Origin of the sequence: Negadavirga shengliensis, assembly GCF_042652345.1 — a bacterium.
Taxonomy (GTDB): Bacteria; Bacteroidota; Bacteroidia; order Cytophagales; family Cyclobacteriaceae; genus Negadavirga; species Negadavirga shengliensis.
The window spans coordinates 1-57,671 of the sequence record NZ_JBHSJJ010000003.1; the positions used below are offsets into that span (position 1 = coordinate 1).

At 44.1% G+C, this 57,671-nt stretch carries 49 protein-coding genes and 1 tRNA gene (1 of these 50 running past the window's edge); 37 read left to right on the forward strand and 13 right to left on the reverse strand.

Annotated elements, in window-relative coordinates; all coding sequences use genetic code 11:
• Positions 1 to 188 precede the first annotated feature (188 nt).
• Both ACFPFU_RS05260 and ACFPFU_RS05265 read right to left on the reverse strand, forming a co-directional pair.
• The gene (locus tag ACFPFU_RS05260) at positions 189 to 437 is read right to left on the reverse strand and encodes a GIY-YIG nuclease family protein (RefSeq protein ID WP_377062245.1); all 249 of its coding nucleotides are present in this window, start codon (positions 435 to 437) and stop codon (positions 189 to 191) included.
• A gap of 63 nt (positions 438 to 500) precedes the next feature.
• A tRNA-Met gene (locus ACFPFU_RS05265) sits at positions 501 to 573 on the reverse strand.
• A gap of 189 nt (positions 574 to 762) precedes the next feature.
• Between ACFPFU_RS05265 and era the strand changes: the two genes are divergently transcribed.
• Together era and der are read left to right on the forward strand one after the other, a co-directional pair.
• Positions 763 to 1,653 (forward strand): GTPase Era, encoded by an 891-nt coding sequence (gene era / locus ACFPFU_RS05270; RefSeq protein WP_377062247.1) that lies wholly within the window; start codon positions 763 to 765, stop codon positions 1,651 to 1,653.
• A 14-nt stretch (positions 1,654 to 1,667) separates the two neighbouring features.
• Positions 1,668 to 2,981: a ribosome biogenesis GTPase Der gene (der, locus tag ACFPFU_RS05275; RefSeq protein ID WP_377062249.1), complete on the forward strand. Its 1,314-nt coding sequence runs from the start codon at positions 1,668 to 1,670 to the stop codon at positions 2,979 to 2,981.
• A 65-nt stretch (positions 2,982 to 3,046) separates the two neighbouring features.
• Here der and rsmG read toward each other — a convergent pair whose 3' ends face one another.
• From rsmG to ACFPFU_RS05290, 3 genes are read right to left on the reverse strand one after another with little or no spacing between them, the layout of a single operon-like run.
• Positions 3,047 to 3,691 carry a 16S rRNA (guanine(527)-N(7))-methyltransferase RsmG gene (gene rsmG, locus ACFPFU_RS05280; protein ID WP_377062251.1) on the reverse strand — a complete coding sequence of 215 codons (645 nt, stop codon included), beginning with the start codon at positions 3,689 to 3,691 and terminating at the stop codon, positions 3,047 to 3,049.
• Positions 3,692 to 3,697: 6 nt separating this feature from the next.
• A complete protein-coding gene (locus tag ACFPFU_RS05285) occupies positions 3,698 to 4,309 on the reverse strand; it encodes an RNA polymerase sigma factor (RefSeq protein ID WP_377062253.1) in 612 nt (203 codons plus the stop codon).
• On the reverse strand, positions 4,300 to 5,427 hold the full coding sequence (locus ACFPFU_RS05290) for a glycosyltransferase (RefSeq protein ID WP_377062255.1): 1,128 nt from the start codon (positions 5,425 to 5,427) through the stop codon (positions 4,300 to 4,302). The genes ACFPFU_RS05285 and ACFPFU_RS05290 overlap by 10 nt, the downstream gene beginning before the upstream one ends.
• A 124-nt stretch (positions 5,428 to 5,551) precedes the next feature.
• Here ACFPFU_RS05290 and tgt point away from each other — a divergent pair, with 124 nt between their 5' ends.
• The 3 genes from tgt to ACFPFU_RS05305 all read left to right on the forward strand — a co-directional run bounded on the left by tgt (position 5,552) and on the right by ACFPFU_RS05305 (position 8,737).
• Entirely contained in the window at positions 5,552 to 6,682 is a 1,131-nt protein-coding gene (gene tgt / locus ACFPFU_RS05295; RefSeq protein WP_377062257.1) for a tRNA guanosine(34) transglycosylase Tgt, read from the forward strand.
• Positions 6,683 to 6,743: 61 nt separating this feature from the next.
• Entirely contained in the window at positions 6,744 to 7,817 is a 1,074-nt protein-coding gene (locus tag ACFPFU_RS05300; RefSeq protein WP_377062259.1) for an LptF/LptG family permease, read from the forward strand.
• Positions 7,817 to 8,737, forward strand: coding sequence for a DMT family transporter (locus tag ACFPFU_RS05305; RefSeq protein ID WP_377062261.1), 921 nt, complete (start codon positions 7,817 to 7,819; stop codon positions 8,735 to 8,737). Before ACFPFU_RS05300 ends, ACFPFU_RS05305 begins: the two co-directional genes overlap by 1 nt.
• A 4-nt stretch (positions 8,738 to 8,741) precedes the next feature.
• On the opposite strand, the gene ispE is transcribed toward ACFPFU_RS05305, so the two are convergent.
• Positions 8,742 to 9,548, reverse strand: coding sequence for a 4-(cytidine 5'-diphospho)-2-C-methyl-D-erythritol kinase (ispE, locus tag ACFPFU_RS05310; protein ID WP_377062263.1), 807 nt, complete (start codon positions 9,546 to 9,548; stop codon positions 8,742 to 8,744).
• Positions 9,549 to 10,107: 559 nt separating this feature from the next.
• On the opposite strand from ispE, the gene ilvD reads away from it, so the two are divergent.
• From ilvD to ACFPFU_RS05410, 20 genes are all read left to right on the forward strand, one after another.
• Positions 10,108 to 11,790 carry a dihydroxy-acid dehydratase gene (gene ilvD, locus ACFPFU_RS05315; RefSeq protein WP_377062265.1) on the forward strand — a complete coding sequence of 561 codons (1,683 nt, stop codon included), beginning with the start codon at positions 10,108 to 10,110 and terminating at the stop codon, positions 11,788 to 11,790.
• A 6-nt stretch (positions 11,791 to 11,796) separates the two neighbouring features.
• Positions 11,797 to 13,491, forward strand: coding sequence for a biosynthetic-type acetolactate synthase large subunit (gene ilvB / locus ACFPFU_RS05320; RefSeq protein WP_377062267.1), 1,695 nt, complete (start codon positions 11,797 to 11,799; stop codon positions 13,489 to 13,491).
• Between the two features lie 5 nt (positions 13,492 to 13,496).
• Positions 13,497 to 13,997, forward strand: coding sequence for an acetolactate synthase small subunit (ilvN, locus tag ACFPFU_RS05325; protein WP_377062269.1), 501 nt, complete (start codon positions 13,497 to 13,499; stop codon positions 13,995 to 13,997).
• 26 nt (positions 13,998 to 14,023) lie between these two features.
• Positions 14,024 to 15,067, forward strand: a complete 1,044-nt coding sequence (gene ilvC, locus ACFPFU_RS05330; protein ID WP_377062271.1) for a ketol-acid reductoisomerase — start codon at positions 14,024 to 14,026, stop codon at positions 15,065 to 15,067.
• Positions 15,068 to 15,073: 6 nt separating this feature from the next.
• The gene (locus ACFPFU_RS05335) at positions 15,074 to 16,573 is read left to right on the forward strand and encodes a 2-isopropylmalate synthase (protein WP_377062273.1); all 1,500 of its coding nucleotides are present in this window, start codon (positions 15,074 to 15,076) and stop codon (positions 16,571 to 16,573) included.
• A gap of 22 nt (positions 16,574 to 16,595) precedes the next feature.
• A complete protein-coding gene (leuC, locus tag ACFPFU_RS05340) occupies positions 16,596 to 17,996 on the forward strand; it encodes a 3-isopropylmalate dehydratase large subunit (protein ID WP_377062275.1) in 1,401 nt (466 codons plus the stop codon).
• Positions 17,997 to 18,015: 19 nt separating this feature from the next.
• The gene (gene leuD / locus ACFPFU_RS05345) at positions 18,016 to 18,609 is read left to right on the forward strand and encodes a 3-isopropylmalate dehydratase small subunit (RefSeq protein ID WP_377062277.1); all 594 of its coding nucleotides are present in this window, start codon (positions 18,016 to 18,018) and stop codon (positions 18,607 to 18,609) included.
• Positions 18,610 to 18,689: 80 nt separating this feature from the next.
• Complete coding sequence (locus ACFPFU_RS05350; protein WP_377062279.1) at positions 18,690 to 20,279, forward strand: alpha-isopropylmalate synthase regulatory domain-containing protein; 1,590 nt, start codon at positions 18,690 to 18,692, stop codon at positions 20,277 to 20,279.
• Positions 20,248 to 21,315 (forward strand): 3-isopropylmalate dehydrogenase, encoded by a 1,068-nt coding sequence (gene leuB, locus ACFPFU_RS05355; protein ID WP_377062280.1) that lies wholly within the window; start codon positions 20,248 to 20,250, stop codon positions 21,313 to 21,315. Before ACFPFU_RS05350 ends, leuB begins: the two co-directional genes overlap by 32 nt.
• Before the next feature lie 251 nt (positions 21,316 to 21,566).
• Positions 21,567 to 22,520, forward strand: a complete 954-nt coding sequence (locus ACFPFU_RS05360; protein ID WP_377062282.1) for a fasciclin domain-containing protein — start codon at positions 21,567 to 21,569, stop codon at positions 22,518 to 22,520.
• Between the two features lie 294 nt (positions 22,521 to 22,814).
• A complete protein-coding gene (locus tag ACFPFU_RS05365; protein ID WP_417574881.1) occupies positions 22,815 to 25,385 on the forward strand; it encodes an SLBB domain-containing protein in 2,571 nt (856 codons plus the stop codon).
• Between the two features lie 2 nt (positions 25,386 to 25,387).
• Positions 25,388 to 26,458 (forward strand): exopolysaccharide biosynthesis protein, encoded by a 1,071-nt coding sequence (locus ACFPFU_RS05370; RefSeq protein WP_377062286.1) that lies wholly within the window; start codon positions 25,388 to 25,390, stop codon positions 26,456 to 26,458.
• A gap of 22 nt (positions 26,459 to 26,480) precedes the next feature.
• Positions 26,481 to 27,797 (forward strand): oligosaccharide flippase family protein, encoded by a 1,317-nt coding sequence (locus tag ACFPFU_RS05375; RefSeq protein ID WP_377062288.1) that lies wholly within the window; start codon positions 26,481 to 26,483, stop codon positions 27,795 to 27,797.
• Complete coding sequence (locus tag ACFPFU_RS05380) at positions 27,763 to 28,680, forward strand: glycosyltransferase family 2 protein (RefSeq protein WP_377062290.1); 918 nt, start codon at positions 27,763 to 27,765, stop codon at positions 28,678 to 28,680. The genes ACFPFU_RS05375 and ACFPFU_RS05380 overlap by 35 nt, the downstream gene beginning before the upstream one ends.
• On the forward strand, positions 28,677 to 30,086 hold the full coding sequence (locus tag ACFPFU_RS05385; protein ID WP_377062292.1) for an O-antigen ligase domain-containing protein: 1,410 nt from the start codon (positions 28,677 to 28,679) through the stop codon (positions 30,084 to 30,086). Before ACFPFU_RS05380 ends, ACFPFU_RS05385 begins: the two co-directional genes overlap by 4 nt.
• A 15-nt stretch (positions 30,087 to 30,101) precedes the next feature.
• Entirely contained in the window at positions 30,102 to 31,235 is a 1,134-nt protein-coding gene (locus ACFPFU_RS05390; RefSeq protein ID WP_377062294.1) for a glycosyltransferase family 4 protein, read from the forward strand.
• Entirely contained in the window at positions 31,228 to 31,944 is a 717-nt protein-coding gene (locus tag ACFPFU_RS05395) for an acyltransferase (protein WP_377062296.1), read from the forward strand. Before ACFPFU_RS05390 ends, ACFPFU_RS05395 begins: the two co-directional genes overlap by 8 nt.
• On the forward strand, positions 31,934 to 32,704 hold the full coding sequence (locus tag ACFPFU_RS05400; RefSeq protein ID WP_377062298.1) for a class I SAM-dependent methyltransferase: 771 nt from the start codon (positions 31,934 to 31,936) through the stop codon (positions 32,702 to 32,704). Before ACFPFU_RS05395 ends, ACFPFU_RS05400 begins: the two co-directional genes overlap by 11 nt.
• 10 nt (positions 32,705 to 32,714) lie before the next feature.
• Positions 32,715 to 33,848 carry a glycosyltransferase family 4 protein gene (locus ACFPFU_RS05405; RefSeq protein ID WP_377063202.1) on the forward strand — a complete coding sequence of 378 codons (1,134 nt, stop codon included), beginning with the start codon at positions 32,715 to 32,717 and terminating at the stop codon, positions 33,846 to 33,848.
• A 4-nt stretch (positions 33,849 to 33,852) separates the two neighbouring features.
• On the forward strand, positions 33,853 to 35,010 hold the full coding sequence (locus tag ACFPFU_RS05410; RefSeq protein WP_377062300.1) for a DUF1972 domain-containing protein: 1,158 nt from the start codon (positions 33,853 to 33,855) through the stop codon (positions 35,008 to 35,010).
• Between the two features lie 90 nt (positions 35,011 to 35,100).
• Here the strand turns inward: ACFPFU_RS05410 and ACFPFU_RS05415 are convergent, their stop codons facing one another.
• Positions 35,101 to 35,796: a methyltransferase domain-containing protein gene (locus tag ACFPFU_RS05415; RefSeq protein WP_377062302.1), complete on the reverse strand. Its 696-nt coding sequence runs from the start codon at positions 35,794 to 35,796 to the stop codon at positions 35,101 to 35,103.
• Between the two features lie 269 nt (positions 35,797 to 36,065).
• Here ACFPFU_RS05415 and ACFPFU_RS05420 point away from each other — a divergent pair, with 269 nt between their 5' ends.
• Together ACFPFU_RS05420 and ACFPFU_RS05425 are read left to right on the forward strand one after the other, a co-directional pair.
• Positions 36,066 to 37,433 (forward strand): exopolysaccharide biosynthesis polyprenyl glycosylphosphotransferase, encoded by a 1,368-nt coding sequence (locus tag ACFPFU_RS05420; protein ID WP_377062304.1) that lies wholly within the window; start codon positions 36,066 to 36,068, stop codon positions 37,431 to 37,433.
• A complete protein-coding gene (locus ACFPFU_RS05425; RefSeq protein ID WP_377062306.1) occupies positions 37,433 to 38,353 on the forward strand; it encodes a class I SAM-dependent methyltransferase in 921 nt (306 codons plus the stop codon). The genes ACFPFU_RS05420 and ACFPFU_RS05425 overlap by 1 nt, the downstream gene beginning before the upstream one ends.
• Before the next feature lie 7 nt (positions 38,354 to 38,360).
• Here the strand turns inward: ACFPFU_RS05425 and ACFPFU_RS05430 are convergent, their stop codons facing one another.
• Complete coding sequence (locus tag ACFPFU_RS05430) at positions 38,361 to 39,272, reverse strand: universal stress protein (protein WP_377062308.1); 912 nt, start codon at positions 39,270 to 39,272, stop codon at positions 38,361 to 38,363.
• Between the two features lie 200 nt (positions 39,273 to 39,472).
• On the opposite strand from ACFPFU_RS05430, the gene ACFPFU_RS05435 reads away from it, so the two are divergent.
• The 4 genes from ACFPFU_RS05435 (at position 39,473) to ACFPFU_RS05450 (ending at position 45,643) form a co-directional block, all read left to right on the forward strand.
• Positions 39,473 to 40,048, forward strand: coding sequence for a 2'-5' RNA ligase family protein (locus ACFPFU_RS05435; protein WP_377062310.1), 576 nt, complete (start codon positions 39,473 to 39,475; stop codon positions 40,046 to 40,048).
• A 518-nt stretch (positions 40,049 to 40,566) separates the two neighbouring features.
• The gene (locus ACFPFU_RS05440; protein WP_377062312.1) at positions 40,567 to 43,674 is read left to right on the forward strand and encodes a SusC/RagA family TonB-linked outer membrane protein; all 3,108 of its coding nucleotides are present in this window, start codon (positions 40,567 to 40,569) and stop codon (positions 43,672 to 43,674) included.
• An 11-nt stretch (positions 43,675 to 43,685) separates the two neighbouring features.
• Positions 43,686 to 45,131 carry a SusD/RagB family nutrient-binding outer membrane lipoprotein gene (locus tag ACFPFU_RS05445; protein WP_377062314.1) on the forward strand — a complete coding sequence of 482 codons (1,446 nt, stop codon included), beginning with the start codon at positions 43,686 to 43,688 and terminating at the stop codon, positions 45,129 to 45,131.
• A gap of 68 nt (positions 45,132 to 45,199) precedes the next feature.
• Positions 45,200 to 45,643: a hypothetical protein gene (locus ACFPFU_RS05450; RefSeq protein WP_377062315.1), complete on the forward strand. Its 444-nt coding sequence runs from the start codon at positions 45,200 to 45,202 to the stop codon at positions 45,641 to 45,643.
• Between the two features lie 89 nt (positions 45,644 to 45,732).
• On the opposite strand, the gene ACFPFU_RS05455 is transcribed toward ACFPFU_RS05450, so the two are convergent.
• On the reverse strand, positions 45,733 to 46,221 hold the full coding sequence (locus ACFPFU_RS05455) for a DUF6702 family protein (RefSeq protein WP_377062316.1): 489 nt from the start codon (positions 46,219 to 46,221) through the stop codon (positions 45,733 to 45,735).
• 89 nt (positions 46,222 to 46,310) lie between these two features.
• Here ACFPFU_RS05455 and ACFPFU_RS05460 point away from each other — a divergent pair, with 89 nt between their 5' ends.
• The 3 genes from ACFPFU_RS05460 to ACFPFU_RS05470 all read left to right on the forward strand — a co-directional run bounded on the left by ACFPFU_RS05460 (position 46,311) and on the right by ACFPFU_RS05470 (position 50,193).
• On the forward strand, positions 46,311 to 46,892 hold the full coding sequence (locus ACFPFU_RS05460) for a HupE/UreJ family protein (protein WP_377062317.1): 582 nt from the start codon (positions 46,311 to 46,313) through the stop codon (positions 46,890 to 46,892).
• Positions 46,893 to 47,388: 496 nt separating this feature from the next.
• Complete coding sequence (gene tnpA, locus ACFPFU_RS05465; RefSeq protein ID WP_377062319.1) at positions 47,389 to 47,841, forward strand: IS200/IS605 family transposase; 453 nt, start codon at positions 47,389 to 47,391, stop codon at positions 47,839 to 47,841.
• Positions 47,842 to 47,865: 24 nt separating this feature from the next.
• On the forward strand, positions 47,866 to 50,193 hold the full coding sequence (locus ACFPFU_RS05470; RefSeq protein WP_377062321.1) for a M1 family metallopeptidase: 2,328 nt from the start codon (positions 47,866 to 47,868) through the stop codon (positions 50,191 to 50,193).
• Positions 50,194 to 50,280: 87 nt separating this feature from the next.
• On the opposite strand, the gene ACFPFU_RS05475 is transcribed toward ACFPFU_RS05470, so the two are convergent.
• Both ACFPFU_RS05475 and ACFPFU_RS05480 read right to left on the reverse strand, forming a co-directional pair.
• Positions 50,281 to 51,513 (reverse strand): ammonium transporter, encoded by a 1,233-nt coding sequence (locus ACFPFU_RS05475; protein ID WP_377062322.1) that lies wholly within the window; start codon positions 51,511 to 51,513, stop codon positions 50,281 to 50,283.
• 61 nt (positions 51,514 to 51,574) lie between these two features.
• Positions 51,575 to 51,913 (reverse strand): P-II family nitrogen regulator, encoded by a 339-nt coding sequence (locus ACFPFU_RS05480; protein WP_377062323.1) that lies wholly within the window; start codon positions 51,911 to 51,913, stop codon positions 51,575 to 51,577.
• Between the two features lie 520 nt (positions 51,914 to 52,433).
• Here ACFPFU_RS05480 and ACFPFU_RS05485 point away from each other — a divergent pair.
• Together ACFPFU_RS05485 and ACFPFU_RS05490 are read left to right on the forward strand one after the other, a co-directional pair.
• Positions 52,434 to 53,339 carry a nucleotidyltransferase family protein gene (locus tag ACFPFU_RS05485; RefSeq protein ID WP_377062325.1) on the forward strand — a complete coding sequence of 302 codons (906 nt, stop codon included), beginning with the start codon at positions 52,434 to 52,436 and terminating at the stop codon, positions 53,337 to 53,339.
• A gap of 243 nt (positions 53,340 to 53,582) precedes the next feature.
• Positions 53,583 to 53,999, forward strand: coding sequence for a DoxX family protein (locus ACFPFU_RS05490; RefSeq protein ID WP_377062327.1), 417 nt, complete (start codon positions 53,583 to 53,585; stop codon positions 53,997 to 53,999).
• Between the two features lie 21 nt (positions 54,000 to 54,020).
• On the opposite strand, the gene recF is transcribed toward ACFPFU_RS05490, so the two are convergent.
• Positions 54,021 to 55,133 carry a DNA replication/repair protein RecF gene (recF, locus tag ACFPFU_RS05495; protein ID WP_377062329.1) on the reverse strand — a complete coding sequence of 371 codons (1,113 nt, stop codon included), beginning with the start codon at positions 55,131 to 55,133 and terminating at the stop codon, positions 54,021 to 54,023.
• Between the two features lie 104 nt (positions 55,134 to 55,237).
• Between recF and pdhA the strand changes: the two genes are divergently transcribed.
• Positions 55,238 to 56,260, forward strand: coding sequence for a pyruvate dehydrogenase (acetyl-transferring) E1 component subunit alpha (pdhA, locus tag ACFPFU_RS05500; protein ID WP_377062331.1), 1,023 nt, complete (start codon positions 55,238 to 55,240; stop codon positions 56,258 to 56,260).
• Positions 56,261 to 56,319: 59 nt separating this feature from the next.
• Here pdhA and ACFPFU_RS05505 read toward each other — a convergent pair whose 3' ends face one another.
• Positions 56,320 to 57,671: the 3' portion of a hypothetical protein gene (locus tag ACFPFU_RS05505; protein WP_377062332.1), read on the reverse strand. 2,134 nt of this gene lie beyond the right edge of the window; the window shows 1,352 of its 3,486 coding nt (coding positions 2,135–3,486); the start codon falls outside the window, past its right edge; it ends in the stop codon at positions 56,320 to 56,322.

The window sequence follows — 57,671 nt, forward strand, 5'->3', positions numbered from 1 at the left end:
CGATATACAATTTGTCAAAGTCTGCGCTGTAAAGTGCATAAACCGTATACATAGTTTTCAATTAAAAAAGTTGTCCAATAAGAAAAAAAGCCAAACATTTCTGTCTGGCTTATAGTAGCGGGAACAGCCCCGATAGCTATCGGGGGAACCTGTGTCCGCCGCGGCGGATATGAGCCCGTGGAGCTGGTTTAGTTTTTGGGGATGAGCTTTCGGAGGAACTCCCTTCCCCTGCCGGTTTTGAGTTCTTTTTCCCTTCTTATGGCTGAGGTTTTATCCTGAAAAGATTCGGAGTGGACTAGAATCCAGGGTCTGTATCTTTTTGTCCAGTCTTTTTTACCTAACTCATTATGTGATTTCAGCCTTTGCTCAAGATTTGAAGTGTAGCCGATATACAATTTGTCAAAGTCTGCGCTGTAAAGTGCATAAACCGTATACATAGTTTTCAATTAAAAAAGTTGTCCAATAAGAAAAAAAGCCAAACATTTCTGTCTGGCTTATAGTAGCGGGAACAGGACTCGAACCTGTGACCTTCGGGTTATGAGCCCGACGAGCTACCAACTGCTCCATCCCGCGATATATTTTTTATCAACTATGTCAATTCACTAAGGACCCGAACCTGTGTCCGCCGCGGCGGATATGAGCCCGACGAGCGAACCCTCTCCCGAAGCATTTCGGGAAACTGCTCCATCCCGCGATATTGTGGTACAAAGGTAAGGAGAATTAATCAAAATTCAAGTACCTTTGTAAAAAAATATCCAATTCATGGCCGAAAATAAACACAAAGCAGGATTTGTCAACATTATTGGAAAACCCAATGTGGGGAAATCCACTCTGATGAATGCGCTGCTGGGAGAAAGGCTTTCCATCATTTCCTCCAAAGCCCAAACCACCCGCCACCGGATATTGGGACTGATGAACCATGAGGATTACCAAATTGTCTTTTCTGATACCCCGGGCATGCTCAAGCCCAAATACGAACTTCACAAAAGCATGATGGGTTTCGTCAACCTGTCTTTGGAGGATGCGGATGTGATACTTTTTGTGACAGATCTTTTTGAAACGGATGAGGACATTGAGGAAACCATAGAAAAAATCAACAAAGCAGGTGTACCTGTAATTTTGGTCATCAATAAGATCGACCTTTCCAAAGAGGATCAGTTGGAAAAGGTGACGGCTTACTGGACAGAACGAATCAACGCGGAAATGGTCATCCCCGTTTCCGCAAAGGAAAATTTCAACCTCATTAAAATCCTCCAGGAGATTCTGGATAGGCTGCCGCATCATCCGCCTTATTACGATAAGGAGGAACTAAGTGACCGGCCGGAACGTTTTTTTGCTTCCGAAATCATCCGTGAGAAGATTTTCACACAGTATAAAAAAGAAATACCCTATAGTTCTGAGGTCAGCATAGAGGAGTTTGACGAAGAGGAGGACATCATCAGGATACGGGCACTTATATTTGTGGAAAGAGCCAGTCAAAAAGGCATTATCATCGGAGAAAAAGGGAAAGCGCTGAAGAAAGTGGGAATAGAGGCAAGGCAGGATTTGGAGGAATTTTTTGGTAAAAAAGTTTATTTGGAGACCTTCGTCAAGGTCGAAGAAAACTGGAGAAAAAATAAAAACAAATTAAGAAGGTTCGGTTACGACCAGTAAAAAACCAATAGAGAATGGCCAATATAGTAGCAATAGTAGGGCGACCTAATGTGGGGAAATCCACGCTTTTTAACCGTTTGGTGGAAGAAAGAAAGGCCATTGAGGATAATCTCAGCGGCGTGACCAGAGACAGGCACTACGGGCATGCCCAATGGTCCGGTAAGTTCTTTTCTGTGATAGATACGGGCGGATACGTGACCGGATCGGATGATGTTTTCGAAAAGGAGATCCGAAAGCAGGTGAAGCTGGCCATTGAAGAGGCATCGGTGATCCTCTTTGTTGTAGATTGTCATGATGGACTGACCGGCTTGGACAAGGAGTTTGCCAATGAACTTCGGGGAACCGACAAGCCCATCTTTATTGCTGCCAATAAGGCAGACAATATGGAAAAGATGTTAATGGCCAACGAGTTTTATGCTCTGGGAATGGGGGTGGAGCAAATTTATCCCATCACCGCTACCAGTGGAAGCGGCATCGGGGACTTGTTGGATCAGGTGGTTTCCTGTTTTTCAGAAGAAGGAGAGGAGGACCCGGATGCGGGAATACCAAAAATTGCCATTTTGGGTCGTCCCAATGTCGGTAAATCGTCATTTCTGAATGCTTTATTGGGAAATGAAAGGTCAATTGTAACCGACGAGGCAGGCACTACCAGGGATGCTATCCACACCCGGTACAAGTTGTACAATAAAGATTTTATCCTTACCGATACGGCAGGGATCCGGAAGAAAGCCAAAGTCAAGGAAGATATAGAATTTTATTCAGTTATGCGTTCCTTGCGTACTTTAGAGGATTCGGATGTGGTGATCGTCATGGTGGATGCTACCAGGGGGCTGGAATCCCAGGATGTTAACCTCATATCGTTGGCCATCAAAAACAATAAAGGGCTCATGATTATGGTGAACAAATGGGACCTGATAGAAAAAGACCATAAGACCATGCAGGCATTTAAGGATGACATGATGGAGAAATTGGGAGAAAACAAGTGGATACCGATTATATTCACTTCAGCGCTTACCAAACAGCGTATATTTCAGGCAATGGAATTAGCAATGGCCGTATATGAAAACAAAAACAAAAAGATTGCCACCTCGAAACTAAACGACAAAATCCTTCCGGAAATAGAGAAGTATCCGCCACCGGCTTACAAAGGCAAATACATCAAAATCAAGTACATTACCCAACTGCCTACAAAAAATCCCGTTTTTGCGTTCTTTTGCAACCTTCCTCAGTATATCAAGGCGCCATATACCCGCTATCTTGAGAATAGGATGAGAGAAAATTTTGATTTTCAGGGAGTTCCTATAAAGCTGGTGTATAAGAAGAAATAAGGCAAATCACTTTCCCGAATCATTTGTGTTCGGGAAAGTGATTCAGATTGCATGACCAAAGTACATTATCTTTTCCCTTCATAAGGGATATAGATCACCTTTTTGGTGTCAAAAAAATCCTCTTTGAAATAATCTTCCAAATGATAGGTAACATAGGATAAATGCAGGGATTCCAGTTCTTCATCTACTTCACCTCCTTTTAGATAAAAAATGCCGTTTTGAAACTCGTTAAAATCCTCTTTTTTGAACTTTTTCTTCACCCAGGGGTAAAATTTTTCCATCTGGGTAACGGCTCTGCTGACAATGAAATGGTAGGTGCGGTTTAAGGTCTCCGCCCTAACCTGCTGAGCTTCCACATTTCTGAGTTTCAGTTGTTTTACCACATCTTTTACCACATTGATCTTTTTTCCGATGGAATCCACCAGATGAAAAGATACTTCCGGAAAGAGGATAGCCAACGGAATTCCGGGAAAGCCACCTCCGGTTCCTATGTCCAGGATTTTTGTGCCGGGTTCAAACTGAATCACCTTGGCGATGCCTAATGAGTGCAACACATGATGCAGGTAAAAAAAATCAATGTCCTTTCTGCTGATGACATTGATTTTTTCATTCCAGCCTTTATAGAGCGCTCCCATTTTCTGAAACTGGCTTAGCTGTTCTTCATTAAGGTCTGGGAAATATTTTTGGATTAACAGGTGATCGTATTCCATAAAAAATCAGATATGCTTGTTTTTGCCTTGGGCGATTTCATACAATAGTTCTCTGGAGCGATGCAACTGCGCCTTGACGGTACCCAGAGGTTTGTCCAGCTCTTCCGCAATCTCATCATAGGAAAGTTCATCAAAATACCGCAGTTTAACCAATTTCCGGTATTTTGCCGGAAGTTTATCCACAAAGATCCGCACCATCTCTTTGCGTTGGGTTTTGATGTATTCGTCCTGAGGATTATTATCATCATCTTCGATGTCAATGTTGACCGCGTTGCCCCCATCATCCGTAAGCGTATTGTTGAGACTCATGGTCTTCAGCTTTTTTTTCCGGATAAAGTCAATGGTATTGTTGGTGGCTATTCGGAACAGCCATGTGCTGAAGGTATAATCCTTCTTGAATTTATGGAGGTTCCTGAAGGCTTTGGCAAATGCTTCCATGGTTAAATCTTCCGCATCATCGGCATCCCGGATCATTTTCAGCACCATAAAGTACACGGCTTTTTTGTAACGTTTCATCAGGGTAGCATAAGCCTGTTGGTCTTTCTCCATGACTGCTTTATCAATCAGCTCGAAATCCTCCAGTGCCTTATCAGAAAACCCTCTATCATTTATTTCCATCTAACTGTTTTTGACAGGTAACCTTTTGTTCCCACGATCCAAAAATAGATCATATACATTAAATCGAAAAACATCGTCCATAAGACCTTTCCCGCACCTTCCAACTTTTTCCGGGCCCCCTTCATCACTGCATACTGCAAAAAGGCCCTTGACAAAATTAACCCAATCACCAAGGTAATTGGTTCCCACGAGCGGCTATTAACCAATACTATTAAAGCTGTTCCCCAGAATACCAAGTGACTAAACGAATAAACACCCAGTTTTAGTTTATCTTTGGGTTTATAATATTTTCCGGCATGAAAATGCCGGTTCTTTTGGACCAGATAATCTCTGAAACTGGTCTTGGGGATGGACACGGTGATGCTTTCAGGATGGATCACCACAGCGGTATTTTTTTTGTTAGCATGCCGGTTGACAAACAGGTCATCATCCCCCCCTTCAATGTGCCAGAGATTTTTGAAAGCTTTTTGTTCCATAAAGAAGTCTTTTCGGTAACACAGGTTTCTCCCTATCCCCATAAAGGGAGCCCGCCACAATCCAAAAGAAAAGCAGTACAAGGCGGTGAGCATGGTTTCAAACTGTATCATTTTGTTCAAAATACCCGGTTGGTTGAGGTATGACCCATGGCCAAGGGCAAAAATTTTGTTGGCGTTGCGGACGGGGGCAGACATCAACCGTACCCATTTGGTAGACACGGGTTTACAGTCCGCGTCCGTAAGCAGTAAAACGTCATGTTTGGAAACTTTGATGCCTAAGGTAAGGGCATATTTTTTGGCGGTAACGTGATCAGGGGTATAACGAATATTTACGGGCCTCAATAAGGGAAAATGGGCGGACAATTCCCGGAGAAGGCCTTCAGTATCGTCAGTGGAGCGGTCGTTTACCACCACCACCTCGAAAACCGGATAGTCCTGCCTGAAAAGTTCAGGTATGAGTTTTTCAAGATGCTCCCTTTCATTTCTGGCGGCAATGATGACGGAAACTCCTTCGGGTTTTTTTTCATCCTCTCCTTTGTCAACAAATTTATATACGAAAGCCACCCTTCCGAATACCAAGGTTAAATACAAAAACTGGGTTGCCGCTGCAATAAAAAATAACAACCATAATATGTTCTCCATAGCGGGTATTTCAGTAGGAAAGTAAAGATAATATCAAAAACCTCGTTTCGTTTGGGGAATAGCGACTATTTTTGTCCCTTCAAATATAATAAGGAAAACAGGGATTTTTCAAAGGAATTGTGGAATGAAATTTAATATCCAGCATCAGGATACCCAATGTAAAGCAAGGAACGGCCTACTGAAAACGGATCATGGTGAAATAGAAACCCCTATTTTCATGCCCGTGGGCACTGCAGGCTCTGTTAAGGCCGTGCACCAAAGAGAATTGACCTATGATATCAGGGCACAGATCATTTTAGGCAATACCTATCATTTATACCTTAGACCGGGACTCGAAATTTTGGAAAAAGCGGGAGGCCTCCATAAGTTCAACGGATGGACGGGTCCCATTTTAACAGACAGTGGGGGGTATCAGGTGTTTTCGCTCGCCGAAAACAGAAAGATCACAGAAGAGGGGGTAGTTTTTAAATCCCATATCGACGGTTCCAGGCACCACTTTACGCCCGAAGGCGTGATGGATATCCAGCGCGTTATAGGAGCGGATATTGTTATGGCTTTTGATGAATGTACCCCTTATCCTTGTGAATGGAGTTATGCCAAGGAGTCTTTGGAACTGACCCATAGATGGTTAAAAAGGTGCATACAGCAGTTTGACAGTACTGAAAGCCGGTATGGGTACAACCAAACGCTTTTTCCCATTGTGCAGGGAAGTACCTACAGGGATTTAAGGAGAATTTCAGCGGAATTTGTGGCGGAACAGGGGAGAGAGGGTAATGCCATCGGAGGGCTTTCGGTGGGAGAACCAGCGGAAATGATGTATGAAATAACGGACCACGTCACAGATATTCTTCCTGTGGATAAACCGAGATACCTTATGGGGGTGGGCACACCGGCCAATGTATTGGAGGGGATAGCCCTTGGGATAGACATGTTTGATTGTGTAATGCCTACCAGGAATGCAAGAAACGGGATGCTGTTTACCAGCGAAGGTATCATCAATATCAGGAATGAAAAATGGAAGGATGATTTCTCTCCGGTGGATGCAGGCTTTCATAGCCATGTGAGCAATTTTTATTCAAAAGCTTACTTAAGACACCTTACCATCAGCAAAGAAATTCTCGCCGCACAAATCGCAAGTATTCATAATTTATCGTTTTATTTATGGTTGGTAGGGCAGGCCCGGGAGAAAATCCGGTCCGGTGGGTTTTTGGAATGGAAGAACCAAATGGTGGAAACAGTCAGCAGAAGGCTATAGACAATTTGGAAACCCCGGGGAGGCCCTATAGCGTAGATACCTTAAAGCCATATTGTGAAGAATGAAACTGCTCGATAAATTGATCATCAAGGATTTTCTCAAGACATACCTTTTTGTGGTCTTGATGCTGATCCTTATTGTGTTGGTGCTCGATTTTACGGAAAAAAACGACACGTATATCCGCAACAAAGTGCCCACTCCGGAGGTGCTCCAATACATGCTCAATTACGGACTTTATCTTAATAACCTGCTGACCCCAATAACGGTTTTTATCTCTGTGATATTCATCACTTCCAAAATGGCCGGCAGGACTGAAATCATAGCTATCCTGAGCAGCGGCGTGAGCTTTGTAAGGATGTTGGTGCCGTTTATCTTATCCGCTTTATTGATAGCGGTGGTCAGCTTCTTTCTGAACGGCTGGATACTTCCCGTAGCCACAGCCGGAGTATCTGAATTTAAGGTCAAATACCTTGATAAACAGCAGAATTTTGACCAACAAAACATCCATATCAAAATTGCACCTGATACCTATGCCTATCTATCAAGGTATTATACCTCTACCAACATGGGGTATGCGTTCACTTTGGAACAGATAGAGGACGGCCAGCTGATATCCAAGCTGTCAGCCGACAGGATAGTCTGGGATACCACCAAAAATGCCTGGAGTGTGAGAAACTGGAGATTAAGGGAGCTTAGGGACATGCACGAGGAATGGTCTGCCGGAGAATCCATGGATACGGTATTATCGATTTCTCCTGCTGATTTTGATCTGCCCCTGAATCACCATGAAACGCTCACCCTCCCAAAACTCAATGAACAGATCCGGATATTGGAGGACCGGGGCGCTGACAATATCGGTTTTTACCGTATAGAAAAATATGTGAGGTTTATGTCACCTTTTGCCGCCATCATTCTCACCTTTATAGGCGTGATTGTCTCCGCCAAGAAAACCAGGGGAGGCTCAGGATTCAAGATAGCCTTGGGGTTCCTGTTGGCTTTCGTGTATATTATTTTGTTTTTGCTCTCACGGACTTTTGCGGAAGCAGGTACTGCCTATCCGGTCCTTTCCGTATGGATTCCCAATATAGTATTTGCGGTCACGGGCATGGTACTTTACAAAACCGTTCCCAGATAATGGACAACAAAGACCTGCTGAGAGATTACTTCTGGTTGAATATGGTAGTGTTGGCCTGGGGATTCACTGCCGTACTTGGGCTGTTGATCAGCCTAGATTCCGTGCAAATTGTAATTTACAGGACGCTAATGGCCATGATTGCTTTATTGGTGATATTCTCCTATAAAAAAATCAGGTTCAGGCTGCCCCTGAAGGACTATTTAAAGGTGATAGGAACCGGGTTTTTAATAGGGGTTCACTGGATATTGTTTTTTTGGGCGGCGCAGGTGTCTACCGCTTCGGTTACACTGGCAGGCATGGCCACCATTTCTCTTTGGACAGCTTTTATCGAGCCTATGGCAAATAAGGGAAGCATAAAATGGTATGAGGTGTGCCTGGGCTTGGTGGCGATACTGGGGCTATACATTATATTCCAGGTAGAGTCCGGCTATTGGTTGGGCTTGAGCATGGCAGTTGTTTCCGCTTGTGCCGGTGCTTGCTTCACCGTAATCAACGGTAATTTTGCCAAAAAGCACCACCCCTATGTTATTACTTTCTATGAGATGGCGGGCGCGGGATTATTCTCTGTTTTATTTCTGCCTTTTTATGTACGCTATTTTGCTTCGGACAGCCCAAGCTTTGTGCCTCAGGGATGGGACTGGTTCTGGCTGTTGGTGCTGTCACAGGTATGCACCGTATTTGCTTTCTCAGTCTCGGTGGAATTGATGAAAAGGCTGACGGCTTTTGCCATCAACCTGACGGTAAACCTGGAGCCCGTCTACGGGATTTTGCTGGCCGTCATGGTTTTTGGCGAAAAGGAAAAAATGACGTCGGGGTTTTATTGGGGAACATTGATTATTGTAGGCTCCGTTTGCTTGTATCCCTTTATTCACTATGTCCAAAGGAGAAAAATGACCCGACATTTAAGGAGACTGCAATAATGAATCACATTTGCTTGCAAAATTGAAAATAGTGATCCGGCAGAGTGATTTTTTTGGGAACATGGGAGAAAAGTCCGAATACGCTGGACCCGGAACCTGACATGGATGCATAATAGGCTCCGGAGTCGTATAATATCTCTTTTAATCCGGCGATTTCAGGATATCGGGAGAAAATCCCCTCCTCAAAGTCGTTTGTAAGATGCATTTTCCAGCTATCTTTCTGAGGGAGAAGCTGGGCCAAAACCAATTCAGGTGCTTTCGGTTTCACTCCTGCGTAGGCCTCCTTGGTACTGATATGGATATTGGGGTTGATGAGGTAAATCCAGCTTCCGCTTAAATCAAGCTGAACAGGTTCCATAACCTCTCCCCTGCCTCCGACAAGTTTGGGTTGGTTTTGTATAAAAAAGGGACAATCACTGCCAAGTTTAGAAGCATATTCCTCCAACATCCAATCGTCCAAATACAGTTCAAAGAGCTTGTTCATCAAGGTCAATGCAAAGGCCGCGTCCGCAGACCCTCCCCCTAATCCAGCGCCAATAGGAATGGCTTTATGGAGATGGATGGAAACTGCAGGAAGGCTTTTAAAATCTTTTTTAAGTAACTCGTAGGCTTTCAGAATCAGGTTTTCTTCCGGGTCACCGGGAATGAGATTACCGGAAGTCTTAAAGGCCGGTGTCTTCGACACGTTGATTTCCAAAGCATCGTGGAGGGGAATAGGATAAAGACAGCTTTCAATTTCATGATAACCGTCCCCTCTTTTGTCAATAACATGGAGCCCCAGGTTGATTTTGGCATTTGGAAAAGCAAGCATGTATTTCTTTAACGTTTAATGATTAGGGACAAAAGTAAAAATAAATGAGCTTATCGTCTGTTATCGAAAACCGATTTTAAAAAAAAGGCAAAAAATTTTATAATTTTGCAAAAGTTAGCGGCATAGCCTTGAAATATAAAGAAAAATAACCTGATAGCGTTATTGATTTTGATATCGGAATATTATTTCGTATTTAAAAATGTTTATAAAATTTTAGAAATTATATTCTTCAACAGAAAGAATAATAAATTTATGTTCCTTTGTTGAAATAAAAAGATACGCGTTTCTTTTTATTTCAAATTAAAAAATGAAATAAAATATTGTAAGTCTGGGATAAGGGTTTTAATATTGCATAATAAAACTAAGTCCTTGCCTTTGGGCCAGCAAATTGGAAATACGTCATGTTAAGAATAGTCAGCCTAGTCGTCTTGATCGTCATCGTCATTTAGTTAATGATGAAGCGCTGAACTATTGTAAAAAAACAAGAAAAAACAATAAAGTGCTTCATTTGATTGAAGCACTTTTTTTTATAAGCTATCAGGAATAAAAAATAAAATTGATGAGCAATTCTAAGAAATACAGTTGGGAAGTCAGTGATAATCAGGAAAACCCGGCCTCTATGGCCATGTTGTACGCAACCGGTCTTTCTGATGAGAAGATGAAGCAGCCCTTTGTAGGTGTCGCAAGTTGCGGGTATGAAAGCAACCCCTGCAACATGCACCTGAACGATTTTGCAAGGGTAATTAAGGCATCTACTGAGAAATCCCGGCTGACTGGATTGGTTTTCAATACAATAGGGATCAGTGATGGGATTTCAATGGGCACAACGGGCATGCGTTACAGTTTGCCGTCCAGGGAGATCATAGCTGATTCGATAGAATCATTCATATTGGGTCATTCTTTTGATGGGATTGTAGCGGTAGCAGGTTGTGATAAGAATATGCCGGGTGCCGTAATGGGTATGCTTAGGGTAAACCGCCCATCCATTATGGTTTACGGAGGCACGATCAGATCAGGTAAATACAAAGGCGAAAAGCTGAATATTGTGTCGGCCTTTGAGGCATACGGTAAGCGTATCAAAAATGAAATAAATGATGAAGATTACATAGGCGTAATAAAAAACGCCTGTCCCGGTGCTGGGGCCTGTGGAGGAATGTACACAGCCAATACCATGTCTTCCGCAATTGAAGCCATGGGACTTTCGCTTCCCTACAGTGCCTCAAATCCAGCAAATTCGGAAGAGAAAAAAAGAGAATGTGAACTTGCAGGAGAGTACATCGCCGGGCTTTTGGAAAAAGATATCAAGCCAAGAGATATCGTGACCAGAAAAAGCCTAGAAAATGCGGTCCGGGTAGTAGTGGCCCTTGCCGGGAGTACCAATGCCGTACTGCACCTACTGGCCATAGCAAGGACGGCTGAAGTGGAATTTACCCTGGAGGATTTCAAAAGGATCAACAGCGAAACACCGGTCTTGGGTGATTTTAAACCCAGCGGCAAATACATGATGGAAGACCTGCACGAACAAGGCGGCTTGCCAGCCTTCATGAGGTATTTGCTCGACAAAGGATTGTTGCACGGGGATTGCATGACGGTTACCGGGAAAACATTAGCGGAAAACCTGGCCGATGTTTCCCCCATGACACCCGAAAAAGGAGAGGTCATCAATCCTTTGGAAGATCCGGTAAAAGAAACCGGTCATCTGTGTATACTTACCGGTAATCTCGCACCTGAAGGTTCAGTGGCGAAGATTTCAGGAAAAGAAGGGAAAGTCTTTTCCGGTCCCGTTAAAGTGTTTGACAGTGAATTGGAGGCCAATGAAGCCATGAAAAACCTTGAAGTGGAAAAAGGCGATGTGGTTGTCATCCGGTATGTGGGGCCGAAAGGGGGCCCGGGAATGCCGGAAATGCTGAAGCCGACCTCCATCATTATCGGTGCCGGATTGGGATCCGACGTGGCACTGATTACAGATGGCAGGTTCTCCGGAGGCACCCATGGTTTTGTGGTGGGTCATGTCACTCCTGAAGCTTATACAGGCGGTCCCATCGGACTCTTGAAAAACGGGGACATCGTGACCATCAATGCTGATAGTTTGGAGATCAACTGTAACGTTTCTGAAGAAGAATTCGAAGTCAGAAGGAAAAGTTGGGTCAACAAAGATTTAAGCTATTTGAATGGAACGCTAAAAAAGTATTCTCAGTTAGTATCTACGGCATCTGAAGGATGTATTACTGATAAAGGTTAACCGATTATGAACGATACCAGAATTAGGGGGGCAGAGATTGTAATCAAATCACTGGTAGCCGAAAATGCCAAATACATATTTGGCTATCCGGGCGGGGCTATAATGCCCGTATACGATGCCCTTTACGATTATGTGGATCAAATCCAGCATATTCTGACCAGACATGAACAAGGCGCTATCCATGCCGCGCAGGGATATGCGAGGGTCTCGGGAAAGGTAGGGGTCTGCATGGCGACCTCCGGGCCGGGAGCAACCAATTTGCTTACGGGGCTCGCAGATGCTTTGATAGACAGTACGCCTTTGGTATGTATCACCGGGCAGGTGGCCTCCCACTTGTTGGGAACAGACGCTTTTCAGGAAACAGACGTAGTGGGGATATCCATGCCTGGCACGAAGTGGAATATACAGGTTAGGCGGGTAGAGGATATTGCCCCGGCCATAGCAAAAGGTTTTCATATTGCCAGGTCGGGTAGACCGGGGCCTGTATTGATAGACATCACCAAGGATGCCCAGGTTGATTTGGGAGAATTTAATTATGTTCCTTGCCTGAATATCAGGTCTTATAAGCCGTATCCCAAGGTAGAAGATAAGTACATTGACCAGGCTGCGGATCTGATCAATAGTGCAGAAAGACCCTATGTCATTTTTGGGCAGGGGATAATTATAGGCAAGGCCGAAAAAGAGTTGGCAAAATTCCTGAAAAAATCAGGGATACCCGCTGCATGCACCTTATTGGGAACAGGGGCTTTGCCGGAAACCCATCCTAATTTCGTCGGGAAGCTGGGTATGCACGGCAATTATGGTCCCAACTTGTTGACCAACCAGTGTGATGTCTTGATTGCTGTGGGGATGCGGTTTGACGACAGGGTTACCGGAGACCTAAAACGCTATGCAAGACAGGCCAAGGTTGTCCATTTGGAATTGGACCCTGCCGAAATCGATAAGAACGTTAAATGTCATGTGCCCGTTTTGGGAGACTGCAAGGAGACACTGGCCAAGCTTACCGCGAAGATACATGAAAAGAAACATCCGGAATGGATAGAACGGTTCAGGGAACTGGAGGCGGAGGAGAAGCGGGTGGTTGTTGGAAATGACCTTTCACCCACAAAAGTAGGCCTGACCATGGGTGAAGTGATCCGTCATATCAACGAATTTAAAGCGGACGATGCCATCTTGGTTACCGACGTGGGACAACATCAGATGGTGGCATGGAGGTATTTTGAATATAAAACAACCCGTACCCAGGTGACTTCCGGGGGATTGGGGACCATGGGGTTTGCCCTGCCTGCGGCATTAGGAGCCCAGCTTCACGATTATAACCGGCAGGTGATCTGTGTGGTGGGTGATGGCGGTATCCAAATGACATTCCAGGAATTGGGCACCATCATGCAGACCAAAGCCCCTGTTAAGGTGGTTTTGTTGAACAACAATTTCCTGGGGATGGTAAGGCAATGGCAGCAATTGTTTTTTGACAAGCGCTATTCGTTTACGGAACTTGAGAATCCTGATTTCCTCAAGATCGCCGAGGCTTATAATTTCAAAGCCCAAAAAGTAAACACAAGGGAAGATTTAAGACAGGCTGTGGCTGAAATGTTTATTCATGAAGGCCCGTCATTTTTGGAAGTGGTGGTGGAAAAAGAGGACAATGTGTTCCCGATGATTGCATCGGGTTGCTCAGTAGAAGAAATAAGACTTAGTTAAACAACATGAAGCGACGATATACCATTTCTGTTTTTACGGAAAATTTTATCGGGATTCTCAGTAGGATCACTCTCATATTTACCAGACGCGGGATCAATATCGACGGGTTCACCGCATCTGAAAGCAGAGAAGAGGGAATATACAGAATCACCATTGTGGTGACGACGACAGAAGAGCAAATTATCCAATTATCCAAGCAAATCGAGAAGATCATTGATGTGATCAAAGCTTTCTATTACGTGGATGATGAAATGGTTTTTCAGGAACTTGCCTTGTATAAAATTCCTATCGACAGCTTGGATCCGGGACTGGAAAAAGTTATCAGGCAACACAATGCGCGGATCATTTCCGCTGAAAAGGATTTTGTGGTCATCGAAATGACTGGTCATAAAGAAGATACCCAGGAGTTATTGGAAGTATTAAAGGATTTTAATGTCCTGGAGTTTGTCCGGTCAGGAAGAGTGGCTGTGGCCAAACCGATGGATACCATCGATAAATATTTATAATATCCATTAAATTTTAAAATATCATTATGAAACTGAAGTTCGGTACAGTTGAAGAAAACGTTGTAACAAGGGAGGAATTTCCCCTTGAAAAAGCCAAAGAAGTTCTGAAAGACGAAGTCATAGCGGTTTTGGGTTATGGAGTCCAGGGACCCGGCCAGGCACTTAATCTTAAGGATAACGGATTCAATGTCATTGTAGGTCAAAGAAAAGGTTCCAAGACATGGGATAAAGCTGTTGCCGATGGCTGGGTTCCCGGTGAAACCCTTTTTGAATTGGAAGAGGCCTGTGAAAGGGGTACCATTCTTCAGTTTCTGTTGTCGGATGCAGGACAGATTGCCCTTTGGCCCACGGTAAAAAAACACCTTACTCCGGGTAAAGCCCTGTATTTTTCCCACGGCTTCGGCATCACCTATAAAGACCAGACAGGCATTGAACCTCCAAAAGATGTAGACGTTATTTTGGTGGCTCCAAAGGGGTCAGGAACTTCATTACGAAGAATGTTTGTTGAAGGTAGGGGGTTGAACTCTTCTTATGCCATATATCAGGATGCCACCGGCAAAGCAAGGGACCGGGTAGTGGCATTGGGCATCGGCGTAGGATCCGGTTATTTGTTCGAAACAGATTTCTACAAAGAAGTAACCTCTGATCTTACAGGTGAAAGAGGTACGCTGATGGGAGCTATTCAGGGGATTTTCGCTGCGCAGTATGAAGTGTTGAGAGCCAATGGACACAGTCCTTCGGAGGCCTTCAACGAAACGGTGGAGGAACTTACCCAAAGCCTGATGCCTTTGGTAGCGGAAAACGGAATGGACTGGATGTATGCCAACTGTTCCACCACGGCCCAAAGAGGAGCATTAGACTGGTGGAAGCCTTTCAGGGATGCGAGCAAGCCAGTGTTTGAAAAACTTTACAACAGCGTCAAAACCGGTAAAGAAGCCGCCAAATCCATAGAGTCTAACAGTAAGTCTGATTACAGGGCCAAACTGGAAGAGGAATTGAAGGAGTTGAGAGAGTCTGAAATGTGGCAAGCCGGTGCTGTGGTGAGAAAACTGAGACCAGAGAATAATTAATACAATATGTCAGAAAAGCTTTGGGTATTTGATACCACGTTGAGGGATGGAGAGCAGGTTCCCGGGTGTCAATTGGATACCAGAGAAAAAATCATTGTGGCCCAGGCGTTGGAGGCTTTGGGGATAGATATCCTCGAGGCAGGATTTCCCATATCCAGCCCGGGAGATTTTAACTCTGTAATGGAAATTTCCAAAGCGGTAAGCCGCCCCACCATTTGTGCGTTATCCAGAGCAGTTGAAAAAGACATACAGGTGGCCGCGGATTCCCTCCGGTACGCCAAAAAAGGCAGAATACATACCGGAATAGGAGTCTCCGGCTACCATATACAATATAAGCTCCGAAGCAACCAGGAAGCCGTGCTGGAAAGGGCGGTTAAAGCAGTGAAATTTGCGAAGAACCTGGTGGAAGAGGTGGAGTTTTATGCAGAGGATGCGGGCAGGGCCGATAAGGAATACTTAGCGAGGGTATTGGAGGAAGTGATCAAAGCCGGAGCGAAAGTTGTTAATATTCCCGATACGACTGGTTACTGTCTTCCCGAAGAATACGGAGCACTTATCCGTTTTCTGAAAGAAAATGTGTCCAACATTGATCAGGCGATCATCTCCACCCATTGCCATAATGATCTTGGTCTGGCCACGGCCAATACCTTATCCGGTGTCCAAAACGGGGCCAGACAAGTTGAGGTCACAGTAAATGGCATAGGAGAAAGGGCGGGCAACACCTCTTTGGAAGAAGTGGTGATGGCCATTAAATGCCATAAGGAAATACCCGTTTACACAGATATCAATACCAGGAAGATCTACGAGACCAGTAGGATCATTTCCAAACTGATGAATATGCCCATTCAGCCGAATAAGGCCATTGTGGGAAGAAATGCCTTTGCACATTCTTCGGGCATCCACCAGGATGGGGTATTGAAATTCCGGGAAAATTATGAGATCATAGATCCTAAAGAGGTGGGTGTGGAGGAATCCTCCATTGTGCTTACGGCACGTAGCGGAAGGGCTGCTCTTAAACATCACCTTGGTCTTTTGGGATACAGCTTTGAAGGTGAAAAACTGGATAAAATCTATGAAGATTTCCTTTCCCTGGCAGACACAAAAAGGGATATAGGCAGGAAAGACCTTCTTTCGTTATTGGGCGAGCATATTGACAATTCACAGTTCATCACGCTTGAAGAAATCCAATATCAAAGAGGAGACGGTGAAGAGGCAAACGCTACAGTCAGTCTGACCATAGGAGGGAAATTATTGACCGCTACTTCAAAAGGAAATGGTCCGGTAGATGCCGTGATCAAATCGATCAAGCAACTCATCGAGCATCAAGTGGTGTTGGATGAATTCCTTATTCAGGCCATAACAAAAGGAAGCGATGATGTGTGCAAAGTACACATGAGATTGATGCATAAGGAAAAACCCTATCATGGTTTTGCTTCGGAAACTGATATAGTATTGGCTTCGGCCAGGGCATTTGTGGATGCCTTGAATAAATTACCCGTCAATTGATATTGGCACAAATAAAATCATAATGGAGAAGAAAACATTATTTGATAAAATTTGGGATGCGCATGTGGTAAAATCCATCCCGAACGGTCCGGACGTATTCTTTATAGATAAGCATTTTATCCATGAAGTAACCAGTCCTGTGGCATTCCTGAATCTGGAGAACAGAGGTACTACGGTGATGTTTCCTGAAAGGACGGTAGCCACTCCGGACCATAACGTCCCGACTATCGATCAGGACAAGACGATAAAGGACAGGCTTTCCCGGATGCAGGTGGAGAAACTGAGGGAAAACTGTCATAAATACGGTATCGAATTGCATGACCTGGGTACAGATCACCACGGTATTGTACACGTTATCGGACCGGAATTGGGCATCACCCAGCCGGGTATGACCATTGTCTGCGGGGACAGCCATACCTCTACTCACGGGGCTTTCGGCACCATAGCTTTTGGAATAGGGACATCCGAAGTGGAAATGGTTTTAGCCACCCAGTGCATCATGCAATCCAAGCCTAAGAAAATGAGAATCACTGTAGACGGTGAGTTAGGCAAAGGCGTTACTTCCAAGGACATTATCCTGTATATCATTTCCCAGATTTCTGCCAGCGGAGGCACAGGATATTTCATCGAGTATGCGGGCAGCGCCATCCGCAACCTCAGCATGGAAGCAAGGATGACCATATGTAACATGAGTATCGAAATGGGCGCCAGGGGAGGATTGATTGCTCCTGACGAAACCACCTTTGAATACCTAAAAGGAAAGCAATATGCACCTAAGGGAGCCGAATGGGACAAGGCATTGGAAAAATGGAGTGCTTTGAAAACAGACGATGACGCGGAATTTGATATAGAGTATCATTATGATGCCGCAGATATAGAACCCATGATCACCTATGGCACCAATCCGGGTATGGGGATCAAGGTGAAGGACAATATCCCAACCACCGACGGAATGGGTGGAAACGAAATGAAATCTTACCTGAAGTCCCTGGACTACATGGGCTTTAAGCCTGGTGAACCCATGAAGGGCAAAAAAATAGACTTTGTTTTCGTGGGAAGCTGTACCAATGGAAGGATAGAGGACATCCGTTCTGTGGCCGAGTTTGTGAAAGGAAAGAAGAAAGCGGAGAACATCACCGCCTGGATTGTTCCCGGTTCCAGGGAAGTAGAAAAGAAAGCCATAGAGGAGGGACTGGTAGCCGTGTTGGAAGAGGCCGGATTCAAGCTGCGTCAGCCGGGATGCTCTGCCTGTTTGGCCATGAACGATGATAAGATCCCGTCAGGTAAATATGCCGTGTCCACTTCTAACAGGAACTTTGAAGGCCGACAGGGTCCTGGTTCACGAACGCTCCTGGCAAGCCCCCTTACCGTGGCCGCAGTAGCCATTACCGGAGAAGTATCCGACCCAAGGGATTTGTTTTAGTAATTGAAAAAGAAAAACTATGCCATACGATAAATTCAATGTGTTGAAAAGCAGGGTGGTGCCTCTGCCCACAGAAAATGTAGATACCGATCAGATCATTCCAGCGAGGTTTTTGAAGGCCACTGAGCGGAAAGGCTTCGGAGACAATCTTTTTAGAGATTGGCGCTATGACAGTGAAGGTAACCCCAAACCGGACTTCGTTCTCAATGATCCGACTTATGAAGGCAAAATTCTTCTGGCGGGAAAAAACTTCGGTTCGGGCTCCAGTAGAGAGCATGCGGTGTGGGCCATTTATGACTATGGCTTCAGATGTGTGGTTTCCAGTTTCTTTGCTGACATATTTAAGAATAACTGCCTGAACATCGGGGTTCTGCCGGTAACCGTAAGCCCCGAGTTCGCGGAAGAGATGTTTGCAGAGGTCGAAAAAGATCCTCATACAGAAGTCGAAGTGGATATAGATAAACAGACCATTACCGTTCTTTCAACAGGGAAGTCCGAGTCTTTTGATATCAATGCTTATAAAAAGGAGAATCTTAAAAACGGTTTTGATGATATAGATTATTTATTGAACCTGAGAGAAGATATCCAGACGTTTGCTGCAAAAAACGCCTAGCATTTTTTCCTGGTCTCGTTCTTTTTACTACAGTGCAGGTCGGCATCCTGAAGCCTATTGATCAGATTAATTGATTGTAAATGAGCAGAAAAAAGAAAATAGAAATCATGGATACCACACTCCGGGATGGGGAGCAGACCTCAGGAGTGTCTTTCCTTCCTTCAGAGAAACTCCAGATAGCCAAGTTGCTTTTGGAAGAACTGAAGGTGGACAGGATAGAAGTGGCGTCTGCCAGGGTTTCTGAGGGAGAGCTTGAAGGGGTCAAAAAAATCACGCACTGGGCCAAAGACAAGGGATGGCTCGACAGGGTTGAAGTCCTGGGTTTTGTAGACACCCCTATGTCGGTAGACTGGATTGTGGAAGCAGGGGCTAAAGTCATGAACCTGCTCACAAAGGGTTCTTTGAACCACCTTACCCACCAGTTAAAGAAAACCCCGGAAATTCATTTCCATGAGATTAAAGAGTGTATTGCCTATGCCAATGAACGTGGTATTGACGTCAATGTGTATCTGGAAGACTGGAGCAACGGCATGAGGAATTCCCGGGAATATGCCATGGCACTCGTCGGGTTGTTATCAGAGCTGAATGTGAAAAGGGTGATGCTTCCGGATACGCTGGGATTGCTTTGTCCGGAAGAGGTGGAGACATTTATGGCTTTGATCATACAGCAATATCCAAAAGTCCATTTTGATTTTCATGCCCACAATGACTATGACCTTTCCGTGGCCAATGTGCTGAAAGCAGTGAAAATGGGTGCCAAAGGTGTCCATACCACAGTCAATGGTCTGGGGGAACGGGCGGGTAACTCCCCCCTCGAATCAGTGGTGGCGGTGATATCAGATTTTACGGATTATTCCCTGAACATCCAGGAAAACAAAATATACAGGATAAGCAAGCTGGTGGAACAGTTTTCGGGATTGCGTATCCCTGCCAACAAGCCTGTAGTGGGAGAGAACGTCTTCACCCAGACGGCGGGAGTACATGCCGATGGTGACAATAAGAAAAACCTCTATTTCAGCGATTTGCTTCCTGAAAGGTTTGGCAGAACCCGCAAATATGCGCTGGGTAAAACCTCCGGGAAAGCCAATATTTTAAAGAACCTGGTAGAATTGGGAATCTCCCTTGAACCGGAAGAGCTGGCCAAGGTCACCCAAAAAATCATTGAACTGGGGGACAAAAAGGAGAGAGTGACCACGGAAGATTTGCCTTATATTATTTCCGATGTGCTTCAGAACAATTCTATCCAAAAGAACATCGTGATTGACGGCTACCATATGGTACACTCTAAAGGTCTTCGGCCCTCAGTTCAGTTGAGGATGAAGATTTTTGACCAATTTTATGAGCAGAATGCTTCAGGGGACGGACAGTACGATTCCTTTATGAAGGCCTTGAAGAAAATCTATAAATCACTCAGCAAAGAACTTCCTAAGCTTACCGATTTTCACATCAGCATTCCTCCCGGTGGCAAAACCGATGCATTTGTGGAATGCGTGGTGACCTGGGACCTTAAAGGGAGGATTTTCAAAACCAAAGGCTTGGACAGTGACCAGACCATCGCGGCAATGAAAGCCACCGAAAAAATGCTTAACATAATAGAACAAATAAACACCATTACAAAATCAGAAAAAAAGAATCCTTATGGAAATGAATATAGCCCTATTGCCTGGTGATGGCATTGGACCGGAAGTAGTCGATCAGGCGGTAAAAGTCGTCAAGGCTGTTGCCAACAAATTCGGACACAAAGTAACTTTTGAAGAAGCCATTACCGGCGCTGCGGCCATAGATGCAGTCGGTAACCCGTATCCTGATGAAACCCACGAAGTATGTCTCCGCTCGGATGCCGTGCTTTTTGGAGCGATTGGCGATCCTCGGTTTGACAACGACCCTTCCGCCAAAGTACGTCCGGAACAGGGTCTGCTTGAAATGAGAAAAAAACTTGGTCTTTTTTCCAATGTAAGGCCTACTTTTACTTTCCCTTCTCTTTTGCACAAATCACCTTTGAAGAAGGACAGGATCGAAGGTACCGATCTGGTTTTTTTAAGAGAACTCACGGGGGGGATTTATTTTGGGGAGCCCAGAGGGAGAAATGAACAAGGGACCAAAGCTTTTGATACCTGCGTATATTCTGTGGGGGAAATAGAAAGATTGGCCAGAATGGGATTTGAATTTGCCCTGAAAAGAAAAAAATTGCTTACCTGCGTAGATAAAGCCAACGTGCTGGCCACCTCCAGGCTATGGAGAGAAACTGTGCAGAAACTTGCCCCGGAATATCCTGATGTAAAGGTGGAATATGAGTTTGTGGACGCTGTAGCTATGCGATTGATCCAATGGCCCAAAGCCTATGATGTATTGATCACAGAAAATATGTTCGGTGATATCCTTACCGATGAAGCTTCTGTCATCAGCGGTTCAATGGGTCTCATGCCTTCTGCCTCGATCGGCACCAAAACCAAGCTTTTTGAGCCAATTCATGGATCTTATCCCCAGGCTGCTGGCAAGGATATCGCTAATCCACTTGCCACAGTGCTTTCAGCGGCAATGATGTTTGAGTACGCATTTGACCTGCAGGATGAGGCCAACGCGATTTCTGATGTGGTGAACCTTTCATTGGAAAAAGGCATCGTTACCGAAGACCTGGCAGAGGGCGGAAAAGCTTATAAAACATCGGAAGTAGGAGATTGGTTGGCCGGGGAGCTTTTGAAATAAAGCGGATATCCGCAAAGAATACCTTTAAGCCGGGCCAGTTGTTGAATGGCCCGGCTTTTTTGATGGCCCTTGAAAGAGAAGAGATGACCCTTATGCTTCGAATTTTTTGAATGTATATACATTGGTTTTAGTATATATATTTGATTTTCTTATTTATATAAACAGGTTGTTTGTAATCAGTCCCAAAACCGTACGGTTACTTTCATGTTATGATATTGAATTCTCCTTTAAAACTAAACCGATATATAATCATGAAGCAAATCAATATCAAAAACCGAAATTTCATTTGGTTTTGTGCAATGGCAGCCTCACTTGGCGTTTTTTCATGTTCTGATGACGAACCTTCTCCTCAACCACCGGCCGGCAAGAATATTGTGGAAGTGGCTCAGGACAATGATCAGTTTTCCGTCTTGGTGCAGGCCGTGGTAAAAGCTGATTTGGCAGATGCCTTAAGCGCTCCAGGTCCCTTGACGGTGTTCGCTCCCACGAATACGGCCTTTGAAAAGTTTTTGGAAGACAATAATCTAACAGCTGAAGCGCTTTTGGAATCACCTGACCTGTCCACTATACTTGCGTATCATGTGGTACAGGGCAGTGTTCCTTCTTCCTCTGTAGAGGCAGGAAGAGTCACTACTTTGGAGGGCTCCCCCTTTTTTGTTAGTGTGGATACTGAAGGAGGAATTTGGATAAACGGAAATACACAAGTGGTGGACACCGATATCGAGGCGGAAAATGGTATTATTCATGTTTTGGATTACGTACTTATTCCTCCTTCACAGTCCATAGCCGAAATAGCAGTAGGCTTTGCTGAATCCGAAACCCCTCAATTTACCCAGCTGGTAGGTGCTTTGGCAAGGGCGAATTTGGTTGACGCTGTGAGCGGCGGGTTCGATGATAACCTTACCGTATTTGCCCCCACCGATGCTGCTTTTGAAGCACTTTATGAAACACTGGGAGTAAATGGTTATCAAGATATACCTCTGGAAACATTAACGGATGTTTTGACTTACCACGTCGTTCCTGACAGGGCATTCTCCCAAGATCTAAGGGATGGCACTACTCTTCCCACCCTGTTGGAAGGCGAAACGTTAAGGGTTAATCTGGGAGATCTTGAAATCAATGATGCAGGATTGATTGCCGAGTTATTGAATGTCCATGCGACTAACGGGGTAATTCATGTGATAGACAGGGTTTTATTGCCTTAGGTAGCTGTTTGTATGTAGTTTGGGAAGCAGGTTCTATTTGGGACCTGCTTTTTTTATATCCAGCCTTCAGACCCCTCTTTTTCGCGTTCGATATTTAATTCTAAAGATTGGTTCCAAAAAGATTGTAATAATTATCTTTACGGTCGCTAAAGTTATATTATTGAAAATAAGACCATCCTGTATAGGGAAATCCTGTTGGGAGTGGTGTGGCGAAGCTGTATATAATCTGAAAAAAATAACTACATGAAGGTGAATCTTGGGATTGTTGGTCTGTATGTGGGCCCGAAGTTTTTTATGCTTGTTTTCGTATTGGTTATTTGTTTCCTGAATGTCAATGGACAGTCGCTACAGGATATTTCATCCATAAAAGTTGATGACCTGTCTGACGAGCAAATTCAGTTATTGGTGGAAAGAGCAAAGGAAGCAGGGTTATCGGAAAATGAATTGATCCAAATGGCGCAGATACGGGGGGTTCCGCAAGAGGAAATTGAAAAGCTTCGGGAAAGGCTGGAGAGCATGGATTTGAAAATATCTTCTTCCAGAACCGCCACTTCGGCTTCAACCAGAAAACCCAGGAAACAAAGTAACTTGAACGAAATTACCCAAGGCATATTGGTGCCCCGGTCAGAAGTTGGAGACAGAACAGAGGCGGTGGATTATTTTGGAATGGATCTGTTCTATAGCAAGGACAGGAGACTCACCTTTGAACCTAATCTGAATATGCCGACGCCGCAGAATTACATCATCGGTCCCGGCGATATGATTTATGTGGATGTTTACGGGCAGTCCGAAAATTATTATGAAGCGACCGTTACCCCGGAAGGCAACTTGATCCTTGAAAACATTGGCCCCATCAACATTTCCGGTCTGTCCATTGAAGAGGCCACCCAAGTGATCAAAAACCGGCTTTCACGGTATTATACCGGCATGACCGGCGCTAGTCCCAACACCTTTATGCAGGTGAGTCTAGGCAATGTCAGGACCATTCAGGTAAACTTGGTAGGAGAATTACGGCTCCCGGGTACTTTTACCCTCAGTGCATTCAGCACCGTTTTTAATGCATTATACGCCGCCGGGGGGCCCAATGCCAATGGCACCATGAGAAACATCCAACTGATACGCCAAAATAAAGTTATTGCTGAAATAGATGTTTATGATTTTTTGACAAAAGGGAATACCGGGATAAACCTTCACTTACAGGATCAGGACATTATCATGGTACCCCCTTTTGAGGGCAGAGTGGAAGTGAGGGGAGAAGTGAAGCGTCCCCGGATTTTTGAAGTCAAGGAGGGTGAGACCTTCAGGGATATACTTGGATTTGCCGGCGGATTTACAGACGAAGCTTTTAGGGAGAGGGTAAACGTGACCCGGATCACTTCCAAAGAACGTTCGGTTTCCGATATTTTTCAGAACCAGTTCTCCATGTTTTTGGTAAAAGGGGGTGATAAATATGAAATAGGTAAAGTGTTGGACCGGTATACCAACAGGGTACAGATCAAGGGGGCTGTGTTTAGAGAAGGTAATTATGCCTATCATGAAGGCCTTACCCTTTCCCAATTGATAAAGAATGCAGAAGGCGTGCGGGGGGAAGCTTATCTCAACAGGGTGACGGTGTTGCGTACCAATGAAGACTTGACCACCCGCCTCATCCAGGTCAACTATCAGGAGATAAGAAGCGGAAAAAAGGATGATTTACCATTGAAGCCGGAGGATGTAGTCCGAGTGCCTTCAATATATGAGTTGAGCGAGGAATTTTATGTGAGGATTTCCGGGGAAGTGCTGCATCCGGGTGTGTATCCCTATTCGGAAGGGATGTCTGCCGAAGACCTGATTTTATTGGCGGGAGGACTGAGGGAAGCAGCTTCCCTCGCGGACATTGAAATAGCCCGAAGAGCAACGGATCCGGAAGGAAGGGACTTTTCCCAGATTCTTCCCGTAAATGTACAATTGGATTTGGGCAAATCGATGCATCCAACGGTTTTAAAGCCATTCGACAACCTGGTGGTCCGGCGAAAGACCAACTTTGTGCTTGAAAAGATGGTGCAAGTGGAAGGCCAGGTGAAAGCACCTGGGGAATTTGCCGTCAGGCATGCCGAAGAAAGAATTTCCGACATTATAGAAAGGGCCGGTGGCCTTACAAGGTTTGCCTATACCAAGGGAGCTACACTGATACGAAGAACAGAGTTTTATCAGACCGAATCAGAAAAAATCAGGAGGGAGAGAAATTTACAGGATCTCTTAGAAAGGTTGAACCTGGACTTTTTGGAACCTACCGAATCCCAAAGCCGCTTGATAGAAAGGCTTAGCAGATATCTTATATCAGAAGAAGAGGATGTGCGGGGGACCACAGAAGAAAAGATAATCGATGCCAGAACCGGGGTGTTGAGTGAAATTGCGGAAGCCAGAGTGGGTATTGGACCCATTAAAATCAAAGAGACAGAAGCCATTGCGATAGATCTTGATGCCATTCTGAAAAATCCGGGTTCCAGATTCGACCTTATATTGGAAGAGGGTGATATTATCAGTATTCCAAGACAACTTCAGACGGTCCGTTTAAGGGGTGATGTCATCTACCCGACTACGGTAAGGTATGAAAATTTCAGGGGGATACATTATTATATCAACCGGGCCGGGGGCTTTGATAACCGTGCGAAACGGAAACGGACTTATGTGGTCTATGCCAACGGAGAAGTATCGAGGACCAAAAATTTTGTCGTGTTCAATATTTATCCTAAAATAGAGCCAGGATCAGAAATCATCGTGCCCACCAAAGGCCCAAAAGTACCCATCCGGCCCGGAGACTTGGTAGGTATCACAACGGGAGTGGCGACCATAGCCCTTCTCATCACGCAGATTTTTAATTGATTATGAAAGACCAACGTCATATCGTGAACGATAAGATTACCTTCAGGGAATTGGTGTTGAGAATTGGCTCCTGGACAAAGGTGTTTGCCGGACAATGGAAGTCCATATTGGCAATAACCGTTTGTGGTGCCCTCCTTGGCCTGCTGGCTTCTCTTATCAAAAAACCTGTTTATACTGCTGAAACCACCTTTGTACTTGAGGAATCGGATATGGGTGGATTTGGGAATTTCTCCGGTATAGCTTCCATGCTGGGAATCAATTTAGGGTCTTTGGGTTCGGAAAGCGGCCTTTTTAAAGGGGATAATATCATGGAACTCTACCGTTCCGAATCCATGTTGTCTTCCACCCTGCTGAGTCCGTTTGACGGGGAGGAAGATCTTTTGGTGGATCGCTATATCGCCTTCAATAAACTGGCGAAAAAATGGCGGAAGAAAGTCGATTTTGACCGGTTGGACTTTTCCCTTCAGAGAGATGATTTTTCAGTACAGCAAGATAGTGTGCTCAGGGAGATCGTAAAGGAGATCCGAAAGAAAAACCTGAATGTGGATAAGCCTGACAGAAAACTGAACATCATTAAAGTTTCCATTTCCTCTAAGGATGAACCTTTTTCCAAAGCTTTTAACGAGAACCTGGTAGAAAACGTAAACCATTTTTATCTGAGAACCAAGACCAAAAAGACCTCCGATAATTTGGCGATTTTACAGTATCAAGCGGATAGTGTCAGGCGGATTTTAGATGAGAGCCTTAAAAACCTTGCCCAGTTCCAGGATAGGGTGCCTAATCCCAATCCACTTTTGCAACAGGGGACGGTGGAAGCTAAAAGCAGACAAGTGGATATCCAGGCGTCAAGTGCTGTCTACCAGGAAGTGGTGAAAAACCTTGAAATTGCCAAGATCAACCATAGAAACAACACACCTCTTATTCAAATCATAGACAGACCACGGTTACCTTTGGAGGAATCGAGGATTGAGAAGAAAACGGGAATCCTGGTAGGCGGCTTGGTGTTCTTTATTCTGGCTTTATTTTTTATTTATATCAGGACCTTATATGTTTTTCACCTGAGCCCTGAATAAGGGAAGGCAATAAGCAAAGTACATGCTTGATAAATTGAATCAGTTGCCGTTTTTTTACCTGATCCGGCACAAGTCATTTCAGAATTTCATTTTCCTTTTTCTGATTCAGTCCTCCAATGTGCTCATTTCTTTGATTTCCATGCCCATATTGATCCAGTCCATAGGTTTGGAACAATTCGGCTTAGTCAATCTTGCCTTTTCTGTCGTGCTGCTTTTTAACGTACTGGTAGGCTTTGGTTACAATCTCAGTGGCCCGAGAGAAATAGCTTTGCAGCAGGAAAACAAAAGAGAAATGGGGGCTGTCTTTTCCAAAATCCTTTGCAGCAAGCTTTTGCTTGCCTCCATTTCTTTAGGATTGATCGTACTGATGGGCTCGGCCGGGGGCTTCTTTGAAGAATACAGGACGATTCTTTTCTGGTCGGCCATACTGTTGCTTTCAGAAGCCACCACCACCACCTGGTTTTTTCAGGGGTTGGAAAAAATGAAGCTGGCCTCCCTGGCCAATGTTTTTTCCAAATTGATGTACCTTTTTCTGTTGGTATTGTTTATCCAGCAGCCCGATCATAGTAAATGGGCCAATTTCTTCCTGGGGTTTACGGGTTTTGTTAGCAATTTCTTACTGATCCTGTACATTCACCATTATTTGGTTGTCAGATTCAGATTCCCGGGCTTGGCGAAAATCTGGCAATCGTGGAAGGAAAACCTGATGCTTTTCCTTTCAGGACTTGCTTCCCATGTGGCTGTCAACGGAGGGCTTATCATTTTGAGTTTTTTCGCTGCTGCCCAGGTGCTGGGGCTTTACAGCCTTGCTGAAAGAATCGGAATGGTGCTTAGGATCGTCCCCACGCTTATCACGCAGGCGGCGTACCCTAATGCCAGTAAACTGTTTGTTCAGAACAACAGGCGGTTTTATCTGTTCTTAAGAAAGGTGCAGCTATCCTCAACCGCCTTGTGTTTTCTGATCACCTTCGGAATCTATGTAGGGGCTCCGCAGATCATTTACCTGATGTCCGGGGACAGGTTGGCATCCTCCGTGATATTTTTAAGGATTCTTGCCTTTCTACCGCTGTTCGCCTCCCTAAACATATCCAACATGCTCATCATCTTGGTGACCAATCAAAAGAAAATTCTATTTGATTCCACCTGGACCTTTTGCCTCTATATGATAATTTCGGCGGTGTTGATGACCCATTTCTTTGGAGGTGAGGGGCTGGCATTTGCACTTCTGTCTACGGAGCTGTTTATCTTCATTGTTTCCGCTCTGTTGCTCAGGACAAAATCGCCCTTCGTTTTGAAAAAATTTTATGGAACCCTCTTTGGTAGCCTTCGTCATACTTAATTGGAATGGGCGGGAGTACACCCCTTCCTGCCTTGATTCGCTTTCCCAAGCGGGGGTGGACTTTTCCCAGATCACGGTGGTGGATAACCATTCTGAAGATGGGTCTTATGAGTACCTTTTGGAGAATTATCCCACCATTGATTTGGTACGGAACTCATCTAATTTAGGGTTTACCGGAGGGAACAATGTAGGCATACGTAAAGCGTTGGAAAAAGGATATGAATATGTTTTTTTGCTCAACAATGATACAGAAGTACGTCCTGATTTTCTCCATTTCCTTGTAGAGGAAATGGAAACCTCCCAGGAGACGGCCGCCATCCAGCCGCTGATATACTACCTGAAAGACCGGTTAAAGGTGTGGAATGCAGGCGGTGTGTATAATTCACGGCTTTCTTTGTCCCAAACAGTCTACCAGCCTAAATCCCTGAATGCATCTTATGAGACAGATTGGATAACCGGCTGTGCCATCATGGTGCGGGCAGCGGTCATACGGGAAGTGGGGTTGTTGGACGAGAAGTATTTTGCTTATTTCGAGGATGTGGACTGGTCATTGAGGATGAGGAAAGCGGGGTATAGGCTGAAAGTGCATCCCAACGCGGTCATTTATCACGAAGCAGGAGCCTCTTCTAAAACTAAAAAAGCAGATAAAGAAGGTTTTTTAAATCCCAAAGTACATTACCTGAACGTCAGAAATCAGATTTACCAAATAAAGAAGCATGCAGATCTGCCGGCCCGGATCGTCTCATGGCCTTTGCATTTTTTCAGGTTTGGCTTAATCGCATTATATTTCCTGATCAGAGGCAGAAAAAGCAAACTGGCTGCCATAATAAAGGGAATGCGGGACGGATTAAGAACGGGGACTTTTCAAAATTACCCCTTATGAGTGCTGTTTTGATGTTCATAGCAGTAGTGTTGTACGTCCTGGGACTGCTTTTTTTTACGCTTAAAAGGATCGTATTCAGGGGGAAATGGGAGTTTGTGGTCTATTTCATGTTGCTTTATCTTCCTTTTTACATTTCTATTTTGAGTATTGCTTATCAAGCCACGGGATCGGATGTTGTCGTCGCTTTTTTCCAGTATCTGAAGGAATTGATTCTGGCGCTTGCCGTGTTGGCCTTCGTTCTTTATCAAAAAGACCCTTTCGGCTACGGTTTCAAACTGAATATAATTGATTGGCTTTTCATGGTGTTTTTTTCCCTGGCCACTGTTTATCTGTTCCTTCCTCTGGGGGAGGCCACCTTTGTAAACAAGCTGCTTTATCTGAAAAACACGCTGTTGATAGGTGCATTTTACTTCCTGGGCAGAAATACGGTCTTTGATGCCGGCCAAATAAAGCGGGTTTTCAGCATCATCATGGGCATCGCCATTGCAGCATGTTGTTTGAACATCTTCGAGAAAACGGTGGGTGTCCATTTTCAGAATATGACAGGTTATGCGCTTTTTAACTATGCGATTAATGGCGTAGAACCTTCAGGGAATTATGGGTTGTCCTGGACATTTGAAACCCAGACCACCGGGATGCGTCTGGCCTCTTTCTTTTCGGACCCTTTGGAGTTGGCCAGTTCCTGTTTATTGGCATTTTCAACCGGCCTGATTTGGTATCTCAGCACCAAAAGAGAAGAAGGGGGATTTTATATGCTTGTCATGGTTGCCGCAGTAGGAAGCCTGTTTTTCTCAGCTTCCCGAGCAGCTTTCGGGGCATTTTTTCTGATGGTATTTTTCATTGCAGTCGTGTTCAGGTTGTACCGCCTGTTGTTATTGGGTCTGGGCTTACTGGCTACTTTTGTAATTTATGTGGTTTACTTTGCCAGTGATGATTTTTATTATTTTGTGTATGACACCATTACCTTCCAGAATGCTTCGAGCGTGGGACACGTGATAGAATGGCTGTTGGCTTTGGATACCATGCTTGCCAATCCTGAGGGGATAGGACTTGCCATGAGCGGCAATACCGGCAGCGTTGAGGATGAAGTACGCGTCGGGGGCGAAAACCAGTTTCTCATCTATGGCGTGCAGCTGGGAGTTATGGGAATGCTTTTATATATTACGATCCTCTTTTTAGGGATTTTTAAATCGATGAAGGTCTTTAGGGCCTCAGAGGACGTCAACCTGGCAAGGATGGCTTTCGTCACCGGAGCCACCAAATTCGGCCTGCTTCTCCCGCTTTTCACCGCAAATGCGGAATTATATGCCTATGTATCCCTTACCACCTGGTGGATGATGGGTTATACCATGACGGGTTACAACAGGCTTTTTCTTTCCAGAAACAGTACGCTGGCAACCACTTAAATATTCCCGAACCAGTTGGATCAACAAAAAAAAAACATCTTGGTGGACGTGTTTTATCTGCACGTGGCGCAAACGGGGATCAAGACCTATATGGAACTTGTGTGCGGCGAAATAGAAAACTATTCAGGGAAGGATTTTCGCTTTGTAGTGGTTCCTCACAAGAACAGGGTGTTGAACAGCAGCTTTTTTAAAGGAAAAACCTCCAAATGGAGAAACTGGCTGTTTCAGTTGCTGTATTTTGGCCATAAATTGTTATGGATGCCTATATGTTCGGTATGGCACAAGGCGGACTTGGTATTTTCTCCCGATATTTTATCCCCGGTATGGGCAAAAGGCATTAAGGTATCTGTGATTCATGATGCTTTTTTTTGGGAGACCCCGGCGCATTATCATCCATTGTGGAGAAAAATTTATTTGTCAGTATTGGGTATTTCCATCCGAAAAAAAGCCAGGATTTTAACGGTGAGCAACCATTCTAAATCCAGAATAAAACATTTTTTGGGAGAAAATTGTCCTCCCATCGATGTGGTTCATTCAGGCGTAGCGTTTGGCGAGTATAAGCCGGACAATAAGCTTCCTGCTCCTATTGAGAGGCCATATTTTTTACACGTGGGCGTCATGGAGAAACGCAAAAACCTTGTGGCCCTGGTCAAAGCTTTCGGGATATTTCTGGAGGCTGCAAAAAAAGATTTTTGTTTGGTGCTGGTGGGGCAGCGGGGACCCAGGGAGACTTTGGATGATTATGATGCCATCGTGGCTGCCATCCACAGGCATGATCTGCATGATGCGGTCTTCCTCCCAGGCTATGTCGATAAACAAACTTTAAACAGGTATTATCAAAATGCCTTCGCCTATGTCTTTCCTTCACTCAACGAAGGGTTTGGTCTGCCTGTTCTTGAGGCATTTTCTTATCATTTACCGGTGATCGTTTCCGACCAGGATGCCTTGAAGGAAATAGGAGGAGATGCGGTGTATGTGTGTGAAGATAACAGCAAAGAAGGTATCGCCAAAGCCCTGACCGTGATGGCATTGGATGAAGGATTAAGGAAGCGCCTGATAACGGCTGGAGGTTCCCGTTTGAAGGCATTTTCCAGGAAAAAGTTTTTTATATCTTTGTTGGATTATTTTAAAAAGACATTGGATGGGTAATTGGGCAGGAAAACTTGTCAGCGGAATTACCGGCTTGGATATTTCGGATAGATTTGACCGGGAATGGGACACGAGGTCGACTTTGGGTGTGTTCTTAAGAATGGCGGTCTGGTTTTTGCGGGGATGCTGGTGGAGGATATGGTTCAGGCAGTCCAAAGGCTTGCTTTTGGTGGGGAAAAACGTGACGATCCGGCAAGCCAGCTATCTCCGTGTCGGCCGGAATTTTGTGGCGCAGGACAATTGTGAAATCAACGGCCTTTCCCGGAAGGGAATTATTTTTGGTGATAAAGTAACCGTGGGCAGCTATGCGTTGATACGCCCTACCAATTTATATGGGGGAGAGCCGGGTATGGGTTTAAAAGTGGGGGACAATTCCAGCATTGGACCATATGCTTATATTGGCTGTTCGGGGTATATTGAGATAGGAAACAATGTGATGATGTCACCCCGGGTAAGCATCTATTCAGAAAATCATGTCTTTGAAAGGCCGGATGTGCCGATGATAGACCAGGGCGTAAAGCGGTCTTTTGTGAAAATAGAGGATGACTGCTGGATAGCTTCCAACGCCGTGATCCTGGCGGGGGTTACCATTGGAAGGGGGTCCGTAGTGGCTGCGGGCAGCATAGTGACCAGAGATGTTCCTCCCTACAGTGTTGTTGCAGGAAACCCGGCGAAGGTTGTAAAAACGAGAAAGTACGATGAGGTCTGATTCGATCATAAACTGGAAAAATCTGGGAAAAAATGACCCGTATTATGGTGTGCTTTCCGAGGAAAAATACAAAATGGAGCGGTTGTCTCCAGAAATAGTAAATGAATTTTTTAAAACCGGAGAATCATTTGTTTCCGACACCGGCCGCCGAATTCAAAAGCTGTTTGATGTAAACATCAAGGACCTTTCCATTTTGGATTTCGGCTGTGGGGTGGGCAGACTGGCCATTCCCTTTGCCAAAGCAAGTGAGAAGCAGGTCTGTGGCATAGACGTTTCCCCTGATATTATCGACAGGGCCATTGACCACCAAAGAGCACTGGAGGTGAAAAATCTGATTTTTAAAACCTATGACGGGTCAAACCTCGCTGATATAGGCATGTTTGATTGTATAAATTCCTATATTGTATTTCAACATATAGAGCCGGCAAACGGGATGGCATTGCTTTCCCAATTACTCCAAAAACTGCGGGTTGGAGGCATCATGCAGGTGCAGCTCACCCATGGTCACAGGCTGCCGCCCCTCACTTACCTTAACTTTTACCTGCGTACAAAGTTTTATCCCTATAATTTGATCTATTCTTCGCTGAAAAACAGAAAATGGGGAGCTGAGGCTACCATGCAGATGAACCACTATAACACCAAAGCGCTTTTTAATCTGTTTTCTGAATACACCGACCAAGTGCATGTGGAATTTACTGATCATGGGGGGCATTTAGGCGCTTTTTATTTGTTCAGGAAAAACAAGGAACGGCATGGGTAGGAGAATTTTGATGCTTCATGGCTCTTCGGACCTGTACGGGGCCAGCAGAATATTCCTGATTACAGCGATTTCCTTAAAGGAAAAAGGACATTTTCCTCATGTCGTGTTATCGGAAAGCGGACCCTTAACGGAAGCTTTGGAAAAAGCGGGGATTAGCGTCGATATTGTGCGGCTGGGAATTGTCCGTAGAAAATATTTCAACGGACCGGGGATACTGAACCGGATAAAAGTGATGAAAAAGGCGGTCAGGATACTTGGCCAGGTGGTTGATAACCGAAAAATCACGGATATTTATTCCAACACGGCCGCCGTCTGGGTCGGGGCGCTGTTGGCTAAAAAGAAAAAGCTCAGGCATTATTGGCATCTTCATGAGATAATCGTCAGGCCTTTCTGGTTTTCCTATTTAATGGGAAATATAATCAATTATGCTGCGGATAAAGTAATAGTGGTATCCGGAGCTGTCAAGGATCACTGGAAAAAGCATATAGATTCCAAAAAACTGGAACTCGTTTATAATGGCATCGATTATACGCCTTATATGAATCCGGGGGGAGACTTAAAAGGGGAATTGGCGATTGAGCAGGAAGCTTGCGTAATAGGAATGATAGGGCGGGTAAACTCCTGGAAAGGACATGAATACTTTTTGGAAATTTCAGAAGAATTAAATAAAAAGTTTTTAAATTTACGTTTTATTTTAGTAGGGGATGCGTTTCCTGGGGAAGAGCACTTATATGAGGGGTTAGAAAAAAAGATTTTGGAGAAAAAATTTAAAAATAGGGTTTTTAATTTGGGTTTCAGATCAGATATATCAAGTGTATTGGCAACCTTGGACATTTTCGTTCTTCCGTCGACTTTACCAGACCCTTTTCCAACAGTGATTTTGGAAGCCATGGCAGCAGGGAAGCCGGTAATAGCTACGGCACACGGGGGTGCTGTAGAAATGATAAGTGATGATGAAACCGGAATTTTGATCCCATGGAATTCTCCAAAAGAAGCCGCTGACAAGATGGCATCAATGGTAGCGGATAAAAATAAAAGAAAGCACATGGGGGAACTAGGCAGAAAAAAAGTATTGGAAAATTTTTCTTTAACTTCTTATAGGGAGAATATAAATAATGTCTTTTCCCCGGGAAGCAAACCATAATAATATGTCAAAAAACAGTAAGCCGTTGCACGTAGCTATAGTGGGTACCAGGGGGTATCCATATGTATATGGGGGTTACGAAACTTTTGTTAAAGAAATGGGTGAGCGTCTCGTGCAAAGAGGGATAGAGGTCACCATCTATTGTCACAGTCCTTTGTTTGAAAAAAGGCCAAAGAAGGTCAACGGCATCAACCTGGTTTACATGCCGTGTGTGGAAACCAAATCCCTCAGCCAACTGACGAACTCCCTGCTGTCAATGTTGCATGTTTGCTTCTCAAAGGTGGATGTCGTTTTTGTGGTCAACAGTGCCAATGGGCCTTTCGGTATTTTAACCAAAATTTTTGGTAAGCCTTCTGCCATCAATGTCGACGGTTTGGAGTGGTTAAGGCCTAAATGGAAAGGCCTTGGGGCCAGGTATTATCTCTTTGCGTCCCGCTTGGCCACAAAACTATATGATCAGCTGATTACTGACTCCGATGAGATGGAGAAAATCTATCTGGAAAAATTTGATGCTCCTTCTAAAATGATCGCCTACGGTGCAAATCCGCGCAAGACCTCGGATGGATCACTTATAGAAAGGTGGGGACTTCAGAAGGAATCCTATTTTTTGATTGTGGGGAGGCTGATCCCTGACAATAATGCGGATTTGATCGTGGACGGTTTTGTCAAGTCCAATTCCAAGAGAAAACTGGTGGTGGTCGGTGACGTTCCTTATAACGACCGCTTCGCCCAGAAAATGAAAAGCATTCCTGACAAAAGACTTGTTTTTACCGGTTATGTACGCGACCAGGAGGAATTGGCAGCACTTTACCACAACTGTTACGCTTACTTTCATGGGCATGAATACGGAGGAACCAACCCGGCGATGCTCAAAGCCCTGGGCTACGGATGTGCTATTCTCGCCATGGACACCCGGTTTAACCAAGAAATGCTTCAGGAAGGAAAATACGGCTGGTACTTTAAAAAGAATACAGATTCCGTAATCAAAATTATAGAAAAATCCGAGAAATCTCCTGAAGACATGGATTACTTAAGAAGCAATTCCCGGGATGGACTTACTCAGCGTTATGATTGGGACTTTGTGACAGATGAGTATGAAAATATATTCAAAGCACTCTGTAAACGAAAAATAGAAGAGAAACTGGTCGAAATAAATTATTGAGCAGGGCAGACTTGTTCATCCGGAACCTTAAAAAAACCATCGCTTTTTGGTGAAGGACCAAAAGAGGCTGCATTATCACCGCAGCCTTTTTTATTGCTTTTGCTTTTTGGTAGAGCCAAGCGTATGGAAAATAAAGGATTTGTTGAATCCCATAACCTTTTCAAAGTAGACGTTTGCATCAGGGAACAGATTTTTCATTTCTCTAAGGGAAAGTAGCCGGATTTCCTCCAAGTAAGCTTTGGCAAGAACAGGGTCCCATTTGTGCATCCGGCTGAACTTGGTTTTGGTCAAAATCAGAAAAGCCAACCTGGAGGGAACAAATTGAAAGAAGGGCAGCGCATAATGGGGTTCAAGAAAAAAATACTTGTTTGGGGTCTGAACAAAATAGTGCTTCCCTACTCTTTGGATCTCCTCAGCCATCCTTTTTTGATTGTGAAAAGAATAGAGGTGTTCAATGACCGAATTGGAAAAAACAAGATCGAAAGCACCTGTATCAAACTGGGAAAGATCGGTGGCGTTTCCCGAGACACTGAGAATGTTGGGTGAGGAAGTTTTTTCTTTTTCAAGGTTGAGAAGCGTAATGGAGATGTTTCTTTCAAGTCTCAGCGAATTGTTTTTCCAGAAGCTTTCGGTACCCCCCACATCCAAAATTTTGATCCGGTCGCTGTTTTCAAAGGTTTTGTAGAATTGTTCTTCAAAAAATTTAAATCGCCGTAGTCTGAATTTGCTTCCCAACGATTCAGGTTGATCAGAAGCTGCAAAAAATGTTTTGATTTTCTTTTTCATTCGATAAGATCATTGCCGAAATCTTCAGTTCAAAGGATTTGCAGGCTTTACATTAAAATTGTATATTCTAATGACGATTAGTTAACAATTGATTGATAATATTTTTATAATTTTACGGCAAATTTGATTACTTTGGCACGAATATCAAAAATTAAACCCTAATAATTGTCGGCAATCTTTTTTGTTTTTAAATGCGGAGTTTAAATATAATTAAAACCTCAACCCTTTGCCACGTACCATAGTGTGTGGTCAGCGGTGCTTTTATTGTTATGGCTAAACGTTTTTACAAATATTTTCCTTGGTTGTTTGTTTTGGGCGAGATATCCATTTTGTATCTGATGATTTGGGTGCTGTTATTGGTGTTTTCAAATTATCCAATTCCCTTTTTTATTGACTTATTTGACTTTCATGCGTTTGCTGTCATCTGGTCAGCGGTCGTTATTGTCAAAAAGGATTACAAATTGGGTAGAACGTCCTCTTATGAGGATACTTTAAGACATTTGTTTGGGTCTTTTTTTTGGGGGATGCTGATTTTCTTTCTGTTTAGAAACTATGGCAGTCCCTATGCCGATGAACAGGTGCCGGTGCCTTACTATTTAGGTTTGCTATTTGTGCTTGCTTTTTACAGGCTTGCGGTACATAAATCCCTGCGCCATTACAGGATCAGCGGAAGGAACTATAGAAGGGCAGTGATATTTGGTAAAAATCAATGGAGTGAAAGACTTGCTGATACTTTTCAGAAACAGAAAGAATTCGGCATCCAGTTTTTGGGATTTTATGATGATGATTCCAAAGACCTGCAAATTATGGGGAACAGCATCACGTTTTTTGAGAAAGCCGAGCTGATGGGACTTGACCTTATTTACCTCAGCCAGCGTCTGCCTCCTGCTCTGGTAAAAAGAATCATTGATTTTGCCGACGAGAATTATATCAAGGTAAAAATCATTCCAGGTCCAAACTTGCAGCTGGAAAAAAAGATGACATTTTCCAAATACGGGGATTTTGTAGTGGTTAACCTGAATGAAATCCCGTTGGACCAATTTTTTAACCGGTTTTGGAAAAGGGGCTTTGACATAGTTTTCTCCTTGTTTGTACTGGTTTTTATCATGACCTGGTTGGTACCGGTGATAGGCCTGTTGATCAGGTTGGAGTCAAAAGGCCCGGTGTTTTTTGTCCAGAAAAGAAACGGCGCCAATAATAAAATATTCAACTGTATCAAGTTCAGGACAATGGTGGAAAATCCTTGGGCGGATACCCGCCAAGCAACAAAAGATGATCCGCGCATCACTAAAATCGGCGCTTTCTTGCGGAGGTATTCACTTGACGAGATGCCCCAATTTATCAATGTCCTATTGGGCGACATGTCGGTGGTTGGTCCCCGTCCCCATACTTTGCCCATGAACAGGATGTTTAAAGGACAATTGAGCAAATACAATAACCGACACAGGATTAAACCGGGAATCACAGGACTTGCCCAGGTGTTGGGATATCGCGGTGAAATCCTGAACACTTTTCAAATCCGTGCCAGGGTAAAATTCGATTACTTTTATATCGAAAACTGGTCGTTTATTCTGGATATGATTATTATTTTCAAAACCGTTAGAGAACTTGTGCTACAAAGGGAAAACGTGTATTGATGGACGAATTTGTTTGTAATGTTTGCCAGCACAAGATCGCCGGGGAGATTGTGGAGGTAAAAGAAATGATGTTTGGGACTGGGGAAGCCTTTCAATATGGCCAATGCGGGAATTGTGGAACCATACAGCTGCTCAATCCCCCACCTGACATCGAATATTATTATCCGGATGAGTATTATGCGTTTTCTGATCTGTCCTTTTCAAATCCCCATGTAAATTGGCTGAAAACCTTGAGAATAAAACTTTTCAGGTTTTTTGATATTGATTTTTTCAAACCTGTTTACGGTGACTGGTTAAAATTACTCGATGCCAAGGTCAACGAAAAAATAACTGATATAGGTTGTGGAAACGGGCAGCTGCTATATGAATTATATGCTTCCGGATTCCGGGATCTTACCGGATTTGATCCGTTTATAGACATGGACTTTGTCATCAATCCTTCTTTGAGGTTATATAAGCGGGGACTGGACGATATTAAGGGGCCATTTGATATCATCATGTTGCACCATGCGCTGGAACACATGCCAGACCTGGCACATGCTTTCCGGAAAATATCACAGCTGCTATCTGTGGGAGGCAGGGCACTGGTAAGGCTTCCCGTTTCGGACGGAGAAGCCTGGCAGATATACAAGCAGCATTGGGTACAATTGGATGCCCCCAGACATTATTTTATTCCGAGTCTAAAGGCCATGAAACTGTTGGCTGAAGCAAATGACCTTGAAATATATGAAGTAGTGTTTGACAGTTCTGAATTCCAGTTCTGGGCCAGTGAACTATACGCCAAAGGACTTCCTTTTTTTGACACGCGCGATAAGTCGCTTTTCCCAAAAGAAGAGTTGTTAAAATATAAAAGAAAATCCCTCCAGTTAAATAAGGAGGGAAAAGGAGATCAAGCCTGTTTTTATTTAAAGAAAAAATAGGGAAAACTTAAAGCTGGAACAGGGCTTCAAAGAAGGTCATGCTTTCACCTTTTTTCTTCAGCATCAGTATGGGAATTTCATAGGCGTTGTTGATAAGCTTTTCAGCCACACTGCCCAAAAGAATGGCCGCGGACTGGGTTCTCCCCCTGCTCCCTATGATAAGAAGGTCGGTTTGAATGGATTTGGCGAATTTGATAATGTTATCTGCTTCGTCTTTTTTCTCCTTTAAAATGAACTCGCATTCAAAATCCGGGAACTGGTTTTTTGAGAGGAATCCTTTGTATTCTTTTTTTGCATTATGTAGCATAATTTCTGAAAACTCCTTAAAAGATTTGCCGGTTTTGGTATATCCAGCAGGTACCCCATACAAGTGGCAACAAGTGATTTTCGCCCCTGTTTTTTGTGACAGCATGAGGGCGCACTTCAGGGTCATGATCGAATATTCAGAAAAATCGATAGGGACCAGGATCTGCTCAAAGGGCTTGAATGAAAACCCTTCGGGAATCAGTAATACCGGGTTGGGGTATTTTTGAGCCAGATTTTTCACCAGTGAACCGGATCCTTCCAGGCTTTTTTTCCTGCCCATAACAAGCAAATCAATGTTTTTGATTTTGCTCCACCTTATTATCCTTTCCTGCGCATTACCTTCTTTTACCTGGATTTCATACTCCAATTCCTTCGGATAGTCTGCGGCCTTAATCTCATGTGCTATTTCTTTGGTGATCAGCTCGTCAACCGGAGCCATTAAATCAGGATATGTCTTAGACACTTCTTCCGGCAGATTGAGGTCCCTGGCCACATGGACAAAATATACTTTTTCTATCCCGAGCAAGGGGGCTAAATATTTGAGGTTGGAAATCAGGGCGTCATCCATTTCAGAAAGATCCAATCCCACCATCACTTTATTGAATTGCTCCATTAGCTTAAAATTCTTTAGATTAAATTGATCAAAATTTACAGAGAAAATCAGTAGTTTGATGACAAAACGTTTTCAATTTAAGCTTTTGGTCAGTTCTTTTAAAGAGATGACTTGTTTTTTGTTCAATTATTATGCTATAGGTCGGAGGGTTAACATTTCCATTTGTAGATCAATGGCCATGCTCCGCTAAAAAACAACAAATGGGGAAGACATTGAAAAAATATTTTATAGCAATTGTTCCTGAGGGGGCAATTCAGGATGCGGTTACTGAAATCAAATACCGGTTAAAAGAAGAATTCGGACTGAAATACGCCTTGAAATCGCCTCCGCACATTACGATGAAGATGCCGTTCCTTTATAATGAAAACAAAGAGACCAGGCTTTTCCATTTGATAGAGGAGTTTTTTTCAGTGGAAAGGAAGATGGCGCTGGGGCTGAGCGGTTTCCGAAGTTTCAGGCAAAGGGTGATATACATTCGGGTCAAATATCCGCCCGAACTTATGGAAATGCAGCAGCGATTGGCTTCGTTTTGCAAAAGTAGAATGAATGTGCCCGTTGAGTTAAGTGATCTTAATTATCAACCACACATGACAGTGGCTTTTCAGGACTTGAAGAAAGACAAATTCAGCGAATACATGGATTTTCTCAATGCAATTAGGGTCAGGTATGATTTTACGGTTGAAAATGTGGGACTATTGAAGAAAGAGGACTACAAATGGGATCTGTATAAACGATTCCCGCTGGGAGGTGATTTCACAAGTAAGGCTTCCCAGTGATCAGGGGATTTTAATGAATTGATAATTATAAGGGATGATGATCATGTTTTTTTTAAAAATCATTAATTATTTTACAGAATAATATAATTTTGAAAAATACTAATTTTGCGTTTTAATTTTTCGTTTTAATCATCGGCTTTTTTAGAATAGGATGCCCGGGCAGTATAAAAATTAGGCAGGCAACCGTTGCCGTCAAAATTTTATGTTGTTATTTTTATATTTAATAGAATTAAATGTTATTAACGGAATGATTAATTTGATTTGATCAGATTTGTAAAATTATATTTTTCTTATATATAGTACCATATTAATGTTATAATATTATTAAATGACAGTTAAATAATGCATTTTGTTTTATTTTCTATTATTTTGATTATCTAAATTTTTTAAATATTTGTTTCTACCAAATTTTATAGTTTTATAGTTGCATTATCGCAGTTGTATTGTTTTGTATTTATGAATAAATTGATTGATAATTGCATTCAGATAATTGTTAAAAAACCTTAATTATTAAATGTATGAAGAAAGCTTTACTAGGCTTGGCGTTAATAACGCTGTCTGTAATGACGGTAATGGCGCAGAGTCGTACAGTATCCGGTAGGGTGACATCGGTGGAGGAGCCGGATGGAATCCCTGGAGTGAGTATCAGTGTTAAAGGAACCACCATTGGAACTGTGACAGATCTGGATGGTGGTTATACACTGAGTGTTCCTGAAGGTTCTAACGTATTGGTTTTTAGCTATGTAGGTTTTGCAACTCAGGAAATATCTATAGGAAACAGAGCCGAAATCAATGTGGTTCTGGAACCGGATGTGAGGCAGTTGGCCGAAGTGGTTATCACGGCCCAAAACATCGAGAGGGACGAGCGGTCACTTGGATATACGGTCCAGTCAGTAAAAGGCGATGCCATTGCTCAGAGGTCGGAACCCAATATCCTCAATACCCTCCAAGGCAGGGTAGCAGGGGTTAATATCGGTAGTGCCTCCGGTAATCCCGGCGCTTCTACCAATATCAATATCAGGGGAACCACCTCGTTCACCGGCAGTAACCAACCACTGATCGTGGTGGACGGTATCATTTTCAGTAATGATACAGACAATACCCAAAATACCTTGTTCGGTTCCCAGCCCTCTAACCGCTTAGCGGATATTGCGCCGGAAATGATCGAATCGGTGAATGTTTTGAAAGGCCCGGCCGCATCTGTATTGTATGGTTCCAGGGCTTCTGCCGGTGCGCTCATCATCACGACTAAAAGCGGGAGAGGCCTGCAGGACAAAACGGAAGTCACTGTAACTTCCTCCTTTAATTTACAGGATCCCATTAACTATGCATCCCTGCAAAACGAATATGGGCAAGGTACTCAAGGCAATTTCGTGCCCACCGCCACAGGTTCTTGGGGGCCGAGGTTCGGTACACCGGGTTTTGATACAGTGGTCAACACCCAAGGCGAGGAAGTTCCCTACAGGGCATTTCCCGACCACTTTGATCTGTTTTTTCGCCAAGGTACCATTTTTCAAAACGGCGTCAATATAGCCTCGGGAAGTATCGACGACAACTATATCTTGTCCCTGAACTCTACCAATCAGGAGGGTATCATCCCCAATACAGGGTTTGACAGGTATAATGTACAGGTAGGGGGGAATAAAAAGCTCCAAAACGGAATCAAGGTAGGCGGGACCATGACCTACGTAAAGTCCAAGCAGAGAAACGGTACTGCGGGTAACGGCGGATCGGCCATGGGGCAGATTACAAGGATACCGAGATCATTTGATTTTGGCGGAAGACCCTATCAGGACGAACTGGGAAGAAGTATTTATTATAGCCTTTCTCAAAACCACCCTTTGTGGAGTACGGAGCATGAATTGTTTGATTCCAATGTAGACCGGTTGTTTGGGAACCTGACCGTGGGCTATGATTTCGCTGACTGGTTAAATGTCACCTACAGGGTCACAGCAGATACCTATACAGACCGGAGAAAACAGACCCTAAGGATCGGTGCGAGTAGAGCGCCTCAAGGTCAACTGAATGAAGACGTATTGTTCAGGTCCGAACTGAATGGGGACCTTATGATCAACATGAGGAAATTCAATATCCTGACCGATGGCCTTAATGCGAATCTGCTTTTGGGGCAGAACATCAACCAAAGGGATTACCAGAATATCAGGGTAGTAGGAGATGAATTGACCATTCCGGGTTTCGATAATGTCAGTAACGCAGGAGTATTCACTAATTCACTGGAAGAAAGTACCAGGAGGAGGTTGATAGGACATTATGCCCAGCTGAGTTTGGATTATAATGAATTTATATTCCTGGAACTCTCAGGAAGGGTGGACCAGTCTTCCACACTTCCTCCAGGCAGCAACGCCTATTTTTACCCCTCGGTGGCCGTGAGCTTTATTCCTACCGAAGCCTTCAACATCGAATCGGATATACTTTCCTATCTTAAATTGAAAGGTAACATTGCTAAAGTAGGTAGGGATGCGGACCCCTACTTGCTGCAGTCGGTCTTTTCACAGGCAACTTATGGAAACAACGTAGCCAGTATTAACTTCCCTATAAGTGTAGGAGGGGCAAGTATTCCTGGATTTTTCCCGGCAACCAGGATCGGGAGTATGAATCTTTCTCCTGAGTTTGTTTCAAGTTATGAATTCGGGATGAACGTAGAATTGTTCCGCAACAGAATCGGTTTAGACCTGACCTATTTCAATACGGTGAGTACAGACCAAATTTATAATGTTGCTATTTCTCCCTCAACCGGATATGATACCCGTACCACCAATATCGGGGAAATGACAAATAAAGGCATAGAAGCTACTTTAAGTGCCACTGTCCTGACGGCCGGCGACTTTATGTGGACCACTGACCTGAATTTTACGAGAATCAGGAACATGGTAAACTTTATAGCCGAAGGGGTGGACAACTCGACCATTCCCGGAAACAGTTTCTTGGGTATTGCCCCTTCTATTGCGGTTGGACATCCTTATGGCGTCATTATCTCGACCCAACATCCCCGGAATGAAAACGGCGACTTGTTGATCAATCCTGCGACCGGCGCGTTCGCACCTGGTGTACCCGGGCAGGTAGTAGCGACTCCCCAGCCCGACTGGATCGGTGGATGGATGAATACTTTTTCTTATAAAGGACTGGTGCTCACCGCTTTGATTGACGCCAGGGTCGGGGGACAGCTCTATTCTTTTGGTCAGGTGGATTTGAGAACAGGCGGGCACATTGACTATACAGGTATCGACCGTGACCAGCCAAGAATACTGCCAGGAGTGATCGATAATGGCGATGGCACCTATAGACCGAACAACATCCAGATCCCTGCCCAGACCTATTATAGTAACTTAGGAGGACTGGCCTCTGAAGGGGCGGTATTTGACGCGACAGTGTATCGTTTGAGAGAACTGTCACTGGCTTATAGTCTACCAACACGCTTGCTGAACAACACACCTTTCGGCCAGGCTTCTCTTGGCGTTAGCGCTAGAAACCTGTTTTTCTTCGCTCCGGGATTCCCAGCGGATCCGGAAGTGAATACCCAAGGTGCAGGAAATATTCAAGGTATGGACTTGAATGGTGCTCCTCAAACAAGAAATTATGGTGTTAATTTAAGATTCACCCTGTAATGAAAGCAAACATGAAAAAAATATATAGCGTAATTGTCGCCGGTCTGATGCTGACGGCTACAGCCTGCTCGGATTTCCTGGATATCAATGAAACACCCAACAACCCGGTAAGTGTTACGCCTGATGTATTGCTGCCAGCCGGCTTGGCGGGAACTGCCTTTGCCAATGGCAATGAACTGAACAGATTTGGTTCTACCGTGATCAGCGTTACTGCTGGTGCAGCCGGAGGTCCGGCCGCTTTTGATATTTACAATATCGACGGCGCTAATTTCAACAACCAATGGAGATTTGAAATATACTATGGTGCGCTCATAACGTATAAGGCCCTAATGGAGGCTGCTGATGAATTGAACTCTACATCTTACCGTGGCATAGCCAAGATCATGATGGCTTATACGTTCGCTTTGACCACGGATGTGTGGGGAGATATCCCTTATTCTGAGGCCCTGTTAGGTGATGAGAACACCCAGCCCAGAAGAGATGCCCAGGAAAATATTTACTTGGGAGGCAATGGTGTTCAGAGTCTTTTCGATTTGGTTAAAGAAGGTTTGGCGGACTTGGATGTGCCTTCAAGCATCAATCCTGGTACCGACGATATCATCTATGGTGGCAACATTGACAACTGGAAAAGAGCCGGCAATTCTCTTCTGTTGAAATTGGCCAATACCATTTCTGTAGTGGCTCCTGACAGGGCACGTGATGAAATTGCAGCGGTAATCACAGGCAATAATTATATCAATGATAACAGCCAAAACCTGAGTGTTAGATTTGGTTCTTCTGTTGGTAGCAGGGCACCTGTTTATGAATGGACTTATGTGTCTTTGTTCCAGAATGATATGATGATCAGTACCCGTTTTGTCAACTTGCTACAAAGCAAGGAAGATCCCCGGCTACCTTTGTATGTGACCAGTCCAACAGGTTCGTATGTGACTATAGATAATGGATTTAGAGGCACATTGCCTACTCCCACGAGTTCTTGGTCGAGGTTTAGCTCTTATGTGACAGGTGCTGAAGGAGAGGGACCGGTAAGGTTATTGACCCATTCCCAGACCCAATTCATTCTGGCTGAGTCTGCTTTGATGTTGGGGACAAGCGGTGATGCTGAGGCATATTATCAAGCTGGTATAAGGGCTTCGATGTCCCATGCAGGTATGAATGCCGGAGATATCGATGCTTACTTTGCTGCACATCCTGATGAGGTAGCTCTTAATGGTACCCAGGAGGAAAATCTGGAGAAAATCATAACACAAAAATACATTGCTTTATATGGCAATGGATTGGAACAATGGAATGACTATAGGAGAACCGGATACCCTGTATTACAAGATCACCAAAATGCAGTGGGAATTGACGGTACCAGGCCTGTAAGAGCCCAATATATAAATGAGGAAATAGCCAGAAATCCTAATTTCGAAGTGATTCTTCCTAATGTGAAAATTTGGTGGGATGTGAATTAATTCAAATTGGTAAAACGATGAAATATACATTAAATATAATATTAACAATATTCGCTTTAACAAGCTTGATGTCCTGTGAAAGCGATTATGGGATTTTCAACAGGGATAATCGACCCGAGATCCCATTGGTATTTGTCAATGCTACTTCCCACGGCTTTGATCCTTATGTTGAGGTTTCAGAATCTTCAGGGGGTTCGATCGAATTCACCATGGAGATTCCACAAAACTCGGGAAGGTCCATCAGTGAAATCAGAAGAGTCGCTGCAGGTGGAACAGCCATTAACCCCGGTACGCTGAATACAGATGGGGATTATATTGAGAATGCCATCGCCGGAAGTGGAAACCAAGTTACTTTCACGACTACGGTAGCTGAGTTTCGTGAGAAACGCCCCAATGTTGCCATCAATATTCCAGCTGGCGGATATGCGGAAATCGCATTTATATTTGAGGTGATTTTGGATAATGGAGAGAGCATTATCTCCATGAGATCCAGAGCTAGGGTTTTTGAGTAATCCATAATTTAATAGACAAAAATGAAAAAGGCTGCCAAATTCGGCAGCCTTTTTTCATAGTGTATTCGGATGCGGTAAAGATAAAAGCATCACCAAACCAATTGGCCTATCGGCTTCCCCTTTTGGGTGATAGCGCTTTTTGGGCTTTTCCCTACATAAAAGTTGACGATATTCTGCTGAGTAGGGAAGTCTGCGATCAATATTTCATTGGTTATTTTTGCGGTCTTTGGCAAAGGCGCCACTTCCGACTCCATATAAAACCATGCGGCATCTTCCTCGATTTCATAACCGAGATAATTTAAAGCGATGGCTTTGCCATTGATTTCAAGTTTGTTGTGCTGTAACAGATAATCTTTGATCATCCGGTCCAACTGTTCTTTGTCGTCCGGACGGAGAAAATCGACCGCGATGTCGTTGGTTTTACTGAGCGCCACTTCTAAGTCATCCCAAAAGACTTTTTGTGCGATTTCCACCCTCTTACTTTCATTATTGTAGACCATATCGGTCAGGCTGATATAAAACGGGTGGATATTCAGGATTAGTAACAATAAGGTCAATATGGAACTAAAAACAGGCATTTGAAACGGTTTTTTTATATTATCTGTGAAATATCTGTTAATATTACGACAAAATTTTGAAACAGGATTTATTCCTATAAAGTGATTGCATGAACCAATTTCAACTGTATTTTAACCTGGGTGTCCGGCACATTCTGGATCTTGACGGCTTTGACCATATTCTTTTTGTAATCGCCCTTTGTGTGGTTTATCTGATGCGGGACTGGAAGAAAATCATCATTTTAGTCACCGCTTTTACCATTGGCCATTCATTGACACTGGCATTGGCCACCTTAAGGCTGGTCCAGATCAATACCGATCTGGTAGAGTTTTTGATTCCCGTCACCATAGCCGTTACCTGCTTCACCAATATCCTCCGGCCTAAGCCTTCAAGTGGCAGTGGGGTGCAGCTTAACTATTCTTTTGCTCTTTTTTTTGGTCTGATCCACGGTCTGGGTTTTTCCAATTACCTCAGGTCGCTTCTCGGAAAGGAGTCGTCCATCTTCCAGCCCCTGCTGGCATTCAACTTGGGGCTTGAAGCGGGCCAGTTGATCATCGTGGGTGTCTTCCTCATCGTTTCTTCCTTAGTGGTGGGGATATTCGGGGTAAACAGGAAGGAATGGATTCTGGTTGTCTCCTCCATCGTTTTGGGTATGTCTGTCATGATGATGTTGGAAAATAAATTTTGGTGATAAATTTTGCCCTTTCAGGGCTATGATGCGTTACGGAATTACTGAAATGAAAAGATTTATGAATATAGAACCGAGCATGATCCGCCAGCTGGGTGCCTACGTTAAAGTTATGGCAACAGCGTGCGGAATACACCATGGGATGCCCCGATAGCCCCGGTAGCTATCGGGGGGGTGGGGGAAACATGTGAGGTTCTATGCCTGCATGCTGAAGGGCATTACGGCACGCAAGCATGTGACCGCAAAAAATCATGAAGTCGCATTTAGCCATTTGGAAGCGAAAGTCTTAGGAGTAGTTTCCCTGAATTGGCTAAGAAAGATATTGAATACTTGATCATGATTTAATATATTCGGGTTGCTATTTTGAGGCTTTTATTCAATGGGGTATTGATTATTGCCGATCCAGCCCTGAAAGGGCAAAATTCGCAAACGACGGGGCGTAGCCCCTCCCCAAACCAAATTCTATAACCAAAGCCCTGAAGGGGCGAAGTAAACTGTTATGGGCCAGTCGCTTGTAAAAAACTACATCCCCATTGTTTTTAGCACCAAGCATAGGAAGCCCCTGATCATTCCTCCAATAGCTTCGGAACTGTACAGCTATCTGGGTGGTATATGCAATCAGCTCGAATGTCAGACAATTCCGGTTGGAGGTTATACGGACCATGTCCATGTCCTATGTATGTTGTCCAAAAAGGTAGCTTTGATGAAACTCTTGGAAGAATTGAAATCCAGTTCATCGAAATGGATGAAAACAAAAAGTAGATCATTCAATGATTTTTATTGGCAAAACGGCTATGGTGCTTTTTCCGTCAAGCCGTCCGAAGTAGATGTCGTAAAGCGTTATATTGCCAACCAGTTCGAACATCACAGCAAGAAAACCTTCCAGGATGAATACCGGGCGATCCTTAAAAAGTATAATGTGGAATATGATGAGCGGTATGTTTGGGATTGATATTGAAAAACAAATTATAAATAAATGAAAAAACTTTTCGCATTATTGACCCTGGGGCTTTTTCAATATGGAATCGCCTTGGCGCAAATTGACCAGCAGAGACACGGAGAGCGTTTTGAGCAACTGGGGCCACTGCTGAGGTCTCCCAATGTATACCGTACCGCTTCCGGCGCACCGGGGCATATGTATTGGCAGCAGCAGGCCGATTACCAGATCGAGGTGGAACTGGATGATGAGAACCAGTCCATCAAGGGCAGTGAAAAGGTCACTTACTTTAATAATTCCCCGGACCCGCTGGATTATTTGTGGATCCAGCTTGACCAAAACGAGAGAGATAAGGATTCCGAAACCCCAAAGATGGCTACCAATACCATCGATCCCAAGATGAACCTGAGACAGCTTCAGGACATCCTGTGGCACGACTTGGATTTGGGGGTCAAAATCCTTTCGGTAAAAGATGCCACGGGAAATGACATTCCTGTTACGGTTAACCTGACCATGATGAGACTGGACCTTCCTGAAGCACTGGCTCCCGGGGAAAAATATGAATTTTCAGTTGAATGGACTTATAATATCCATGACCGGATGAGTTTTATCGGAGGGAGACCGGGTTATGAGTATTTTGAAAAGGACGGGAATTACCTTTATACCATGGCGGAGTGGTTTCCGCGGATGGCGGTGTATTCCGATTTTGAAGGATGGCAAAACAAGCAATTTGTGGGCAGAGGGGAATTTGCCCTGGTTTTTGGCGACTATGAGGTGAAAATCACCGTTCCCGCTGACCATATGGTAGGCGCAACCGGGGTATTGCAAAACCCCGGGGAAGTACTGAGCAGCACCGAACTGGACCGGTGGAACCGGGCCAAATCAACTTACGACCAACCCGTGGTGATCAGAACCCAATCCGAGGCTGAAAAATTGGAAAAGGGAAAAGCCACCGATAAGAAAACATGGGTTTTCCATGCAGAAAATGTCAGGGACTTTGCCTGGACGTCATCCCGCAAGTTTATATGGGACGCCATGGCGGTGAAAGTTGGCGATAAAGACGTGATGGCCATGTCCTATTACGCCAAAGAGGCTAACCCTTTGTGGGGGCAGTATTCCACCCGGGTAGTGGCCCACACCTTAAAATCCTATTCAGCCCGTACCTTTGATTACCCCTACCCTGTAGCCATATCCGTGGAAGCCACCAATGGTATGGAATATCCCATGATCTGTTTTAATTACGGCAGGCCAGATACGGATGGGACTTACTCTGATGCCATTAAATACGGGATGATTTCCGTGATCATCCATGAGGTAGGGCACAATTTTTTCCCGATGATTGTCAATTCTGATGAACGTCAATGGACTTGGATGGATGAGGGGTTGAATACTTTCCTGCAGTTTTTGGCTGAACAGGAGTGGGAACGTGATTATCCGTCCAGAAGAGGCCCACCCCATAAAATTGCGCCTTATATGAGGAGCGAAAAGCACCTGCTGGAACCTATAATGACTAACTCGGAAAACATAATACAATTTGGCCCCAATGCGTATGCCAAACCTGCTACAGCTTTGAATATACTCAGGGAGACCGTGATGGGACGTGAATTATTTGATTACGCTTTCAAAAAGTATGCACAAAGGTGGAAGTTTAAACATCCCACACCCGATGATTTTTTCAGAACCATGGAAGATGCTTCAGCGGTGGACCTGGATTGGTTTTGGAGAGGCTGGTTTTACGGAACTGATCCGGTGGATATGGCGATAGGGCAAGTGAATTGGTTTAAAATAGATTCCCGGAAACCGGAAGACGTCAAGGCAGACGAGAAGGCGGAGTTTGAAAGAGAGGAAGAGTATCTAACCAAGTCCAGAAACCGGAACGACGTGACGGAAACCGTAGTGGAAAGGGATCCCAGTGCAAGGGACTTTTATAACAGCTATGAAAGGTTCAGGGTGACACCTGAGGATGAAAAAGCCTATAGGGATTTTATCAACAGTCTTGGAGCAGAGGAAAAACGCCTGTTGGGAAGTGGCTTGAATTTTTATGAAATCACATTCCATAATTTAGGGGGTTTGGTGATGCCTTTGATCATTGAATTTCATTACAAAGACGGGACTTCTGATGTAGAGAAATTACCGGCCCAAATCTGGAGATTGGATGAATATGAAGTCACTAAGGTTTTTGCAAAGGAAAAGGAAGTGGAAAGAATTACCTTGGATCCTTATCGCGAGACGGCAGACATAGATGAAACCAATAACCACTGGCCAAGGCAGTTGATGCCTTCCAAGTTTGAGATGTTCAAGCAGAACATGGCTCCCCGGGGAACATCCACCGGACCGAACCCCATGAAAAAATCCGGAAGAAAGTGAATTTCTTTGGATAGCATGAAAATAAAAGAAAAAAGAGGGAGATAACCTATTTCCCTCTTTTTAGCAATTATATAGCTGTAGTCAAATTTATTCCTTTGTGGCAAAATCTGGATAGGCATGCATGCCATGTTCATTGATGTCCAGTCCTTCCAACTCTTCTTGTTCATCCACCCTGATACCGGAGGTTTTTTTCATGGTATAGAAGACAATGAAGCTAAAGGCAAGGCAGAAGACACCAATGGTGACGATGCCAATCAGTTGGGACAGTATTTGAGCTCCCCCTGCCAAATCACCGAAGATGCCCACTGCGAGAGTCCCCCATATGCCACATACAAGGTGAACGGAAATGGCCCCTACAGGATCATCAATTCTGATCTTGTCAAAGAACACCACCCCAAATACAACCAGTGTTCCGCCGATAAATCCGATCACTATTGCCTCCCAGGTGGCCATCAGATCAGCGCCTGCGGTTATGCTCACCAAGCCTGCCAATATGCCGTTGAGTACCATGGTGATATCATAGGCTTTGAATTTCAGATAGGAGGCCAGCAAGGCACCGAATGCACCGGCTGCGGCGGCAAGGGCAGTGGTCACGAAGACATAAGAAACTTCCCCGGGAGAAGCGGACAGCACAGAGCCACCATTGAATCCAAACCAACCAAACCACAGAAGGAAAACCCCGAATGTGGCCAAAGGGATATTGTGCCCCGGAATGGCATTGGTGATCTTGCCTTTATATTTTCCAATCCTTGGTCCCAGCAGGAAGGCTCCCATGACTGCACCCCACCCGCCTACAGAATGGACAATGGTGGATCCCGCAAAGTCATAAAAGGGTGTGGCCATCGTGTCAAGAAATCCCCCTCCCCATTTCCACATGCCTACTATAGGATAGCAAATGCCTACGTACAACAGGGAGAAAAAGAGAAACGGCCCCAGTTTGATCCTTTCGGCCACCGCACCGGATACGATGGTGGCGGCTGTGGCGGCGAACATGGCCTGAAAGATAAAATCTGTCAGAAAGGTATAACCCTCATCATAGGCGTAGCTGTCCCAGCCTTCAGGAAGGCTCAGGCCCAATCCGTTCAGACCAAAAAAGCCGCCTTCAAAAGCATCACCGGGATACATTAAGTTAAATCCAATGATGGCATAGGTGATGAGTCCCAAAGCGGGTATGATGGTGTTTTTGAATAAAATGTTCACGGTGTTTTTTGCCCGGGTAAGCCCAGCTTCCAGAGCGGCAAAACCCAAGTGCATGATGAAGACCAATATGGTGGCCATCATCATCCATAAGTTATTTATCGTAAATAATTCTTGGCTCATAATGTTGTTCTTTAATTAAGTTGGAATGGACAGATAAGGGGATAGAATCTTATCGGCTTGATTACAGGGCAGCCTCACCTATGTCGTTGTTTCGGATTCTATATGCCTCCTGGATTGCGGAAACGAATATTTTACCATCCCCTATTTCGCCTGTACGGCCCTCTCTGAGGATGCATTCGATTACGGGGGCTTCCAGTTCTTCCGGCACCACGATTTCTAATTTGGTACGGGGAATGAATGTGGGCTCATAAGCCACACCACGGTAAGTTTGGGTCTTTGCATGTTGGAGTCCCATTCCTTTCACTTCATAAAATGTGAGAAATTTGACTCCTAACCCAGATAAGCATTTGTGGATTTCGTCAAATTTCGAAGTTCTAATTAACGCCTCTATTTTTTTCATATCATTAATAGTATTGATGTTTTGTTGCCGATTTTCATTGAATAAAATTGATTTTTTACAAAATTAAAAACACAAACGGATAATCCAATTCCATTTCAGTATTTTTTTGTAAAAAATCAGAAATATGGGTTAAATAACGGCTTAATATCTCAATTTTCGATTCAAATAAAAAAATAGAAGGTAATTTTAAATCTTAATTCGTATTTTTTTTCATAAATAATTGTTAAACGAGTTTAGTTTTTAAGCTTTTATTCTAGTTTGTTGCGGAGCCGGATATAAAAAAGTGTAAGAAAAACTGCCACCGCTTATACAAAAAAACTAACTTTGCCGCTTTGATAAGGGACAACAACGGGCTTGGCAATAACCTTACCGGCTCGATGCGCGTCCCTTTATCGATGATAGGATCGGAATTATTATTGAATCGGCATTATGAAACCGAGCATGACGAAAACGCCACACGCTGGGATGATTATAAGGCATGCGAGGTTCCATATGGCCGATAAAATACAATCATAATCATATGAAAAACCCTACTCTTTTGATACTGGCGGCCGGATTGGGCAGCAGATATGGTGGCGACAAACAAATAGATGGTTTTGGGCCTAACGGAGAGACCATTTTAGAATATTCAGTTTATGATGCGATAAAAGCCGGTTTTGATAAAGTGGTTTTTATAGTAAGAAAGGAAATTCTGGAACTGACGAAGGAAATCTTTCTTCCGAAATTCGGCGACAAAATCAAAACCGAATTTGTCATTCAATCCTTGGACAGTCTGGTCCCCGGTGACTATTACCGGAAAGAGCGGGTGAAACCTTATGGCACAGCTCATGCTCTCCTTTGTGCCAGGGAGGCCATTCATGAGCCGTTCGCGGTGATCAATGCAGACGACTTTTATGGAAAAGAGGCATTGACTGCGCTATCGGGTTTTTTAAAAAGCTCCGTCAGACCGGATCTACACTGCATGGTGGGATATGCTATAAAAAATGTGCTTTCTGAACATGGTACGGTGAGCCGCGGCGTATGCGAATATGATGAAGAGGGGTATCTGACCGGTATGGTGGAAAGAACCTCGATATCCCGGCATGGGAACAGCATCATGCATATTGAGGGCAATGAGGAAATTGAAATTGCCCCGGATAATCCTGTTTCCATGAATTGCTGGGGATTTCACCCTTCTGTTTTCGAGCAGACGGAGCGTCTGTGGAAGGCCTTTCTTGAGGAGCATAGAGACAATTTAAAATCTGAGTTTTACATTCCTAAAGTGGCCAATTCCCTAATCGAAGAGGGGCTGGCGAAGATCAAGATCCTTGAAGGGGGAAAGACCTGGTTTGGCGTGACTTATACGCAGGATCGGGAACAAGTGATCGCATCGTTAAAAGGGCTTCATGACGAGGGGATATATCCCCCCAGTCTTTGGGAAAAATAGGGAGAGGTCATTGTCATCATGCGAAAAAAAGGCAGTTGATCAGGAATTTTATGAGGCATTTTAAATATTGACTAAAATTCGATACTTTTAGGCAAACGAACTTTATGTTATCTGCACATATGAACTGCCCTGACTGCTATTGTTAAGTGGATACGACGATATTCTTTATTATAGCGCATGCGAGATTCTCCCGAAACAAGTTCGGGGCAGGCTATGTGACCGCTAAAAATCAATTATGAACACATGAAAAGAATCATCTTCTCCAATAGGCCTTTTGCGGTTGATATTGCTTTGCTACTGCTAAGGTTGGGTTCCGCAGCCATGCTTCTCACCCATGGGTGGGGGAAAATCACCAGTTTCAGCGAAAGGTTAAATACTTTTGCAGACCCGATAGGCTTGGGCCCCGCGCTTTCATTGCAACTTGTCATTTTTGCTGAGTTTTTCTGTTCTATTTTTCTTATCCTGGGCTTCATGAGCAGGATTATTTTGATACCTCTTATGATTAACATGTCCGTCATTGCTTTTATCGTACATGCGGATGATCCTTTTAACAGACAGGAACTGCCCTTGCTTTTTTTGCTCACTTTTGTCACGCTGTTTCTTACAGGGCCGGGCCGACTGTCAATAGACGGGCAGATCGTCAAGAAAAGAAGGTATTGATTTCCACCAGGTACAGTGGTTTCAGGATAGATCGGCTGATTGTATCTGGCCATTGAAAATGGTATAGCAGAGGATATTCATCGGTAATTCCCGAAGGATTTCCTTTGACCTTTCAGGTCTGGCATCCGTAATGAAGAGCTGTCCAAATTCACCTTTGGCCACCCCTTCCATCAGATGGCTGATCCTGAAATCATCCAGTTTATCAAAAATATCGTCCAGCAATAAAATAGGTTTAACACCCTTTAATTTTTTAAAAACTTCAAATTGAGCCAGTTTAAGGCTGATTAGAAAGGATTTCTTCTGCCCCTGTGAACCGAATTTTTTTAAGGGATATTTTTCTAATTGGAAAATATAATCATCTTTATGGACACCACATCCGGTTCTTTTTAGGAATAGATCCTTATCAAGCGACCGAAGAAAAACCTGTTCAAAGCGGTCATCGGATAAATCGCTTTGGTATTCGATATGAATATGTTCCCTTTTACCTGAAATGGCTGCATAGTGCTCCGTGAGGATGGGCAGGTACTTTTCTATAAAAGTCCTTCGGGATATATAGAGGGCTTTGGCGAGCTGAATCAATTGCCGGTCAAAGGGTTCCAACAGCAGCCGGTCAAATCTCTGCCCTTCGGAGAAATTTTTCAACAAGGCATTTCTTTGTTTCAGGTAATGTTGGTACCTGATAAGGTGTTCCAGGTAACTTTTATCGGACTGGCACATGATATTGTCGAAAAATTTTCTACGTTCTTCACTCCCCCCGTTGATGATTACCGTGTCATCAGGAGCAATAAGTACCAAAGGCAATAAGCCGATGTGCTCACTCAGCCGGACGTAAGGCTTTCCATTGACTTCAAACTGCTTTTTTCTTCCTGCCTGCTGTATGCAGGTGACCTGTAGAGGTTTGCCTTCTAGGTCAAATTCCCCTTGTATGTTAAAAAAATCACTTTCGTGGAGAATGTTTTGAGAATCAACCGTATTAAAAGCGCTTTTTGTGAGACAGAGATAATGTATCGCATCAAGCAAATTGGTTTTACCGGCCCCGTTTACACCAAACAAACAGTTCATTTCCGGGGAAAAATCAAGTTGTTCCTGCCGGTAGTTCTTGAACTGTATCAATTTCAGATTTTTCAGGTGCATGGGATGAAAGCTGCTTGTTTTTCACTATTTTCGCAAAAAGGCTCAAATTTCACTCGTTTTGATTATATTTGGCCCCAAAGTTAGCATATTTTATAGAATACAATATGGCAAAGAAGAGTTCTAGTACGACCAAATCAAAAGTTAAATATTCCAAAAAAACCTATACCTATTGGTACGAGAGCATGCTGCTCATGAGAAGGTTTGAAGAAAAGGCCGGCCAGTTGTATGGTCAGCAAAAAATACGGGGATTTTGTCACTTATACATCGGTCAGGAAGCGTGTGCTTCCGGCGCCATAACGGCTTTGGAAAAGGATGACAAATACATCACAGCCTACAGGTGTCACGCCCACCCGCTTGGACTGGGAACAGATCCCGGCGCAGTAATGGCTGAACTTTTCGGGAAAAAAACCGGAACCACGAAAGGAAAAGGCGGTTCCATGCACATATTTGATAAGTCGAGGAATTTTGCCGGTGGCCACGCCATTGTAGGAGCCCAGATCCCCATGGGATTAGGGATGGGATTTGCCGAAAAGTACAAAGGTACCAAAAACGTATGCATCTGTTACATGGGAGACGGTGCCGTTAGGCAGGGGGCTTTCCATGAGGCACTGAACCTGGCCATGCTGTTCAAATCACCGGTGATTTTTGTGATCGAGAACAATGGTTATGCCATGGGCACTTCCGTAAGAAGGTCTTCGAATGTGGAAGATCTCTATACGCTGGGCGAAGCTTATGATATGCCTTCTTTCCCGGTAGATGCCATGAATGTGGAGGAAGTACACGAAACGGTAAAAGAGGCTGCCGAAAGAGCGAGAAAAGGAGACGGGCCTACCTTGTTGGAATTCAGGACCTACCGTTATAAAGGACATTCCATGTCTGATCCCCAAAAATACAGAACCAAAGAAGAAGTAGAGGAATACAAGCAGCGGGATCCGATTGAACAGGTGAAAAGGACCATACTTGAGAACGAGCTGTTGAGCGAGGAAGAGATCAAGGAGATTGATGCCAGGGTGAAGCAAAAAGTGGCCGACGCCGTCAAATTTGCGGAGGAGTCGGATTGGCCTGACGGAGAGGTTGCTTTTGAAGATGTATATGTAGAAGATGACTATCCGTTTGTGAAGGAGTAAATAAGATACGGATATGCTGAATCTGGCCATCCTTTTTTAAGGATGGCTTTTTTTTGAGGTTATGGGGCTATTCTTTTATACCCTTTGTATTTTGTAATAAAAGCATCTTTAAAACCATTCTCCCGAAGGTGCTTCAATTTTTTTTCGGCTTCCTTATAGGTGAATTTTGTTTTCAAAGTATATTTATAAAGCCCGTTCTGGTATTCCAGGGAAATATCTTCCAAATCCCTGAAGTACCGGTGGTTCGTAGGCAGCGGTATACGATTGGCCAGCACCTGGATTTTATAATGCACTTGGTCAGGTTGAGGCGTGTCTTTTCCAGGAAGATGAATATCGTCCTCTCCACCATCCTTGAAATGGACAACGAATGCATCGGGGAACCCTTTAGCTTTCACTGCTTGTAAAGCATCCTGGGCAGACTCGTAGGAATCAAAATGTCCATAGAAATGCTTGTACCAACCATTTTCCAACCTGACTTCTGGTTTTTCCAGAGCAGCAATGGTAACCGGTGAAGTGGGCTTATTCAACGTCGCGAGTATCTGGATTTTATATACCGTCTGATTATCCTGAGCATGTTCTGCCATTTCCCCTTCCGATTCATCGGCAGGGGTGGATTTAGGATCCGCGACAACTGGCTGGGTCAAGGCATTTTCAGAAGTAATAACCTTAACAATACCCAATTCTCTCTTTGCGCTATCAAGAGTTTCCGGAGGCGGCTTTAAAGACAGCCTGTCATTTTTCAAGCCGGGCGCTTCGTGGGAAATCACCGGTACAGGGGTATTGGTGCGCTCTTCAATTAGGTGATCTGTTGCATCTCCTTTTTGCGTGGCGGTGGACCGGTCCATATCTTTTTTAGATTCTGCATTTGCTTCATCGGCATTTGTTATTTCATCCTCATGGACACCCGGTTTTTGTTTGGCCGGTGTTTCGGAATCCCCCAGGGGCCGTTTCTGAATAATTTCTTCAATCAAGATGTCTAACCCATCAATATACTCCCCTTCCTCAGTGAGTTTTACCTCAAATTTACCGGGAATTTCTGTAGACTGATAACCCAATTTTTGTAATTGAACCGAATCAGGCCGGAGCACATAAGAGCCGGGCGCTACGCCCATGATGCTGAAATAGCCGTCGTATTCTGAAACCGTGGTGTGAACCGGGTGGTTTTGTTCATCATAGACAATGATTTTTATTCCGCCGATAGTTTTTTTGGAGTTTCCGACCATGACGGTGCCTGCCACTTCATTTTCTACGCGCACAGGGATCTCCACTTTGTTGAAGCTGTTGGGAAAGACCTTGATTTGAATCGCCGGGTCTTTTATCCTCCATGCAATGTTTTCCAAACTAAAAGGGTCTACTTCTATAATATAGGTTTCATAAGGGATCAAATTGAAAACCCGTATGGCCCCGGATT

What these genes read in the sequence shown, in the direction of transcription:
- ACFPFU_RS05260 (WP_377062245.1), bottom strand. Translation starts at nt 437, where the DNA reads ATGTATACGGTTTATGCACTTTACAGCGCAGACTTTGACAAATTGTAT.
- era (WP_377062247.1), top strand. Translation starts at nt 763, where the DNA reads ATGGCCGAAAATAAACACAAAGCAGGATTTGTCAACATTATTGGAAAA.
- der (WP_377062249.1), top strand. Translation starts at nt 1,668, where the DNA reads ATGGCCAATATAGTAGCAATAGTAGGGCGACCTAATGTGGGGAAATCC.
- rsmG (WP_377062251.1), bottom strand. Translation starts at nt 3,691, where the DNA reads ATGGAATACGATCACCTGTTAATCCAAAAATATTTCCCAGACCTTAAT.
- ACFPFU_RS05285 (WP_377062253.1), bottom strand. Translation starts at nt 4,309, where the DNA reads ATGGAAATAAATGATAGAGGGTTTTCTGATAAGGCACTGGAGGATTTC.
- ACFPFU_RS05290 (WP_377062255.1), bottom strand. Translation starts at nt 5,427, where the DNA reads ATGGAGAACATATTATGGTTGTTATTTTTTATTGCAGCGGCAACCCAG.
- tgt (WP_377062257.1), top strand. Translation starts at nt 5,552, where the DNA reads ATGAAATTTAATATCCAGCATCAGGATACCCAATGTAAAGCAAGGAAC.
- ACFPFU_RS05300 (WP_377062259.1), top strand. Translation starts at nt 6,744, where the DNA reads ATGAAACTGCTCGATAAATTGATCATCAAGGATTTTCTCAAGACATAC.
- ACFPFU_RS05305 (WP_377062261.1), top strand. Translation starts at nt 7,817, where the DNA reads ATGGACAACAAAGACCTGCTGAGAGATTACTTCTGGTTGAATATGGTA.
- ispE (WP_377062263.1), bottom strand. Translation starts at nt 9,548, where the DNA reads ATGCTTGCTTTTCCAAATGCCAAAATCAACCTGGGGCTCCATGTTATT.
- ilvD (WP_377062265.1), top strand. Translation starts at nt 10,108, where the DNA reads ATGAGCAATTCTAAGAAATACAGTTGGGAAGTCAGTGATAATCAGGAA.
- ilvB (WP_377062267.1), top strand. Translation starts at nt 11,797, where the DNA reads ATGAACGATACCAGAATTAGGGGGGCAGAGATTGTAATCAAATCACTG.
- ilvN (WP_377062269.1), top strand. Translation starts at nt 13,497, where the DNA reads ATGAAGCGACGATATACCATTTCTGTTTTTACGGAAAATTTTATCGGG.
- ilvC (WP_377062271.1), top strand. Translation starts at nt 14,024, where the DNA reads ATGAAACTGAAGTTCGGTACAGTTGAAGAAAACGTTGTAACAAGGGAG.
- ACFPFU_RS05335 (WP_377062273.1), top strand. Translation starts at nt 15,074, where the DNA reads ATGTCAGAAAAGCTTTGGGTATTTGATACCACGTTGAGGGATGGAGAG.
- leuC (WP_377062275.1), top strand. Translation starts at nt 16,596, where the DNA reads ATGGAGAAGAAAACATTATTTGATAAAATTTGGGATGCGCATGTGGTA.
- leuD (WP_377062277.1), top strand. Translation starts at nt 18,016, where the DNA reads ATGCCATACGATAAATTCAATGTGTTGAAAAGCAGGGTGGTGCCTCTG.
- ACFPFU_RS05350 (WP_377062279.1), top strand. Translation starts at nt 18,690, where the DNA reads ATGAGCAGAAAAAAGAAAATAGAAATCATGGATACCACACTCCGGGAT.
- leuB (WP_377062280.1), top strand. Translation starts at nt 20,248, where the DNA reads ATGGAAATGAATATAGCCCTATTGCCTGGTGATGGCATTGGACCGGAA.
- ACFPFU_RS05360 (WP_377062282.1), top strand. Translation starts at nt 21,567, where the DNA reads ATGAAGCAAATCAATATCAAAAACCGAAATTTCATTTGGTTTTGTGCA.
- ACFPFU_RS05365 (WP_417574881.1), top strand. Translation starts at nt 22,815, where the DNA reads ATGCTTGTTTTCGTATTGGTTATTTGTTTCCTGAATGTCAATGGACAG.
- ACFPFU_RS05370 (WP_377062286.1), top strand. Translation starts at nt 25,388, where the DNA reads ATGAAAGACCAACGTCATATCGTGAACGATAAGATTACCTTCAGGGAA.
- ACFPFU_RS05375 (WP_377062288.1), top strand. Translation starts at nt 26,481, where the DNA reads ATGCTTGATAAATTGAATCAGTTGCCGTTTTTTTACCTGATCCGGCAC.
- ACFPFU_RS05380 (WP_377062290.1), top strand. Translation starts at nt 27,763, where the DNA reads ATGGAACCCTCTTTGGTAGCCTTCGTCATACTTAATTGGAATGGGCGG.
- ACFPFU_RS05385 (WP_377062292.1), top strand. Translation starts at nt 28,677, where the DNA reads ATGAGTGCTGTTTTGATGTTCATAGCAGTAGTGTTGTACGTCCTGGGA.
- ACFPFU_RS05395 (WP_377062296.1), top strand. Translation starts at nt 31,228, where the DNA reads ATGGGTAATTGGGCAGGAAAACTTGTCAGCGGAATTACCGGCTTGGAT.
- ACFPFU_RS05400 (WP_377062298.1), top strand. Translation starts at nt 31,934, where the DNA reads ATGAGGTCTGATTCGATCATAAACTGGAAAAATCTGGGAAAAAATGAC.
- ACFPFU_RS05405 (WP_377063202.1), top strand. Translation starts at nt 32,715, where the DNA reads ATGCTTCATGGCTCTTCGGACCTGTACGGGGCCAGCAGAATATTCCTG.
- ACFPFU_RS05410 (WP_377062300.1), top strand. Translation starts at nt 33,853, where the DNA reads ATGTCAAAAAACAGTAAGCCGTTGCACGTAGCTATAGTGGGTACCAGG.
- ACFPFU_RS05415 (WP_377062302.1), bottom strand. Translation starts at nt 35,796, where the DNA reads ATGAAAAAGAAAATCAAAACATTTTTTGCAGCTTCTGATCAACCTGAA.
- ACFPFU_RS05420 (WP_377062304.1), top strand. Translation starts at nt 36,066, where the DNA reads ATGGCTAAACGTTTTTACAAATATTTTCCTTGGTTGTTTGTTTTGGGC.
- ACFPFU_RS05425 (WP_377062306.1), top strand. Translation starts at nt 37,433, where the DNA reads ATGGACGAATTTGTTTGTAATGTTTGCCAGCACAAGATCGCCGGGGAG.
- ACFPFU_RS05430 (WP_377062308.1), bottom strand. Translation starts at nt 39,272, where the DNA reads ATGGAGCAATTCAATAAAGTGATGGTGGGATTGGATCTTTCTGAAATG.
- ACFPFU_RS05435 (WP_377062310.1), top strand. Translation starts at nt 39,473, where the DNA reads ATGGGGAAGACATTGAAAAAATATTTTATAGCAATTGTTCCTGAGGGG.
- ACFPFU_RS05440 (WP_377062312.1), top strand. Translation starts at nt 40,567, where the DNA reads ATGAAGAAAGCTTTACTAGGCTTGGCGTTAATAACGCTGTCTGTAATG.
- ACFPFU_RS05445 (WP_377062314.1), top strand. Translation starts at nt 43,686, where the DNA reads ATGAAAAAAATATATAGCGTAATTGTCGCCGGTCTGATGCTGACGGCT.
- ACFPFU_RS05450 (WP_377062315.1), top strand. Translation starts at nt 45,200, where the DNA reads ATGTCCTGTGAAAGCGATTATGGGATTTTCAACAGGGATAATCGACCC.
- ACFPFU_RS05455 (WP_377062316.1), bottom strand. Translation starts at nt 46,221, where the DNA reads ATGCCTGTTTTTAGTTCCATATTGACCTTATTGTTACTAATCCTGAAT.
- ACFPFU_RS05460 (WP_377062317.1), top strand. Translation starts at nt 46,311, where the DNA reads ATGAACCAATTTCAACTGTATTTTAACCTGGGTGTCCGGCACATTCTG.
- tnpA (WP_377062319.1), top strand. Translation starts at nt 47,389, where the DNA reads ATGGGCCAGTCGCTTGTAAAAAACTACATCCCCATTGTTTTTAGCACC.
- ACFPFU_RS05470 (WP_377062321.1), top strand. Translation starts at nt 47,866, where the DNA reads ATGAAAAAACTTTTCGCATTATTGACCCTGGGGCTTTTTCAATATGGA.
- ACFPFU_RS05475 (WP_377062322.1), bottom strand. Translation starts at nt 51,513, where the DNA reads ATGAGCCAAGAATTATTTACGATAAATAACTTATGGATGATGATGGCC.
- ACFPFU_RS05480 (WP_377062323.1), bottom strand. Translation starts at nt 51,913, where the DNA reads ATGAAAAAAATAGAGGCGTTAATTAGAACTTCGAAATTTGACGAAATC.
- ACFPFU_RS05485 (WP_377062325.1), top strand. Translation starts at nt 52,434, where the DNA reads ATGAAAAACCCTACTCTTTTGATACTGGCGGCCGGATTGGGCAGCAGA.
- ACFPFU_RS05490 (WP_377062327.1), top strand. Translation starts at nt 53,583, where the DNA reads ATGAAAAGAATCATCTTCTCCAATAGGCCTTTTGCGGTTGATATTGCT.
- recF (WP_377062329.1), bottom strand. Translation starts at nt 55,133, where the DNA reads ATGCACCTGAAAAATCTGAAATTGATACAGTTCAAGAACTACCGGCAG.
- pdhA (WP_377062331.1), top strand. Translation starts at nt 55,238, where the DNA reads ATGGCAAAGAAGAGTTCTAGTACGACCAAATCAAAAGTTAAATATTCC.